The 57,474-nt window shown below is 53.8% G+C and carries 51 protein-coding genes, 1 tRNA gene, 3 rRNA genes and 1 other RNA gene (2 of these 56 only partly in view); 19 read left to right on the top strand and 37 right to left on the bottom strand.

What is annotated here, in order from left to right; all coding sequences use genetic code 11:
* From PAT9B_RS15335 to PAT9B_RS15315, 5 genes are all read left to right on the top strand, one after another.
* A 16S ribosomal RNA gene (locus tag PAT9B_RS15335) occupies positions 1-420 on the top strand; it begins 1,123 nt to the left of the window's first position.
* A 90-nt stretch (positions 421-510) separates the two neighbouring features.
* A tRNA-Glu gene (locus tag PAT9B_RS15330) sits at positions 511-585 on the top strand.
* A gap of 214 nt (positions 586-799) precedes the next feature.
* A 23S ribosomal RNA gene (locus PAT9B_RS15325) occupies positions 800-3,701 on the top strand.
* A gap of 221 nt (positions 3,702-3,922) precedes the next feature.
* Positions 3,923-4,038, top strand: a 5S ribosomal RNA gene (gene rrf / locus PAT9B_RS15320).
* The 16S, 23S and 5S rRNA genes sit together here with 1 tRNA gene alongside, the layout of an rRNA operon.
* Positions 4,039-4,298: 260 nt before the next feature.
* Positions 4,299-5,603, top strand: a complete 1,305-nt coding sequence (locus tag PAT9B_RS15315; RefSeq protein WP_013510190.1) for an MFS family transporter — start codon at positions 4,299-4,301, stop codon at positions 5,601-5,603.
* A gap of 44 nt (positions 5,604-5,647) precedes the next feature.
* Here the strand turns inward: PAT9B_RS15315 and pssA are convergent, their stop codons facing one another.
* From pssA to trxC, 5 genes are all read right to left on the bottom strand, one after another.
* A complete protein-coding gene (gene pssA / locus PAT9B_RS15310) occupies positions 5,648-7,003 on the bottom strand; it encodes a CDP-diacylglycerol--serine O-phosphatidyltransferase (protein WP_013510189.1) in 1,356 nt (451 codons plus the stop codon).
* Positions 7,004-7,120: 117 nt separating this feature from the next.
* Complete coding sequence (locus tag PAT9B_RS15305) at positions 7,121-9,778, bottom strand: bifunctional acetate--CoA ligase family protein/GNAT family N-acetyltransferase (RefSeq protein ID WP_013510188.1); 2,658 nt, start codon at positions 9,776-9,778, stop codon at positions 7,121-7,123.
* A gap of 43 nt (positions 9,779-9,821) precedes the next feature.
* Positions 9,822-10,592: a YaeF family permuted papain-like enzyme gene (locus PAT9B_RS15300; protein ID WP_013510187.1), complete on the bottom strand. Its 771-nt coding sequence runs from the start codon at positions 10,590-10,592 to the stop codon at positions 9,822-9,824.
* 81 nt (positions 10,593-10,673) lie between these two features.
* The gene (locus PAT9B_RS15295) at positions 10,674-11,369 is read right to left on the bottom strand and encodes a tRNA-uridine aminocarboxypropyltransferase (RefSeq protein WP_013510186.1); all 696 of its coding nucleotides are present in this window, start codon (positions 11,367-11,369) and stop codon (positions 10,674-10,676) included.
* A gap of 87 nt (positions 11,370-11,456) precedes the next feature.
* Positions 11,457-11,876 (bottom strand): thioredoxin TrxC, encoded by a 420-nt coding sequence (gene trxC, locus PAT9B_RS15290; protein ID WP_013510185.1) that lies wholly within the window; start codon positions 11,874-11,876, stop codon positions 11,457-11,459.
* A gap of 155 nt (positions 11,877-12,031) precedes the next feature.
* Between trxC and PAT9B_RS15285 the strand changes: the two genes are divergently transcribed.
* Positions 12,032-13,111, top strand: coding sequence for a tRNA/rRNA methyltransferase (locus PAT9B_RS15285; protein ID WP_013510184.1), 1,080 nt, complete (start codon positions 12,032-12,034; stop codon positions 13,109-13,111).
* Positions 13,112-13,147: 36 nt separating this feature from the next.
* Here the strand turns inward: PAT9B_RS15285 and emrB are convergent, their stop codons facing one another.
* The 12 genes from emrB to PAT9B_RS15225 form a co-directional block, all read right to left on the bottom strand.
* The gene (gene emrB / locus PAT9B_RS15280) at positions 13,148-14,683 is read right to left on the bottom strand and encodes a multidrug efflux MFS transporter permease subunit EmrB (protein ID WP_013510183.1); all 1,536 of its coding nucleotides are present in this window, start codon (positions 14,681-14,683) and stop codon (positions 13,148-13,150) included.
* A gap of 17 nt (positions 14,684-14,700) precedes the next feature.
* Entirely contained in the window at positions 14,701-15,873 is a 1,173-nt protein-coding gene (emrA, locus tag PAT9B_RS15275) for a multidrug efflux MFS transporter periplasmic adaptor subunit EmrA (protein ID WP_013510182.1), read from the bottom strand.
* A gap of 151 nt (positions 15,874-16,024) precedes the next feature.
* The gene (gene mprA / locus PAT9B_RS15270) at positions 16,025-16,555 is read right to left on the bottom strand and encodes a transcriptional repressor MprA (RefSeq protein ID WP_013510181.1); all 531 of its coding nucleotides are present in this window, start codon (positions 16,553-16,555) and stop codon (positions 16,025-16,027) included.
* 328 nt (positions 16,556-16,883) lie between these two features.
* Positions 16,884-18,062, bottom strand: coding sequence for an MFS transporter (locus PAT9B_RS15265; protein WP_013510180.1), 1,179 nt, complete (start codon positions 18,060-18,062; stop codon positions 16,884-16,886).
* Positions 18,063-18,235: 173 nt separating this feature from the next.
* Complete coding sequence (proX, locus tag PAT9B_RS15260) at positions 18,236-19,231, bottom strand: glycine betaine/L-proline ABC transporter substrate-binding protein ProX (protein ID WP_013510179.1); 996 nt, start codon at positions 19,229-19,231, stop codon at positions 18,236-18,238.
* Between the two features lie 63 nt (positions 19,232-19,294).
* Positions 19,295-20,410 carry a glycine betaine/L-proline ABC transporter permease ProW gene (gene proW / locus PAT9B_RS15255; protein WP_013510178.1) on the bottom strand — a complete coding sequence of 372 codons (1,116 nt, stop codon included), beginning with the start codon at positions 20,408-20,410 and terminating at the stop codon, positions 19,295-19,297.
* 2 nt (positions 20,411-20,412) lie between these two features.
* Positions 20,413-21,600, bottom strand: coding sequence for a glycine betaine/L-proline ABC transporter ATP-binding protein ProV (proV, locus tag PAT9B_RS15250; protein WP_013510177.1), 1,188 nt, complete (start codon positions 21,598-21,600; stop codon positions 20,413-20,415).
* A 393-nt stretch (positions 21,601-21,993) separates the two neighbouring features.
* Entirely contained in the window at positions 21,994-22,953 is a 960-nt protein-coding gene (gene nrdF / locus PAT9B_RS15245; protein ID WP_041525983.1) for a class 1b ribonucleoside-diphosphate reductase subunit beta, read from the bottom strand.
* Positions 22,954-22,961: 8 nt separating this feature from the next.
* Positions 22,962-25,043: a class 1b ribonucleoside-diphosphate reductase subunit alpha gene (nrdE, locus tag PAT9B_RS15240; RefSeq protein ID WP_041525835.1), complete on the bottom strand. Its 2,082-nt coding sequence runs from the start codon at positions 25,041-25,043 to the stop codon at positions 22,962-22,964.
* A 5-nt stretch (positions 25,044-25,048) separates the two neighbouring features.
* On the bottom strand, positions 25,049-25,483 hold the full coding sequence (gene nrdI / locus PAT9B_RS15235; RefSeq protein WP_013510174.1) for a class Ib ribonucleoside-diphosphate reductase assembly flavoprotein NrdI: 435 nt from the start codon (positions 25,481-25,483) through the stop codon (positions 25,049-25,051).
* 4 nt (positions 25,484-25,487) lie between these two features.
* A complete protein-coding gene (locus PAT9B_RS15230; protein WP_013510173.1) occupies positions 25,488-25,730 on the bottom strand; it encodes a redoxin NrdH in 243 nt (80 codons plus the stop codon).
* Positions 25,731-26,095: 365 nt separating this feature from the next.
* The gene (locus PAT9B_RS15225; RefSeq protein ID WP_013510172.1) at positions 26,096-26,410 is read right to left on the bottom strand and encodes a DUF883 family protein; all 315 of its coding nucleotides are present in this window, start codon (positions 26,408-26,410) and stop codon (positions 26,096-26,098) included.
* 148 nt (positions 26,411-26,558) lie between these two features.
* Here PAT9B_RS15225 and PAT9B_RS15220 point away from each other — a divergent pair, with 148 nt between their 5' ends.
* The 5 genes from PAT9B_RS15220 (at position 26,559) to PAT9B_RS15200 (ending at position 30,414) form a co-directional block, all read left to right on the top strand.
* Positions 26,559-26,933, top strand: a complete 375-nt coding sequence (locus PAT9B_RS15220) for a DUF2002 family protein (RefSeq protein ID WP_013510171.1) — start codon at positions 26,559-26,561, stop codon at positions 26,931-26,933.
* A gap of 152 nt (positions 26,934-27,085) precedes the next feature.
* Complete coding sequence (locus PAT9B_RS15215) at positions 27,086-27,424, top strand: DUF2002 family protein (RefSeq protein ID WP_013510170.1); 339 nt, start codon at positions 27,086-27,088, stop codon at positions 27,422-27,424.
* Positions 27,425-27,557: 133 nt separating this feature from the next.
* Positions 27,558-28,973: an S-methylmethionine permease gene (gene mmuP, locus PAT9B_RS15210; RefSeq protein WP_013510169.1), complete on the top strand. Its 1,416-nt coding sequence runs from the start codon at positions 27,558-27,560 to the stop codon at positions 28,971-28,973.
* On the top strand, positions 28,963-29,898 hold the full coding sequence (gene mmuM / locus PAT9B_RS15205; protein WP_013510168.1) for a homocysteine S-methyltransferase: 936 nt from the start codon (positions 28,963-28,965) through the stop codon (positions 29,896-29,898). The genes mmuP and mmuM overlap by 11 nt, the downstream gene beginning before the upstream one ends.
* A 96-nt stretch (positions 29,899-29,994) precedes the next feature.
* Positions 29,995-30,414: a hypothetical protein gene (locus tag PAT9B_RS15200; protein WP_013510167.1), complete on the top strand. Its 420-nt coding sequence runs from the start codon at positions 29,995-29,997 to the stop codon at positions 30,412-30,414.
* Positions 30,415-30,435: 21 nt separating this feature from the next.
* Here the strand turns inward: PAT9B_RS15200 and speG are convergent, their stop codons facing one another.
* Positions 30,436-30,981, bottom strand: coding sequence for a spermidine N1-acetyltransferase (speG, locus tag PAT9B_RS15195; RefSeq protein ID WP_013510166.1), 546 nt, complete (start codon positions 30,979-30,981; stop codon positions 30,436-30,438).
* A 217-nt stretch (positions 30,982-31,198) separates the two neighbouring features.
* On the opposite strand from speG, the gene PAT9B_RS15190 reads away from it, so the two are divergent.
* Genes PAT9B_RS15190 through PAT9B_RS15180 form a run of 3 tightly spaced genes read left to right on the top strand, consistent with a single transcriptional unit; the run spans position 31,199 to position 33,810 of the window.
* Positions 31,199-32,158, top strand: coding sequence for an ABC transporter substrate-binding protein (locus tag PAT9B_RS15190; protein WP_013510165.1), 960 nt, complete (start codon positions 31,199-31,201; stop codon positions 32,156-32,158).
* A gap of 21 nt (positions 32,159-32,179) precedes the next feature.
* Entirely contained in the window at positions 32,180-33,025 is an 846-nt protein-coding gene (locus tag PAT9B_RS15185) for an ABC transporter permease (RefSeq protein ID WP_013510164.1), read from the top strand.
* Positions 33,025-33,810, top strand: coding sequence for an ABC transporter ATP-binding protein (locus PAT9B_RS15180; RefSeq protein ID WP_013510163.1), 786 nt, complete (start codon positions 33,025-33,027; stop codon positions 33,808-33,810). The genes PAT9B_RS15185 and PAT9B_RS15180 overlap by 1 nt, the downstream gene beginning before the upstream one ends.
* A 98-nt stretch (positions 33,811-33,908) precedes the next feature.
* Here the strand turns inward: PAT9B_RS15180 and PAT9B_RS15175 are convergent, their stop codons facing one another.
* The 5 genes from PAT9B_RS15175 to PAT9B_RS15155 are packed head-to-tail and all read right to left on the bottom strand — an operon-like array spanning position 33,909 to position 38,876.
* Entirely contained in the window at positions 33,909-34,586 is a 678-nt protein-coding gene (locus PAT9B_RS15175; RefSeq protein ID WP_013510162.1) for an ABC transporter ATP-binding protein, read from the bottom strand.
* Positions 34,579-35,412, bottom strand: coding sequence for an ABC transporter ATP-binding protein (locus PAT9B_RS15170; RefSeq protein WP_013510161.1), 834 nt, complete (start codon positions 35,410-35,412; stop codon positions 34,579-34,581). Before PAT9B_RS15170 ends, PAT9B_RS15175 begins: the two co-directional genes overlap by 8 nt.
* Entirely contained in the window at positions 35,402-36,259 is an 858-nt protein-coding gene (locus PAT9B_RS15165; RefSeq protein ID WP_013510160.1) for an ABC transporter permease, read from the bottom strand. The genes PAT9B_RS15170 and PAT9B_RS15165 overlap by 11 nt, the downstream gene beginning before the upstream one ends.
* Complete coding sequence (locus PAT9B_RS15160) at positions 36,256-37,308, bottom strand: ABC transporter permease (protein ID WP_013510159.1); 1,053 nt, start codon at positions 37,306-37,308, stop codon at positions 36,256-36,258. The genes PAT9B_RS15165 and PAT9B_RS15160 overlap by 4 nt, the downstream gene beginning before the upstream one ends.
* The gene (locus tag PAT9B_RS15155) at positions 37,308-38,876 is read right to left on the bottom strand and encodes an ABC transporter substrate-binding protein (RefSeq protein ID WP_013510158.1); all 1,569 of its coding nucleotides are present in this window, start codon (positions 38,874-38,876) and stop codon (positions 37,308-37,310) included. The genes PAT9B_RS15160 and PAT9B_RS15155 overlap by 1 nt, the downstream gene beginning before the upstream one ends.
* 711 nt (positions 38,877-39,587) lie before the next feature.
* On the opposite strand from PAT9B_RS15155, the gene mgtA reads away from it, so the two are divergent.
* The 3 genes from mgtA (at position 39,588) to PAT9B_RS15140 (ending at position 43,549) form a co-directional block, all read left to right on the top strand.
* Complete coding sequence (mgtA, locus tag PAT9B_RS15150; protein ID WP_013510157.1) at positions 39,588-42,311, top strand: magnesium-translocating P-type ATPase; 2,724 nt, start codon at positions 39,588-39,590, stop codon at positions 42,309-42,311.
* A gap of 406 nt (positions 42,312-42,717) precedes the next feature.
* Positions 42,718-42,975: a DUF1471 domain-containing protein gene (locus PAT9B_RS15145; RefSeq protein WP_013510156.1), complete on the top strand. Its 258-nt coding sequence runs from the start codon at positions 42,718-42,720 to the stop codon at positions 42,973-42,975.
* Positions 42,976-42,985: 10 nt separating this feature from the next.
* The gene (locus tag PAT9B_RS15140; RefSeq protein WP_013510155.1) at positions 42,986-43,549 is read left to right on the top strand and encodes a TetR/AcrR family transcriptional regulator; all 564 of its coding nucleotides are present in this window, start codon (positions 42,986-42,988) and stop codon (positions 43,547-43,549) included.
* A 9-nt stretch (positions 43,550-43,558) separates the two neighbouring features.
* Here PAT9B_RS15140 and PAT9B_RS15135 read toward each other — a convergent pair whose 3' ends face one another.
* From PAT9B_RS15135 to smpB, 14 genes are all read right to left on the bottom strand, one after another.
* Positions 43,559-44,215, bottom strand: coding sequence for an epoxyqueuosine reductase QueH (locus PAT9B_RS15135; protein WP_013510154.1), 657 nt, complete (start codon positions 44,213-44,215; stop codon positions 43,559-43,561).
* 114 nt (positions 44,216-44,329) lie between these two features.
* On the bottom strand, positions 44,330-44,686 hold the full coding sequence (locus PAT9B_RS15130) for a hypothetical protein (protein ID WP_013510153.1): 357 nt from the start codon (positions 44,684-44,686) through the stop codon (positions 44,330-44,332).
* Positions 44,687-44,800: 114 nt separating this feature from the next.
* Positions 44,801-45,784, bottom strand: coding sequence for a lysylphosphatidylglycerol synthase transmembrane domain-containing protein (locus tag PAT9B_RS15125; RefSeq protein WP_013510152.1), 984 nt, complete (start codon positions 45,782-45,784; stop codon positions 44,801-44,803).
* Positions 45,781-46,170 (bottom strand): GtrA family protein, encoded by a 390-nt coding sequence (locus PAT9B_RS15120; RefSeq protein ID WP_013510151.1) that lies wholly within the window; start codon positions 46,168-46,170, stop codon positions 45,781-45,783. Before PAT9B_RS15120 ends, PAT9B_RS15125 begins: the two co-directional genes overlap by 4 nt.
* Positions 46,167-47,477, bottom strand: coding sequence for an NAD(P)/FAD-dependent oxidoreductase (locus tag PAT9B_RS15115; protein ID WP_013510150.1), 1,311 nt, complete (start codon positions 47,475-47,477; stop codon positions 46,167-46,169). Before PAT9B_RS15115 ends, PAT9B_RS15120 begins: the two co-directional genes overlap by 4 nt.
* A 1-nt stretch (position 47,478) precedes the next feature.
* On the bottom strand, positions 47,479-48,417 hold the full coding sequence (locus PAT9B_RS15110; RefSeq protein ID WP_013510149.1) for an NAD(P)-dependent oxidoreductase: 939 nt from the start codon (positions 48,415-48,417) through the stop codon (positions 47,479-47,481).
* A gap of 3 nt (positions 48,418-48,420) precedes the next feature.
* A complete protein-coding gene (locus PAT9B_RS15105) occupies positions 48,421-50,799 on the bottom strand; it encodes a hypothetical protein (RefSeq protein WP_013510148.1) in 2,379 nt (792 codons plus the stop codon).
* Positions 50,799-51,551 (bottom strand): SDR family NAD(P)-dependent oxidoreductase, encoded by a 753-nt coding sequence (locus PAT9B_RS15100; RefSeq protein ID WP_013510147.1) that lies wholly within the window; start codon positions 51,549-51,551, stop codon positions 50,799-50,801. Before PAT9B_RS15100 ends, PAT9B_RS15105 begins: the two co-directional genes overlap by 1 nt.
* Positions 51,552-52,844, bottom strand: a complete 1,293-nt coding sequence (locus tag PAT9B_RS15095) for an FAD-binding oxidoreductase (RefSeq protein WP_013510146.1) — start codon at positions 52,842-52,844, stop codon at positions 51,552-51,554.
* Positions 52,838-54,271: a UbiA family prenyltransferase gene (locus tag PAT9B_RS15090; RefSeq protein WP_013510145.1), complete on the bottom strand. Its 1,434-nt coding sequence runs from the start codon at positions 54,269-54,271 to the stop codon at positions 52,838-52,840. Before PAT9B_RS15090 ends, PAT9B_RS15095 begins: the two co-directional genes overlap by 7 nt.
* Positions 54,272-54,626: 355 nt before the next feature.
* Positions 54,627-55,433 carry a shikimate dehydrogenase gene (locus tag PAT9B_RS15085; RefSeq protein WP_013510144.1) on the bottom strand — a complete coding sequence of 269 codons (807 nt, stop codon included), beginning with the start codon at positions 55,431-55,433 and terminating at the stop codon, positions 54,627-54,629.
* Positions 55,434-55,521: 88 nt separating this feature from the next.
* Entirely contained in the window at positions 55,522-55,710 is a 189-nt protein-coding gene (locus PAT9B_RS15080) for a YegP family protein (protein ID WP_013510143.1), read from the bottom strand.
* Between the two features lie 231 nt (positions 55,711-55,941).
* Positions 55,942-56,325: a transfer-messenger RNA gene (ssrA, locus tag PAT9B_RS29725) on the bottom strand.
* A gap of 43 nt (positions 56,326-56,368) precedes the next feature.
* Positions 56,369-56,851, bottom strand: a complete 483-nt coding sequence (gene smpB / locus PAT9B_RS15075) for an SsrA-binding protein SmpB (RefSeq protein ID WP_013510142.1) — start codon at positions 56,849-56,851, stop codon at positions 56,369-56,371.
* A gap of 159 nt (positions 56,852-57,010) precedes the next feature.
* Between smpB and PAT9B_RS15070 the strand changes: the two genes are divergently transcribed.
* Both PAT9B_RS15070 and PAT9B_RS15065 read left to right on the top strand, forming a co-directional pair.
* Entirely contained in the window at positions 57,011-57,445 is a 435-nt protein-coding gene (locus PAT9B_RS15070) for a type II toxin-antitoxin system RatA family toxin (RefSeq protein ID WP_013510141.1), read from the top strand.
* Positions 57,438-57,474 carry the beginning of an RnfH family protein gene (locus PAT9B_RS15065; RefSeq protein ID WP_013510140.1) on the top strand. Its footprint extends 254 nt past the window's final position, so only the first 37 of its 291 coding nucleotides appear in the window; it begins with the start codon at positions 57,438-57,440; the stop codon falls past the right edge of the window. Before PAT9B_RS15070 ends, PAT9B_RS15065 begins: the two co-directional genes overlap by 8 nt.

Below are 57,474 nucleotides of genomic sequence, written 5' to 3'. Positions count from 1 at the left end.
GTTGCCAGCGATTCGGTCGGGAACTCAAAGGAGACTGCCGGTGATAAACCGGAGGAAGGTGGGGATGACGTCAAGTCATCATGGCCCCTTACGGCCAGGGCTACACACGTGCTACAATGGCGCATACAAAGAGAAGCGACCTCGCGAGAGCAAGCGGACCTCATAAAGTGCGTCGTAGTCCGGATTGGAGTCTGCAACTCGACTCCATGAAGTCGGAATCGCTAGTAATCGTAGATCAGAATGCTACGGTGAATACGTTCCCGGGCCTTGTACACACCGCCCGTCACACCATGGGAGTGGGTTGCAAAAGAAGTAGGTAGCTTAACCTTCGGGAGGGCGCTTACCACTTTGTGATTCATGACTGGGGTGAAGTCGTAACAAGGTAACCGTAGGGGAACCTGCGGTTGGATCACCTCCTTACCTGAAGATACCTTCCTTCGAAGTGCTCACACAGATTGTCTGATGAAAACGTAATGAGCAAGACGGCTGCGAAGTCGTGACATTTCATGTGTCCCCTTCGTCTAGCGGTTAGGACTCCGCCCTTTCACGGCGGCAACAGGGGTTCGAATCCCCTAGGGGACGCCACTTGCTTGGTGACAGGTGAAAGGTGTCGCTGCTCAGTATCTCAAAACTGGCTTACGAGTCATGTTTGAGATATTTGCTCTTTAACAATCCGGAACAAGCTGAAAATTTGAAACGACACGTTGTTTCATTTCTCCGTAATAAGAAATGAAAGCGATGTGTTCGAGTCTCTCAAATGCTTGCAGTCTGCATGCGTGAAAACGCCTGTGGGTTGTGAGGTTAAGCGACTAAGCGTACACGGTGGATGCCCTGGCAGTCAGAGGCGATGAAGGACGTGCTAATCTGCGAAAAGCGTCGGTAAGGTGATATGAACCGCTACAGCCGACGATGTCCGAATGGGGAAACCCAGTGCACTTGTGCACTATCGTTAACTGAATACATAGGTTAACGAGGCGAACCGGGGGAACTGAAACATCTAAGTACCCCGAGGAAAAGAAATCAACCGAGATTCCCCCAGTAGCGGCGAGCGAACGGGGAACAGCCCAGAACCTGAATCAGTTTGTGTGTCAGTGGAAGCGTCTGGAAAGTCGCAGGGTACAGGGTGATACTCCCGTACACGAAGATACACATACTGTGAGTTCGATGAGTAGGGCGGGACACGTGGTATCCTGTCTGAATATGGGGGGACCATCCTCCAAGGCTAAATACTCCTGACTGACCGATAGTGAACCAGTACCGTGAGGGAAAGGCGAAAAGAACCCCGGCGAGGGGAGTGAAACAGAACCTGAAACCGTGTACGTACAAGCAGTGGGAGCCTACTTGTTAGGTGACTGCGTACCTTTTGTATAATGGGTCAGCGACTTATATTCTGTAGCAAGGTTAACCGTATAGGGGAGCCGCAGGGAAACCGAGTCTTAATTGGGCGTTAAGTTGCAGGGTATAGACCCGAAACCCGGTGATCTAGCCATGGGCAGGTTGAAGGTTGGGTAACACTAACTGGAGGACCGAACCGACTAATGTTGAAAAATTAGCGGATGACTTGTGGCTGGGGGTGAAAGGCCAATCAAACCGGGAGATAGCTGGTTCTCCCCGAAAGCTATTTAGGTAGCGCCTCGTGAATTCATCTCCGGGGGTAGAGCACTGTTTCGGCTAGGGGGCCATCCCGGCTTACCAACCCGATGCAAACTACGAATACCGGAGAATGTTATCACGGGAGACACACGGCGGGTGCTAACGTCCGTCGTGAAGAGGGAAACAACCCAGACCGCCAGCTAAGGTCCCAAAGTCATGGTTAAGTGGGAAACGATGTGGGAAGGCCCAGACAGCCAGGATGTTGGCTTAGAAGCAGCCATCATTTAAAGAAAGCGTAATAGCTCACTGGTCGAGTCGGCCTGCGCGGAAGATGTAACGGGGCTAAACCATGCACCGAAGCTGCGGCAGCGACACTATGTGTTGTTGGGTAGGGGAGCGTTCTGTAAGCCGTTGAAGGTGGACTGTGAGGTCTGCTGGAGGTATCAGAAGTGCGAATGCTGACATAAGTAACGATAAAGCGGGTGAAAAGCCCGCTCGCCGGAAGACCAAGGGTTCCTGTCCAACGTTAATCGGGGCAGGGTGAGTCGACCCCTAAGGCGAGGCTGAAAAGCGTAGTCGATGGGAAACAGGTTAATATTCCTGTACTTGGTGTTACTGCGAAGGGGGGACGGAGAAGGCTAGGTTATCCGGGCGACGGTTGTCCCGGTTTAAGCGTGTAGGCATGTGTACCAGGCAAATCCGGTGCGCTTTATGCTGAGGCGTGATGACGAGCCACTACGGTGGTGAAGTAACTGATGCCCTGCTTCCAGGAAAAGCCTCTAAGCTCCAGGTAACACGAAATCGTACCCCAAACCGACACAGGTGGTCAGGTAGAGAATACCAAGGCGCTTGAGAGAACTCGGGTGAAGGAACTAGGCAAAATGGTGCCGTAACTTCGGGAGAAGGCACGCTGGCATTAGGTGAAGGGACTTGCTCCCGGAGCTGAAGCCAGTCGAAGATACCAGCTGGCTGCAACTGTTTATTAAAAACACAGCACTGTGCAAACACGAAAGTGGACGTATACGGTGTGACGCCTGCCCGGTGCCGGAAGGTTAATTGATGGGGTTATCCGTAAGGAGAAGCTCTTGATCGAAGCCCCGGTAAACGGCGGCCGTAACTATAACGGTCCTAAGGTAGCGAAATTCCTTGTCGGGTAAGTTCCGACCTGCACGAATGGCGTAATGATGGCCAGGCTGTCTCCACCCGAGACTCAGTGAAATTGAAATCGCTGTGAAGATGCAGTGTACCCGCGGCAAGACGGAAAGACCCCGTGAACCTTTACTATAGCTTGACACTGAACATTGAGCCTTGATGTGTAGGATAGGTGGGAGGCTTTGAAGCGTGGACGCCAGTCTGCGTGGAGCCAACCTTGAAATACCACCCTTTAATGTTTGATGTTCTAACGTAGGCCCGTAATCCGGGCTGCGGACAGTGTCTGGTGGGTAGTTTGACTGGGGCGGTCTCCTCCCAAAGTGTAACGGAGGAGCACGAAGGTTGGCTAATCCTGGTCGGACATCAGGAGGTTAGTGCAATGGCATAAGCCAGCTTGACTGCGAGAGTGACGGCTCGAGCAGGTGCGAAAGCAGGTCATAGTGATCCGGTGGTTCTGAATGGAAGGGCCATCGCTCAACGGATAAAAGGTACTCCGGGGATAACAGGCTGATACCGCCCAAGAGTTCATATCGACGGCGGTGTTTGGCACCTCGATGTCGGCTCATCACATCCTGGGGCTGAAGTAGGTCCCAAGGGTACGGCTGTTCGCCGTTTAAAGTGGTACGCGAGCTGGGTTTAGAACGTCGTGAGACAGTTCGGTCCCTATCTGCCGTGGGCGCTGGAGAATTGAGGGGGGTTGCTCCTAGTACGAGAGGACCGGAGTGAACGCACCACTGGTGTTCGGGTTGTCATGCCAATGGCATTGCCCGGTAGCTAAGTGCGGAAAAGATAAGTGCTGAAAGCATCTAAGCACGAAACTTGCCCCGAGATGAGTTCTCCCTGACCCCTTGAGGGTCCTGAAGGGACGTTGAAGACGACGACGTTGATAGGCCGGATGTGTAAGTGCAGCGATGCATTGAGCTAACCGGTACTAATGACCCGTGAGGCTTAACCTTACAACGCCAGAGGCGTTTTGGTTGAGAGACGCAAAGAATTTTCAGCATTGTTCAAACGGATTACGTTGTGTCCTCGGAGTCAAGTCCGAAGGATTTTGCGCTGAAGCAAGGCGGCAAATGAGACGATACGAAGGAGCATACATGAGTATGTGACGGAGTAGCGCGAATGCAGCCAACGCAGCAGCAGTGCAAAAGACACAGGACAGAGCACAAAGAATTTGCCTGGCGGCTGTAGCGCGGTGGTCCCACCTGACCCCATGCCGAACTCAGAAGTGAAACGCCGTAGCGCCGATGGTAGTGTGGGGTCTCCCCATGCGAGAGTAGGGAACTGCCAGGCATCAAATAAGTGAAGAAGCCCTGAACGAAAGTTCAGGGCTTTTTTACGTCTGCAAATCCCGTAGCGGCGCGATTTATCGCGCGCTTTTAAGCCACGGCACGGTAAATCTGCGCGATAAATCGCGCCGCTACAAAGGTCATGTGAATCAGAAAAAAATCACGCATTTTTCCCTCCAGGCATTAATCCGGTTCACTTCACCGGCCAACAAGTGCTTTACTGAATTCTTTAGCGTTGATTATTCGCAAGGAAAAGAGGTAAAGATGACAGACTCTCTACAACAAAAAGTGGTACAGCACGACACGACGGCCATTAGCAAACAACGTATCTGGGCGATTGTTGGCGCTTCTTCTGGCAACCTGGTTGAATGGTTCGATTTCTACGTTTACTCCTTCTTCTCACTCTATTTTGCCCATATCTTTTTCCCATCGGGCGATACCACCACCCAACTACTGCAAACCGCAGGTGTCTTTGCTGCTGGCTTCTTAATGCGTCCTATTGGTGGCTGGTTATTTGGTTATATTGCCGATCGCCACGGACGCAAAAACTCCATGCTGATCTCGGTTTGCATGATGTGTCTCGGCTCACTGGTGATTGCCTGCCTGCCCGGCTACGCGGATATCGGCATCGCCGCGCCGGTGATCCTGCTGCTGGCCCGCATGTTCCAGGGGTTGTCCGTTGGCGGCGAATACGGCACCAGTGCAACCTATATGAGTGAGGTCGCGCTTGAAGGGCGGAAAGGTTTCTATGCATCATTCCAGTATGTGACCTTGATTGGCGGTCAACTGTTGGCCGTGCTCACCGTCGTGGTGCTACAGCTGCTACTCAGTGACGAACAGTTGCACAATTGGGCCTGGCGTATTCCTTTCTTCCTCGGTGCCTTGCTGGCGGTAGTCGCGCTGTGGCTACGCCGCTCCCTCAATGAAACTTCGGAGAAAAAACACCGTGAGCATCGTGATGCCGGCAGTATCCTGGGATTGCTGCGTAACCACTCGCGCGCCTTTCTGATGGTGCTGGGATTTACCGCTGGCGGTTCACTCAGCTTCTATACCTTCACCACTTACATGCAAAAATATCTGGTCAATACCGCAGGAATGGATGCTCGTTCGGCGAGTGGCTTGATGACTGGTGCATTGTTGGTATTCATGTTGATTCAACCCATTATTGGTGCGCTCTCGGACAAAATTGGTCGTCGCGCCTCAATGATGATCTTTGGCGCGGGTGCAGCCATTGGTACCGTGCCGATCCTGACGTTACTGCAAAATGTGCAGAGTGGCTGGCTGGCGTTTGTGCTGGTCATGCTGGCATTGATCATCACCAGCTTCTACACCGCCATTAGCGGTATTCTGAAGGCTGAAATGTTCCCACCCGAAGTGCGGGCGCTGGGGGTCGGGCTATCCTATGCGGTGGCGAATGCTATCTTTGGCGGTTCAGCTGAGTATGTGGCGCTATTGCTGAAAAAAGAGGGGGTTGAGACCAGTTTCTTCTGGTATGTGTCAGTGATGGGGGCATTAGCCTTCTTGGTTTCACTGATGCTGCATCGTAAAGGGAAAGGCATCGCGTTATAAAAGAGGGCCAGCCGCTCCTGTTCGGACGGCTGGCACATCCGCGATCACAACAAGCGGCTGATTAAACGATCGATACGGATACGACGCAGGCGACGAATCAGTTTACGAACTTTGGCGGGATAATCGGCAATGCTCTCCAGCTCGCGAAAATGCTGTACCACCGTGGTATGGGTACGAATCAGCGCCAATTCTTTCTCGCGTTGTTCAGCCAGTTGATTCAGCGGATCATGAATCAGTACCGCATTTTCCAGATCGAGTCGCCAGGCGCGCGGATTGAGGTTATTGCCGGTGATCATCATCCATTCATCATCGACCCAGATGCCTTTCAGATGGTAGCTATTTTCACCGTCTTTCCACAAACGCACTGTCAGCTGGCCATTGTTAACGTAATACTGCAAGCGGCTCAGGAAGCGGCGGAGGTTAATCTCGTAGAGATAAGGCAACGCCCCGATGATCTTGAAGGGCTGCTCCGGTGGAATATAGAAATCGTTAGCGGTTTTATCGCCAACGATGATTTCTACTTCTTTACCCTGACGCAGCAAATGAATCAGATTCCGCACCAGAATGGCTGGCAGGTTGAAATAGGGCGTGCAAAGGGTAAGTTTGCGCTCCGCGCAGGGCATTAAATGGAAAATGGTTTTATTCAGCACACTGCGTTTGCCCAGCCCAACCAACGGCGTCACCGTCAGGGAGTCATTCCCCGCATCACCGGAAAACTGATAATTGAAACCACGTAAATCCTGGCGGAACTGGCGGGTCTCGTTTTTGATTTCCGGGCTTGATGGGCGTTCGGACTGATCAAGGCGATGCACCGCATCAGATTGCTTCAGGTTGGCGCAAATCCACTGATACATGGTATCAGCGAGCTGTGGGTTACGAATCAGCTGGTAGCGGTCATAACGGTAACGATCATGCTGATGCAAATAGACATCGTTGAGACTGGCACCGCTATACAGCAACGTGTCGTCAATGATGAAGCCTTTGAGATGCAATACGCCCAGCGCTTCACGGGTATTAACTGGAATACCATACACCGGAATGGCGATATCCGGATGTTGTGCTGCCATTTCACAATACCAGTCGGCATTGGTGAGGCCACGCGCAGCGCCAATGCGGCCACGCTGGGCACGATGCCAGTCCACCAGAATACTGATATCCAGCTCAGGACGAGCCTGACGCGCAGCATACAACGCCTGCATCACACCACGTCCGCCATCATCATTTTCCAGATACAGCGCTGCGATACAGATACGTTTTTCCGCAGTGGCAATTTTCGTCAGCAGGGTGGCACGAAACTCAGCAGGTGAGTAAAGCGTGGTCACGTCCGACACGGATTGTGACAGTTTAGGCAGCTGTGCGAGGTGTTGTTGGTGTTTATTACGTTTGAATTTAGACAACATCACGGTGCACTTCTTCTCTGTTCATCGCATGGCCTTTTGCCATCAAATCATGATCCTAACGCTAAATAATAACATCAACCGAGCCAACAGGGAGGATTTTTACCTTTCTCTACAAGGTTAGTTGATCGCATCATTCAAGGATAAATTAAGACTGACGATTCCGTCATCCAGTTGAATATTCACGCGAAAGTTCAGTTTTCGCGCCAGGGTAATCATGCCGGTATTATGTGGCATGGTGATACCGTTCAATTGTTGCAGACCATGATCGCGGGTATAGCGAATCATCTTCTCCAGCAGGCGGCGGCCCATGCCCAGTCCTTTCAAATCCGATCGGACCAGGACGGAAAACTCCGCATCAATATTGTCGGCGTCGGAAATAGCCCGCGTCACCCCGATGATTTCATCACGTCCTGCCTGCTGGCGTACCGCGACAATCGCCATCTCGCGGTCATAATCGATCTGGGTCATATTCGCCAGATCCTCATGGGTGAACTCATTGATCTCGCTGAAATAGCGATAATAAAGATCTTCTTTCGTCACCAGCGCGATAAAGTCACGTAACAGCGGCTCATCTTCTGGCAGGATCGGGCGGAACAGGCAGTGCTGACCATCTTTCAGTTCGACCTGCTCCTCCAAATGGTGAGGGTAGGGACGAATCGCCAGTCGCGCTTCGTTATCACCCTGAAACGGTGCAAGCTGGAGTGTGACATCTAACAGGGTAAATTCATTACCGGCGGCCAGCAGCGGATGAATATCCAGCCGTTGAATCTCCGGGCAGTCCACCACCAGGTTAGAGACCTGAACCAGTAGCTGACTGAGCGCGGGAATATTCAGCGGCCTCAGTGCGCTGCGGCTACGTACCTTGCCGCTTTTCATCGCCTGAATCACCAGATAACGCGCCAGCGTCATATTGAGCGGCGGCAGCGCGACGGCGGCCTGCTTGTCTGGCTGCCATTCCACGCCACCTTCGCCCAGCATGATAATCGGGCCAAACAGGGGATCGTGCTCCACCACCACGCGTAGCTCCTGCGCCCCGGCACGGTTGGCCATGCTCTGCACCAACAGGCCATCAATACGTGCCTGGGGATGTGTTTGTCGGACGCGGTCAAAAATAGCGTCAGCCGCCAGCTCCACTTCGCTGGCACTGCGCAGATAAAGCATCACCCCCTGCACTTCAGACTTGTGTGGGATATCGGGCGAGCGCAGCTTCAACGCCACCGGATAACCAATCTGCCCGGCGATGCTGGCTGCCGCGCTGCTGTCGGCAGCAATCCAGGTCGGTAAGGTCGCCAGGCCATAAGCCTGCAACACCGGCTGAACTTCATGGGTGTCCAGCGTGGTGATACCTTGATCCAGCGCTTGCTGGATGAGCTGATGCGCCTGCGCACTGTTCTGCGTCAGGCCCAGCGGCAGCGCGGGCGTTTCCCGTAACTGTTTCTGATTACGCCGGTACTCCACCTGGTGCATAAACGCCGTCACAGTCCCTTCCGGGGTACGCCAGGTCGGGATGCCCGCCTGCGTGAAGGCGCGTCGTGCGGCCTGCGAGGAAAATTCACCACACCAGTTGGTCAGCAACGTTACCTGTTTGCCTCGTGGATGGCGTGCCACCGCAGCGATAATCTGCTCGGCGGTCTCACTGGCAGGCGATACGGCGCTGGGCGCATGGATGATCATCAGCGCATCCAGTTCATGACTGTCGAGCAATTGTTCGATGCAGGCAACGTAGCGCTCAGGCGTGGCATCATCTTTCAGATCAAGCGGATTGCCGCGCCCGACACCAGCGGGTAGCTGTGCCGCCAGTGCCTGCAACGTTTCCGCGCTGAGCGTCGCCAGTTTGCCATTGCGCGCGTAAAGCTCGTCTAAAGCCAGCGCGGCTGGTGCGGCACCGTTGCTGATGATCATCAAACGATCGCCACGTAGCGGACGCATATGGCTGAGCGACTCCACGGCGGAGAACAGCTCATGGGTATCCTGCACCCGGAGTAAACCGGCACGCTGGATAGCCGCGTCCCAGGCCGCATCCAGCCCGCTGCGGGTGCCAATCATCGCCTGCGCCTGATGGCTACGCCCGCTTTTAATCACCAGAATCGGTTTATTACGCGAGGCACTGCGTGATGCTGAGACAAAGCGGCGCGCATCGCTAAGATGTTCCAGATAGAGCAGGATGGCACTGGTTTTGCCATCACGGGCGAGGAAATCGAGCAGGTCATCGACATCAATATCCAGACTGTCGCCCAGCGCGATAAACCAGGAGAAGCCGAGATTACGTTGCTGCGCCCAGTCGAGAATGGTGTTCGACACCGCCGCCGATTGGGAAATAAACGCGATGCGTCCTTTAGCAATGGGCACCGGAGAGAAGCTGGCATTCAACCCTTGCCAGGGGGCCAGCAAGCCAAGGCTATTCGGGCCGAGCAGGCGAATTTGCCACTGGCTGGCGCAGGCTTTCAGTTCGTCCAGTTGGTCTGGCGGGGCTGAAAGGATAATGCACGCTTTACAACCTTTCTCGCCGAGCTGTTGCAGTAACGTCAGGTTGCGTTTGGCATGGGTACAGATGATGGCGAGGTCGGGGGCGAAAGGCAGGCTGGCGATATCAGGCCACGCGAGCACGCCGCTCACCGCCTTGTATTTCGGCGTCACCGGCAACACCGGGCCACTAAATCCCCCCGCCAACAGGTTACGCATCATAAAGTAACCGGCGCGCCCCGGTTTTACCGAGGCACCGATTACCGCAATGGATTTAGGTCGTAACAGCGCTTCCAGTCCGCGTTGGCTCATCATGTACTCCTGACATGGGGAATGGCGTGATTGTAAACGCTTTTTACTGCACTTGCCGATTCGGCGATCGCAGGCTGAGGATCTCTTTCAGATTCCAGCGTTTAAGATGGCCGATATATTCTATCGGCTGTTGCGCGTGCCAGGCTGAAACGTCTCCCTCGCGCAGATGCAGCAAATCCGCTGGACTCACCCAGTTCGCCTGGCCCTCCAGCAGCTCAATTCCGGCATGACGATAACCCGCCAGCACGAACTCGGAACAGAAGAATCGGTCAGGTTGCGGCTGTTCTTCATCAGCCAGTTGGACGCTGGCGAGGGCTGTCAGGCAGTGACTGCGCACACGCTCATTCACCAAGGGTAATTCACACACCCGGCGCGACACCATAAACGGCATAAACATCGCAATCCCTTTAAAGTTGTACTTTTTGCCCAGTTGCTGGTCGGAATATTCGCGCAGTAGCTGTATCTGTGCGGGGGTCATACCGGGTACGCGCAATGCCAGCAGATTATTGCTTTCGGCCAGCGCGCGTTCGAGAGAAATAATCTTTACTCCGCTACCCACCGCTTCCGCGACCTGCTGATCACCCAGATAAATAGCCGCGTGACTCACCCCCGTCAGGCTAAACAGGCGAATGCCCCAGGATTGTATTGAGGTGGCGGATGACAGCAGCAGATCGCCGGGTTGTAGGGCATCAGCGGCGATCAATGTGGACGGGTGGGTGCTGGCTGACTGAAATTTCAGGGGAAAACCCGGTTGGTGTTGGGGGGCGGTGCTGCAACCGGCCAGCAGGCCAAAAGCTAAAGCAAAGGCTTTCATAGCGCATCATCCTTGATCTCAAGCCAGCTCCGTGGCGACGCACTACTATAGTTCAGCGCTTTGTGCAAAAAAAGAACAGCTTTAGTTATCCTCGTCACATAATGCGTGTGCCGGATGGTGGGGTTTCCCGGCCAGGTATGCCTGGCGAAAGCGCGTGAAATGCTGTTGCAACGCATCGGCAGCGGCGATATCGCCAGCCTGTTCCAGCAGCGCAGCGGCGACTTCAGCGGTGCAGTGCTGACCCTCGCCATGCGCTTCGCGCAGCGTATAGCGCGAGCGGGTCGTGACATTCAACGACATCACCGGAAAGGCATCCAGCCACGGGCTTTTGCGGAACATCTTGCGCGCCTCGGTCCAGGTGCCGTCGAGCATAATAAACAGGGGAGGCTTGCCGCTGAGCGGCGGTTCCGTCAGTACGGTACGCCCGCTATCGGCATAGGACGCGGGGAACACCACCAACGGCTGATAATCGCTCATCTGTACCGCTTGCAATAACGCCGCATCTGGCTCGGTACGTGACCAACCAAATGCCAGCGTATCCGGCAGGATGTCGGCGATCAGGCGTCCGGTGTTGCTGGGTTTCATTGGTTCGGTATCGAACATCACCAGACAGAAGCGGCTGCGAGCGGTTTGCGGCTGTAATGTGGCGCATACGCAATGTTGCTGCGGCAGGAGACAACCCTGACAGCGGATAACCCGATTACCACGGGCCAGAAACGGACGGGTGGCGCGGGCAAGGCGTTGCGTGCGCAGACGCAGAACGGCATTTTCAGACATAACACTCAGGCGGGCAGAAAAAACGCAATTGTAATGGAAATGCCGCAGAAAGGTAATATGGCCAGCACCGGGCTGGCCACAGGGGGATCAGAGCGATTCGTCGAGCCATTCGTTGAACGGGGCTTTCGGCATCGCCCCGTTGAGCATATCCACCAGCTCGCCGTTCTTAAACAACATAATGGTGGGGATGCTGCGGATGCGGAAACGTGAACTGAGCGCCGGTTCGGCCTCGGTATTCACCTTCACAAAACGCACTTTGCCACGGCGTTCATCGGCGACATCTTTAAACACCGGCGCGAAGTTGACGCAAGGCCCACACCACGGTGCCCAGAAGTCGACCACCACCGGCAGATCGTCCTGTAAATATTTATCCAGCGTCGCAGCAGTCGCGCTCACCACTTCGCCATTGAACAGTTCACCACCGCAGCGGCCACATTTGGCTCCATCGGCAATGCGTGCATCGGGCACGCGGTTGGTTGCCTGACAGGAGGCACATACCGTATTCATAGTTACCTCAGACCGGATCTGTAAATTTATGATTGCCGAGCATTATGAAAGGGTTGAATGCTATGCTCAATCTGGATTGCCCAATAGGTTCAATAGTTGATAGCTAAGCGCCGATACATCAGGTAATCTTCGCGCTCTCAATGCTGGAGGAACACATGAACGACGAAATTAAAGGCAAAAGCGGCAAGGTAAAAGTGATGTATGTACGTGGTGAGGATGAGGGCCAGAAAGGCTCGCGTGCGCCAAACCCCCGTACCGGCAAAGGCGGCCGTCCTGCTGCGCGCCAGGAAGAGAATCGTCGTTCTGGCCCCCGCACTGGACGTAATAATGAAGAAGGCGGACGCGGTGCCGGCCGTCGCAACGATCGTGGTGACGATAGCCGCAAATCACGGGGTTACGAAGATTCACCGTGGCGCACCATTTCACGCCCACCGGTAGCGGAAGAGGGCGCGCAGGAAGAGGGTGCCATCAGCAAACCGGCCATCGACCCGGAGCAGATCCGTCGTCAGCGTCAGGAAGAGACGCGCGTTTACGGCGAGAACGCCTGTCAGGCGCTGTTCCAAAGCCGTCCGGAAAGCATCGTCCGTGCCTGGTTTGTCCAGAGCGTGACGCCGCGCTTCCGTGAAACGTTGCGTTGGCTGGCGGCGAACCGCAAAGCCTATCACGTGGTGGAAGACGCCGAGCTGGCGAAAGCGTCGGGTACGGAACATCATGGCGGCGTGTGCTTTATTATTAAGAAGCGCATGGGGATGGCGGTGTCAGAATGGTTAAGCCAGGCCGAAGCCAAAGATTGCGTGCTGGCGCTGGAAGATGTCAGCAACCCGCATAACCTCGGTGGCATCATGCGTAGCTGTGCGCACTTCGGTGTGAAGGGGCTGCTGGTGAATGATGCGTCCCTACTGGAATCGGGTGCTGCGGTGCGTACCGCAGAAGGCGGCGCGGAGCATGTTCAGGCGATCAGCGGCGAAAGCTTCTCAGCCGGTCTGGAAGCCTTCCGTAAAGCGGGTTACACCATTGTGACCACCTCCAGCCATGAAGGTACGCCGCTGGCGAAAGCGGAACTGCCAGCCAAAATGGTGTTGGTGCTGGGCCAGGAACGTGAAGGTTTGTCCGATAGCGCTTTCCAGCAAGGTGACATGAGCCTGTCGATTGGCGGCACCGGTAACGTAGAAAGCCTTAACGTGTCGGTGGCAACCGGCATCCTGCTTGCCGAATGGTGGCGACAGAACGCATAAAAAAACGGGCCATGATGGCCCGTTTTGCTTTCTGGCTTAGTGTGCACCACCGCCGCCACCGCCTGCCCCAAAGGGCGGACGTGCGAACCAAATCAGTACCAGCAGAATGAGAAACACCCCGGCTGATGCCCAGAAAATCTCGTTCGCAGAGATAATCAGGCCCTGATTAGTAATCTGCTGCGCGATATACGCGGAGGCTTGCTGGTGCGTCATACCGAGGCTTTGCAGCTGATCGTACATCTGCTGTGAGTTAGCGTTGTACGGATTCACCGATTCTGACAAATAGCTGTGATGCATCGATTCGCGATCGGTCCACATCGTCGTGGTGATCGACGTACCGATCGAACCCGCCAGGGTACGCACAAAGTTTGACAGGCTGGACGCCGCCGCCATGCGTTCGGGAGGTAAACCCGACAGCGTGATGGTGGTCAGCGGCATAAAGAAACATGCCACCGCGAAACCCTGAATAAACTGTGGCCACGCCGACGCACCAAAATCCATGCCCGGTTCAAAGGTATACGCACGCCAGTAGAAACACACCGCATACATAATAAAACTGAACGTCACCAGACGGCGCATATCCAGTTTATGGGCAAAGCGTCCAATAATCGGCGACAGGATCACCGGGATAATCCCTACCGGTGCCGACGCCAATCCGGCCCAGGTTGCGGTATAGCCGTACACTTCCTGCAACAGCTGCGGTAGCAGAACAATCGAGCCGAAGTAGAGCATATAAGCGAGACTGATCGACAAACACCCAATGGTGAAATTTCGCGATTTAAACAGCGAAAGATCGACGATGGGATGGTCATCCGTCAGTTCCCACACCAGTAGCACCGCCAGGGCTACCACAGCGACAACGGTTAATACGATGATCTCAGTGGAGCTGAACCAGTCCAGCTCTCTGCCACGGTCCAGCATGACCTGCAGGCAACCAATCCCCACCACCAGCAGCACCAGACCGACCATATCGATCGGACGGATTTCGGTTTTGGTTTCGCGGCCACGCAGGGTTTGCAGCGTCAGCATCACCACCACCACGCCAATCGGCACGTTGATGAAGAAGATCCAGCCCCAGTGATAGTTATCACTGATCCAGCCACCGAGAATCGGACCGCAGATCGGTGCCACGATCACCGTCATCGCCCACAGCGACAGCGCCACACTGCGTTTCGCCGGGGGATAGTTGTTCAGCAGCAGGCTCTGCGACAGCGGAATCAACGGACCGGCCACCACGCCCTGGATAACACGAAAGAAAATCAGCATCGATAGACTTTCAGAGACACCACAGGCAAATGAGGCGAGGGCGAACAGGATCGTCGCCCAGGTAAACAGCTTCACTTCACCAACGCGTTTTGCCAGCCAACCGGTGATCGGGATCGAGATGGCGTTTGCCACCCCGAAAGAGGTGATCACCCAAGTGCCTTGTGAGTTCGAGGCACCCAAGTTCCCGGCGATGGTCGGGATCGCCACGTTGGCGATGGTCGAGTCGAGTACCTGCATAAACGTCGCCAGCGACAGGGCGATGGTCATCAGGACTAACGGCGCGCCTTCAAGCGGTTTTTGTGCCATAACAGCCTCCCGCGTTATCAGCCGGCGTTGGCACGAACGATGTCAGTAATCATCTGGTTTACTGGCGTCAGGTCGATTGCCAGCGCATTGCTTTCATAAGCGGCCTGGGTACGGACGCTGCTGGCCAACGCTGCGCCTTCTTTATTGGTGGTATCCACTTTCACCAGGGTTGACAGACCGATACGCAACGGATGTTCCGCCACTTCCTTCGCATCCAGCTCGACACGTACCGGCAAGCGCTGAACCACTTTGATCCAGTTACCGGTGGCGTTCTGGGCGGGCAGCAGAGAGAAGGCGCTACCGGTGCCCATATCCAGACCGACCACTTTGCCGTGATACACCACATCATCACCGTAGATATCGCTGACCACCGTGGCAGGCTGGCCGATGCGCACTTCTGCCAGTTGGGTTTCTTTGAAGTTCGCGTCTATCCACAAATTAGTGGCAGGCACGACCGCCAGCAGCGGTGTGCTGGTGGAAATTTGCGAGCCAACCTGCACGCTACGGCGGGAGACATAGCCATCCATCGGGCTGCGGATCTCGGTGCGTTGCAGCGCCAGCCAGGCATCGCGCAGTTCAGCCGCGGCCTGTTTCACCGCAGGCTGGTTTTCCAGCGAGGTGTTGAGGATCATCGCCTGATTAGCATTGTATTGTTGTACTGCGACGTCGAGTTGCGCTTTGGCGGTTGCCACCGCGTCACGCGCGTGTTGCAGTTCTTCACGTCCAATCAGGTTGGCGGCACCCAATGGCTCGCGGCGTTTCAGGTCGGCCTCAGCCTGTTCCAGTGCCGTTTGCTGCAGCTTGATGGTGGCCTGATCCTGCTTGCCATTGATCATCAGCTGATGGGTCTGGCGTACACTGGTGGCGAGTGCGGTCTGCGCCTTTTCAAACGCTTGTTCCGCATCGGTTTTATCCAGCGAGACTAACACATCCCCTTTTTTCACGAAGTCGGTGTCATCAAACCACACTTTATTGACGCTACCGGAAACCTGTGCCATCACCTGCACTTGGTTTCCCGAAACATAAGCATCATCCGTCTCCTGGAAGTGACGCAGCACCAGGAACCAGTAAGCCAGATACGCAATACCTATAATGACAAACACGATAGCCAGCAGGATAAGCGCGCCTTTGCGCTTTTTCTTTTTATTTGCTGGCTGTTGCGGGCTTTGACCGGCCGCTGTCGCACTCATGTTATTCTCCACGTTTTCCATTTTTTCGGGATGTGTTCATCCATCAACACGGGTTCCCGAGTCGAAAAAAGCCAGCGCTTGTGACGCTGGCCGGATAAAAAGGGGATTAAAATATCGGTTTCGACAGGTGATTGTGTCGCACTTCTTGCTATTAGCGTGACAGCGAGGCGATGAGTTGCTCTTCATCCATTTTGTCGAGACGGTTAAGCAGCTTACGGGTAATCGCTTCCAACTGACCTTGCTCATCAGAAGAGAGCGAGGACCAAAGATATTGCAGACTCTGATGCTGCGGTGGCAGCAACTGGCGTAAGAATTCGTTACCTTTTTCCGTCAGGTGCAGATGCAGGCAGCGACGGTCGTTATCGCTTTCACGACGTTCAATCCAGCCGCGTTTTTCCAGTTCGTCGGCAATACGCGTGGCGTTGGTGCGCGAAGAACCCAGGGCCGAACTCAGTTCAGAAGGCTGGATGCTCTGGTTTTCCTGGGCATCAAGAGTGATCAGCGCCATGAATAAGGTTTCGTTAATCCCCTGCGCCTTCAACATTTTGTTGCGATTATCCAGCAGTTTGCCCTGCATATGCATGCACAGACGCGTCAGGATGATCTCCTGCAATGGAAAATCTTTGTGGCGAGTAGCACGGATGTTTAGCATCTGCTCAATGGGAGTAAACGAACTTTCCATTCTAAAAAAACCTCACTAGTTGCAACTGGTATAGTAATGATGGTGACAGATTAAGCGTAGTCATAATTCACGCCAGTGATTGTTAGCACGATCACACTGTCAGCACCCGGCGATTCCAGGCCGTTCCCTGACCTTGGGCGTGTAGCCCGATCCAAGGCTGCGCAGGCGCAGGCATTGGATGCTATCAATTCGCCTCGCGAAATCTTTTTACAGTTGAATAATTTCGCGAGAAAAAATAACCATGATGAATAACTCTCTGGCTAACCATAACAAACCCAATCATTGATGAACAGTATTGCTCATCGATTCGGTCCAGTCTTTACGTTTTCTAAACACTTTCAAATCGAGCATTACGCCACCAAATCAACAGGTTAATGATGGTGAACAGCACGCCAGCACCACAAACGCCGTACCAACCGGCGTGATGAAATGCGTTCGCCGAAATAATCGAGCCCAGCGCGCCACCGATAAAATAGCTGGTCATATAACCCGCATTGAGACGATTACGCGCCTCTGGCTTGTGACGGTAAATGACACTTTGGTTGGTGATGTGCACCGCCTGCACTGCCAGGTCGAGCAGCAGGATCCCGATAATCAGGGCCAGCAAATGGTGTGCCCCCAGCGCGGTGACGCCCCACGCCACCAGCATAATCAGCAATCCGGCGCTGGTGGTCAGTTTGGCTTTTCCCTTATCGGCGAGGCCACCCGCCTGACGTGCCGCCAGTGCGCCAGCCGCCCCCACCAGACCGAGCAGGCCAATTTCTCCTTCATTAAAGCCATAGGGTTGTGCTGACAGCAGGAACGCCATCGAGGTCCACAGCATGCTGAAATTGGCAAAGGAGAGGCAGCCGGTCAGGGCGCGGGTACGGATAACCCGATTACCGGCATACAGGCTGAAAATGGAACGTAATAATTGCGGATAGTTAAGCGGGACATCCTGCTTATAACGCGGCAGATAGCGCCACAATGCCAGCGACATCAGGATCATCAATACGCTGGCAGTCCAGTAAACGCTGCGCCAGCCACCGAGTTGCGCCAGGGCACCGGCGGCAGTGCGTGCCAGCAGGATACCGAGCAACAAACCGCTCATCACTGTCCCCACCACTTTGCCGCGTTTCTCTGGCGCGGCAAGGGTGGCGGCGAGGGGCACCAGAATTTGCGCCACGACAGAAAACAGCCCGGTTACCACCGTACCCAGCAGCATTAATGGCAGAGAAGGTGACAGCGCGGTGATCATCATGCCCCCGGCTGCCAGCAAGCTCATGGAAACAATCAGGCCGCGCCGTTCCAGCATATCTCCCAGCGGCACCAGCAACAGCAAGCCACAGGCATAACCCAGTTGGGCAGTGGTGACGATAAAACCGGCGAGGCTGACGGAGAGAGAAAACTGGTGGGCGATGGTATCCAGCAGCGGCTGGACATAGTAGTTGCTGGCGACGGCAAGGCCAGTCGCGACCGACATCAGCGCGACCAGGGCGGAACTGAGGCCCTGATGGGAAGCATTCATAGCGTCATGAGCAGGCAAATAATCATAATGGGTTAATAGTAACCCAAAAAACTATTTCATTGTTGTGTTAATTAACAGGACGTACCAGTACGCTATAGCGTCCGAATCGATTAGGAAACCAGGTCGCCCTCTGTAGCGGCGCGATGAATCGCGCCGCTACGGGGCTGGTGCGTTTATTTCGCTGCAGCCAGTGCGTCCTGCACCCACTTATCGAACTCAGCCTGATGGCCTTTGATCCAGCCGTCGACATGGCGATTGATATCGTCTTCAGAGGACTGCCCGGCATGCATCGCGGCGTTTTCCGCATTGATGTCAGTGATCGGCAGTTTCATCTCGGCAAACAGTTTCGCCGCCGCCGGGTTTTTCTCGGCCCAGGCTTTGTTCGCAACGATATGCATGGTATTAACCGGGAAGCCATAGTTGGCACCGTTCGCCAGCTTGGTATCGACATTTTTCTGTTCGCCCGGCAACGATGAGAACGGTACCTGCAACCAGACCACATCTTTACCCGGCTTCAGCACGTCACTCACCCAGTAAGGCGTCCAGGTGTAGTACAGGATCGGTTTACCCTGCTTAAAGCGGGTGATGGTATCGGCGATCATCGCCGAGTAATTCCCCTGGTTATGTTCCACGGTTTTGCTCAGGCCGTAAGCGTCAATCTGGTGGTTAATCACGGCTTCACAGCCCCAACCCGGCGTACAGCCGGTCAGATCAGCTTTGCCATCGCCGTTGGTGTCAAACAGCTTTGCCAGCTTGGGATCTTTCAACTGGGCAACGTTGGTGATGTGATACTGCTCCGCCGTCTTTTTGTCGATCAGGTAACCCTGAGCCGCACCGGTCACATAAGTCCCTTCGCGATAAAACTTCTGATCGCCACCGGCGGCTTTATACATATCATCATGCAGCGGTTGCCAGTTGACGGCGGTAAAAGTGGCATCACCTTCGGCAATGGTGGTGTAACCAACGTTGTAATCCACTTCGCTGGGTTTATCGACGGTATAACCCAGTTTTTCCAGCGCGCGGCTTACCAGCAGCGTCTGGAAAGTTTCTTCTGAGATGGTGCTCTGCACCGGCTTAACGGTAATGCCTTTACCCGGCAGGTCGGCGGCGGACACGTGCGTCACGGCGAACGTCGTCAGGACGGCAGCGAATAGAGCTGTCTTGCGCATAGTCATTCCTTATTTTACGTGTGGCGTCGGAGACGGGCGGCCACACTGTGCCGCCCAAATAAATCACGGTTTTTTACTGAAAGGGCGCATCAGCAGGCCAACAGGGCCGCTGCTGTACCAGTGGCGATTACCACGGCTGCGGCTGTCGCGACCCACGGATTGGGTCAGGCGATCAAGAATAATGGCGAGAATCACGATACCGACGCCGCCGACGGTGGCGAGGCCCATATCCAGACGGCCAATCCCACGCAGCACCATCTGACCCAGGCCACCCACGGCAATCATCGAAGCGATAACCACCATCGACAGCGCCAGCATCAGTGTCTGGTTAACGCCTGCCATAATGGTCGGCATTGCCAGTGGCAGTTGTACTTTGAACAACATCTGGCGCGGGCTGGCACCGAAGGATTCACTGGCTTCGATCAGATCAGCCGGAACCTGTTTAATCCCCAGAATCGTCAGACGCACAATCGGCGGTAAGGCAAAGATAATGGTTACCACCACGCCCGGCACGTTACCGATGCCGAACAGCATGACAATGGGCACCAGATAGACGAAGGCTGGCGTGGTTTGCATCGCATCCAGCAGCGGTCGGATGATGCGTGCCGCGCGTTCGCTGCGTGCCAGCCAGATGCCCAGCGGCAGGCCGATAATGATGCAGAACAGCAGGGCGGTCAGCACCAGTGCCAGCGTCACCATCGCCTGGGACCAGGCACCGATCGCGCCAATTAACACCAGCGAAATCAGGGTGGCGATACCCATTGCCGGGCTGGCGATCTGCCAGGCAATCAGCGCGAATACCACCAGCGCCACCGGTGCAGGCATACCCAGCAGCAATTGCTGGAAGGCACTGAGGATATAATCCACCGGCACACGGATGCCCTGGAACACCGGGCGGAAGTGGTTCACGACCCAATCGATGCCGTGGGTCACCCAGCTGTCGAGCGGGATCAGCGTTTTATGGAACGGGTCCATAATATTGAAATGTTCCGGCTGCGGCGCAGGCGCGCTGCTTAACCAGTCGCTGTTACTGGCGGCGTTGCTGGCCGCTTCGTGCGTGCCTGGGGTTGCAGGGGCGCTGCCCCCGGTTGACCAGGGATCGGCTGCACTGCTGTCTGGGGTGGCTGCTTGCGTGCTCTGGCTGGCGCTATCCCACGGATTGCTACTTTGTTCACTCATTATCAGGCTCCTTCACGGTCTAAAGCGCGCAGCAGCGTGCTTTTCGAAATCACACCAACATACTGATTTTCTTCACCTACCACCGGCACGGCACAGGGTGCCTGTGCCACGTGGGAGAGCAGATCATTCAGTGAGGTGTCCGCAGGAACCGCGGCAATATCCAGCAGTGCGTTGTCCAGACCTTCACCCGCAGCCAAAGCCGCTTTCAGCGAGTCGGTCGAAACCACGCCAACAAATTTCTGTTTTTCCAGCACATAACCAAAGTCGCGATCTTCATCCTGCAACAGCTTGATCGCGGAGCGGGGGCCAAGACCGGCCGCTTTACGGATCAACGCCCCGGCGCTGCGCCGTGCAATATCTTTGGCGCTAAACACATGGCTGATATCGACGCCACGGAAGAAGGTACGGACATAGTCGTTGGCCGGGTTATTCAATATTTCATCCGGTGTGCCGACCTGGACCACTTCGCCGCCCTGCATAATGGCAATCCGATCGCCAATACGCATCGCTTCATCGAGATCGTGGGAAATAAATACGATGGTACGTTGATGTTTTGCCTGCAATTTCACCAGCTCATCCTGCATTTCAGTACGAATAAGCGGGTCAAGCGCAGAGAAGGCTTCATCCATCAACAAAATATCGGGATTGATGGCCAGCGCGCGGGCTAATCCGACGCGCTGACGCATACCACCGGAAAGTTCATCCGGGTATGCATGGGCATAATTTTCCAGCCCGACCTGACGCAGTGCTTCCAGCGCTTTTTCCTGACGCTCCTGTAAGGGTACACCGGCTAATTCCATGCCGAAGGCGGTATTATTTAACACCGTCAGGTGTGGCATCAGAGCAAATGACTGAAATACCATGCTGATCTTATTTCTGCGGACTTCACGCAGTTCGGCATCGGATATTTTGGCAATATCGACACCATCAATAATCACCTGGCCGCGTGTCGGCTCGATCAGACGATTGAGAAGGCGAACCATGGTGGACTTACCTGAACCTGAAAGCCCCATGATGACGAAGATCTCGCCTTCTTCAATGGCCAGACTGGCATCTTTTACGCCGAGAGAGAGTCCGGTTTTCGCCAGAATTGCCTCTTTACCCTCACCGCGTTCAATATGTTTAAATGCCCTTTCCGGGTGATCACCAAATATCTTATATAAATTCTTTACTTCGAGTTTAATTGCCATGCAGTAATTAAATTCCTGGTTAATTGATGTTTCGCTATTTCTTGTTGTGGCCCTGATTAAAATTAAGCGGCCTATACCGTAACATAATGAGATTATCTGACAACCCTTGAGGACGATATTTGGCGGGCAGTGGTGGATGAAATGGCGAGAATTTCCAGTGCTCACAAGGGATAAGCAAGGATCAATTTTTTCTCAATTTCAGGCTGAATTTCTGCGCTTTTGACCGAATTATTTGGTTGAAAGGTGATAAATCGCGCTTTAATTGGCGATATAAGGACCATAGTAATGACGATAAAATGACGGCGTGATGACGATTCAGAGGCGAAATAACGGGGAAATAACCAACAGTAGCCAGAGGAAATATCGGGCTGAGAGCAGCCCGATATGAAGCGATTAAAAGTTCCAGTCTTCGTCTTCAGTTTCGACCGCTTTCCCCATCACGTAGGAGGAGCCGGAACCGGAGAAGAAATCGTGGTTTTCATCGGCATTCGGTGACAATGCAGCGAGGATTGCCGGGTTCACCGTGGTCAGTTCTGCCGGGAACAGGGCTTCGTAACCGAGGTTCATCAGCGCCTTGTTGGCGTTGTAGTGCAGGAAGGTTTTCACCTCTTCCGCCCAGCCGACATCGGCGTACAGCGCTTCAGTGTAAACCACCTCGTTCTCGTACAGCGCCAGCAGCAGTTCGATGGCGAATTGTTGCAACTCTTCACGGCGTGCATCATCGACATTTTCCAGCGCTTTCTGGTACTTATAGCCGATGTAATAACCGTGCACCGCTTCATCGCGGATGATCAGACGAATCAAATCCGCCGTGTTGGTCAGCTTACCGCGGCTCGACCAGTACATCGGCAGCCAGAAGCCTGAATAGAACAGGAATGATTCGAGGAACACGCTGGCTATCTTCTTCTTCAGCGGGTCATCCGCGCGATAATGTTCCAGCACGATCTTCGCTTTATTTTGCAGCGCCTCGTTTTCTTCACTCCAGCGATAGGCGGCATCAACATCCGCAGTGTTACACAGGGTAGAGAAAATCGAGCTGTAGGAGCGGGCATGGACCGCTTCCATAAAGCTAACGTTAGACAGCACCGCTTCTTCATGCGGCGTCAGTGCATCTTCCATCAGCCCAGGCGCACCAATGACGTTCTGAATGGTATCCAGCAGCGTCAGGCCGGTGAACACGCGGATGGTCAGCTGTTGCTGCTGTTTATCCAGCGTCTGCCAGGCGGGCAAGTCATTGGACAATGGCACTTTTTCCGGCAGCCAGAAGTTGCTGGTCAGGCGGTTCCACACTTCGAGATCTTTCTCGTCCTGGATGCGGTTCCAGTTAATCGCTTGAATTTGATTTAGTCGCATAGTTTTCATCACAGCGCGCAGGAGACGCAGCCCTGCACCTCAGTGCCTTGAAGCGCCATCTGGCGCAGTCGAATGTAATAAAGCGTTTTGATGCCTTTCTTCCACGCGTAAATCTGGGCTTTGTTGATATCACGCGTGGTGACGTCATCACGGAAGAACAGCGTCAGAGAAAGTCCCTGATCGACATGCTGGGTCGCTTCGGCGTAGGTATCAATGATCGCTTCTGGGCCGATCTGGTACGCATCCTGATAGAAATCCAGGTTGTCGTTGGTCATAAACGGTGCCGGATAGTAAACACGTCCGGTTTTACCCTCTTTGCGAATCTCAATGCGCGACACGATCGGGTGGATGCTGGAGGTCGCGTGATTGATGTACGAGATCGAACCGGTGGGCGGAATCGCCTGAAGATTCTGGTTATACAAACCGTGCGTCATCACCGCATCGCGCAACGCCTGCCAGTCGGCCTGGCTGGGCAGGGCAATGCCAGCATCTGCAAACAGCTGCGCGACACGTGCGGTACGCGGTTGCCAGGCACGTTCGCTGTACTTATCGAAGTACGCGCCGCTGGCATAGGTAGATTTCTCGAAACCGTCAAAGCTCTGTTTACGTTCCTGCGCCAGCAGATTGGAGGTGCGCACCGCGTGATACGTAACGCAGTAGAAATAGAGATTGGTGAAATCCAGTGCCTCTGCTGAACCGTAAGCCATCCCTTCTCGTGCCAGGTAGCCATGCAGGTTCATCTGGCCGAGACCAATCGCGTGTGAACGGCGATTACCTTCTGCTACTGAGGGCACCGAGTTAATCTCGCTCATATCCGACACGGCAGTCAGGGCGCGCACCGCGACTTCCACCGTCTGCGCCAGATTACGTGAATCCATGGCATGCGCGATATTAAGCGAGCCGAGGTTACAGGAGATATCTTTGCCCACACGGCGATAGCTCAGATCGTCATGGAACTCACTGGCGCTGTTCACCTGCAAAATCTCCGAACACAGGTTGCTCATGTTGATGCGACCGGCAATCGGGTTGCTGCGATTTACGCTGTCCTCATACATGATGTAGGGATAGCCGGATTCAAACTGAATCTCCGCCAGCGTCTGGAAGAAGTCGCGTGGCTGAATAAAGGTTTTACGAATGCGATCGTCGGCCAGCATCTCATCGTAATGCTCGCTGATACTGATATCGCCAAATGCTTTGCCGTAAATACGTTCGACGTCATACGGCGAAAACAGCGCCATCTCGCGGTTTTCTTTCGCCAGGCGGAAAGTCACATCCGGGATCACCACGCCGAGTGACAGCGTTTTAATACGGATCTTCTCGTCGGCGTTTTCGCGTTTGGTATCAAGGAAGCGCAGGATATCTGGATGATGGGCATTCAGCCAGACCGCACCGGCACCCTGGCGTGCGCCCAACTGGTTGGCGTAAGAAAACGCATCTTCCAGCATTTTCATCACCGGAATCACGCCGGAAGATTGGTTCTCGATACGCTTAATCGGGGCACCGGATTCACGCAGGTTCGACAGCAGAAACGCCACGCCACCGCCGCGTTTAGAAAGCTGTAACGCGGAGTTCACCGCACGACCAATCGACTCCATATTGTCTTCGATGCGCAGCAGGAAGCAGGAAACCAGTTCACCGCGTTGCTGTTTCCCGCAGTTCAGGAAAGTGGGGGTCGCGGGCTGGAAGCGGCCACTGAGCATCTCTGCCAGCAGTTCACGTGCCAGCGCTTCGTTACCGCGTGCCAGCGTCAGCGCCACCATGCAGGCGCGCTGTTCGAAGCTTTCGAGGTAGCGTTTGCCGTCGAAGGTTTTCAGCGTGTAGCTGGTGTAGAACTTCCACGCACCGAGGAAGGTATGGAAACGAAAACCCCAGGCATCGGCTTCGTCGTGCAACTGGCACAGGAAGTTGAAATCGTACTGATTCAACACTTCGGCTTCGTAGTAGCCTTCGGCCACCAGATAGCGCAGGCGTTCCGCCGCAGAGGCGAAAGGCACGGTATTGGGTGCAACATGTTGCAGGAAGAACTGATGCGTGGCTTCGTGGTCTTTTTCGAACTGGATGCGGCCATCGGCGTCATACAGGTTCAGCATCGCGTTCAGGGCGTGGTAGTCAAGTCCTGCGCCGTTGAGGGTGTCTGTCGTTGCCAAAATTGGGTCACTCCCGCTTTTACATTAGCGATATCGTCGGGGGTTCCCATCAACTCAAAGCGGTAGAGATAGGGAACCTGACATTTCTGCGCAATGATGTCGCCCGCCAGGCAGAATCCCGCACCAAAGTTGCGGTTACCGGCAGCAATCACCCCGCGGATACCGCGTCGGTTAGCTTCATCATTGAGGAATTGGATCACTTGTCCGGGCACCGCGCCTCGGGCACTGCCGCCGCCGTAGCTTGGCACCACCAGAATATAGGGCTGGTCGATATGCAGGCGCTGCGTGCTGTCGATGGGAATCCGTCGTGCAGGCAGGCCCAGACGTGTGATAAATCGGTGCGTGTTTTCCGACTGGCTGGAAAAGTACACCAGTGGAAACATCGCCTTATCCCCCGACAGCTGCGAGTTGGCGCAGGCTGGCGATTTTATCGGGACGGAAGCCACTCCAGTGGTCATCGTGGGTCATCACCACCGGCACCTGGCGATAGCCAAGGGATTTGAGGTTGTCGATAGCTTCAGGCTGGGAATCGAGGTTAATCAGTTGGTAATCGATGCCATTACGATCCATTGCATTTTTTGTCGCGTTGCACTGGACACAGTTGTTCTTGGTGTAAATAATAATGCGCATGATTCGTATTTCCCTCTGGTTATGGTCAGGATGCGAGATACGAAGCAAAAAATCCTTTTGCTGCGAGCCTCATCCTTGCTGACATCTGGTAGCGAGCTGATGAAGCAAATACTAGATGTAGTGTTTGTGATGGTCAAGCCCACCAGATATAGGGTTTTATGATTTAGACCCTCAGAATATGCCTAAGGCCAGAGATCATGCGCCCTGGCGAGCGAAAAAAAATTTTGCACAGGGTGAGGGGAGGGCATTTAAGGCAAATTTTGCCGTGAATTTGAACAACGGCTGGATCGTCGCAGTGTCACTATGGCGGATGACAGGCACAAAAAAGCCCCGCATTTGCGAGGCGCTTTGCTGCATGCTAAGGGTTAGCGGCGGGAGACCAGCAGTGCACCAATCACCAGACCGACAGCGGCACCAATGCCGACACCGTACCACGGCTTGTCATGCACATAGGCATCAACCTGATAGCTCGCATCGCGTGCGGCCTGGGAAACGCGGTTGTTGCCATTCAGCTTAGCGCGCGTCTGTTTCAGCAGCGACTGTGCTTTACTGCGCGCGTTATCCACTTCATCTTTGGCTTCGCTGCCATAGGATTTCAATAATGCTTCCAGCGAATCAGCCAGTTCGTTCACATCCTGATTGATATCAGTGGCTTCGTTTTTAGTGGTTCGATTAAACATTTTTCGCTCCCTTTACGTTAAACGTCAGACTTAGTGTAGACGAATCGCGATCAAACGCAGATTTTCTCCTGGTTTTCGGGACAATTCCGGATGCCCCGTTTTTTGCCGCTGTGTAAAGTTGCGCCACTTTTATAACAGAGGAACAATCATGTATTTACGACCGGATGAGGTAGCGAGCGTACTGGAAAAAGTAGGCTTCGAAGTGGATACCCTTACCACCAAAATCTTTGGTTATCGTCGCGGCGAAGACTACGTCTACGTTAACCGCGAAGCGCGCATGGGGCGCACCGCACTCGTCATTCACCCGACACTGAGAGAGCGCAGCCTTAGTTTCGCTGAACCGGCTTTAGAGATGAAAACCTGCGATCATTACACGCAGTTTCCGCTCTATCTGGCGGGAGAGACCGAGGAGCATTATGGTATCGCCCATGGTTTTACCTCACGTGCTTCGCTGAAGCGCTATTTGCAGTGCATTTACGGTGGTTCAGGCGCGTTGCGGGAATCCGTAGCGACCCAGGGTTAAACATTTTTCGCTCCCTTTAAATTAAAACGTAATACTTAATGCAGACGGGTTGTCAGTGGTGGCAGTTTTTCACCTGGCTTTATGGAAAATTCCGAATGCCTTGTGCAGCACGGCTGTTGTAAGGTTGCGAGGCGAAGAAGAGAGGAGCAAGCATGTATTTACGACCGGATGAGGTAGCGCGCGTACTGGAAAAAGCAGGGTTCGAAATGGATACCCTTACGCCCAAAATCTATGGTTATCGTCGTGGCGACAATTATGTCTACGTCAACCGTGAAGCCCGTATGGGGCGCACGGCCCTGATCATCCACCCCACGCTGAAAGAGAAAAGTCTGAACTTTGCCGAACCGGCATCAGAAATGAAAACCTGCGATCACTATACGCAGTTTCCTCTCTATCTGGCAGGCGATAGCCAGGAGCATTACGGTATCCCGCATGGCTTTAGTTCACGCATCGCGCTGGAACGCTATCTGCAAGGCGTGTTTGGCGCCTGACACTGTGCCCCGCCTGCGCGGGGCCGCATCCACCCGACAAAATCCTTACCTTTTGCCACGTTGCATTTCGCCGCGCTGGCGCGTATAACCCTGTGTCCATGTAGATGTTTAGACGTCCATATGGATAAAAATAATGCAAAGCGAGCAAAATCCTCCGCAGGAAAATTTTAAGCGCACCATGAAGGTACGCCATCTGGTGATGTTGTCACTGGGCGGCGTGATCGGCACCGGTCTGTTTTTTAATACCGGTTATATCATCTCAACCACCGGTGCGGCCGGTACGCTGCTGGCGTATCTGATCGGTGCGCTGGTGGTGTGGCTGGTGATGGTCTGCCTGGGCGAGCTGGCGGTGGCGATGCCGGAAACCGGTGCGTTCCACGTTTATGCGGCACGCTACCTGAGTCCCGCCACCGGTTATACCGTGGCCTGGCTGTACTGGCTCACCTGGACTGTCGCGCTGGGTTCCAGTCTGACGGCCGCCGGATTCTGTATGCAATACTGGTTCCCCACCATCCCGGTGTGGGTCTGGTGCCTGGTGTTCTGTATCGCTATCTATCTGCTGAATATTGTCTCAACGCGTTTCTTCGCCGAGGGCGAATTCTGGTTCTCGATCATCAAGGTGATCACCATTGTCGCCTTTATTATTCTCGGTGCCGGGGCGATGTTTGGTTTTATCCCGATGAAGGATGGCAGCGCCGCGCCTGGCTTGCATAACCTTACCGCCTCCGGCTGGTTGCCGCATGGCACGCTGCCGATTCTGATGACGATGGTCGCGGTCAACTTTGCTTTCTCAGGCACCGAGTTGATTGGTATTGCGGCCGGTGAAACCGAGCAGCCGCAAAAAGCCCTGCCGCTGGCGATCCGTACCACGGTCGCGCGCCTGATTGTGTTCTTTATCGGCACGGTGTTGGTGCTGGCGGCGCTGATCCCTATGGATCAGGCCGGGATCGTGAAAAGCCCGTTTGTGCTGGTATTCGAGAAGATCGGTATTCCGTGGGCAGCCGATATCTTCAACTTTGTGATTCTCACCGCGATTCTGTCGGCAGCGAACTCCGGCCTGTACGCCTCGGGTCGTATGCTGTGGTCGCTGGCCAATGAAAACACCCTGCCGCGCTGCTTCGCCCGCGTGAATCGTCGTGGCATCCCGGTGCGGGCGATTACCATCAGCATGATTGGTGGCCTGCTGGCGCTGTTCTCCAGCGTGATTGCGCCGGATACCGTGTTCGTTGCGCTGTCAGCGATTTCCGGTTTTGCCGTGGTGGCGGTGTGGCTCAGTATCTGCGCATCTCACTTTATGTTCCGTCGTCATCATTTGCAGCAGGGCGGTTCGCTGAAAGATCTGGTGTATCGTGCGCCACTTTACCCACTGACGCCGATTCTCGGCTTTCTGCTGTGCCTGCTGGCATGTGTTGGTCTGGCTTTCGACCCGTCACAGCGCATTGCGTTGTGGTGCGGGATTCCGTTTGTTCTCTTCTGCTATGCCGCATACCATGTCACGCAACGACGTAAATCATCCCTGAAGGCTGAGGAGGCCAACGATGTGGCGTAACCCGGTAGCGCAGGCGCTATCCCAAACCGATACCCTGATCCTTGATGGTGCGCTGGCAACCGAGCTGGAAGCGCGTGGCTGTAATCTGGCTGACACGCTCTGGTCGGCCAAGGTGTTGATGGAAAACCCTGAACTGATCTATCAGGTGCACTACGACTATTTTGCCGCCGGTGCCCATTGCGCCATTACCGCCAGCTATCAGGCCACACCGCAGGGCTTCGCGCAACGCGGCCTCGATGAAGCCCAGTCCCGGGCGTTGATTCAGCAGAGCGCGGCGCTGGCACAGCGTGCGCGTGATGATTATCGTGCGGCGTCTGGCACAAACGCTCCGTTGCTGGTGGCCGGGTCAATTGGCCCCTACGGCGCTTTTCTTGCGAATGGCGCGGAATACCGGGGTGATTACGCGTTACCGGCAGCGGAAATGAAAGCCTTCCATCGTCCCCGGGTCGCCGCGTTGCTGGAGGCCGGGGTCGATCTGCTGGCATGTGAAACCTTGCCATCATTCGCCGAAGCGCAGGCGCTGGTCAGCCTGCTGGCAGAGTTTCCGGACAGCAGTGCCTGGTTCTCCTTCACGCTACGCGATGCAAACCACATCAGCGATGGCACACCGCTGAGCACAGTTGCGGCGTTGCTCAACGCATCACCCCAGGTGGTGGCGGTAGGGATCAACTGTGTTGCGCTGGAGAACGTAACGCCCGCACTGCGTTCCTTGCAGGCGCTGTGTACGCAGCCGCTGCTGGTGTATCCCAACTCCGGTGAGCAATACGATGCCACCAGCAAAACCTGGCATTCAGCCCCGTCAGGTTGCACGTTGCATGACAAATTCCCTGAATGGCAGCAGGCAGGTGCCCGCCTGATTGGCGGTTGTTGCCGCACCACGCCACAGGATATCGCGGCGATTGCTGCCTGTTGTCAACCGCAATAAAGCGCAGAAAAGCGCCACTGATAGCGCGATTGAGGCGAGTGAAAAGGGCGGAAGGGCAGTTTAGACTGTTCCTTCTGACCCTGAAGCGGACCTGCTATGAACCTGCGACATCTCCTTCCTGCCTGTGCGCTGCTGTTAAGCGGCTGTGCGACCATTGTTGGCACCGAAACGCAATCGGTACGAATTGACTCCGTGCCGCAGGGCGCGCGTTTTACCGTGCAGGATGAGACCGGTCATGCGGTGGCGCAGGGCTTTACCCCGCAGTTCGTCGAACTGGCGAAATCCACCGGCAGTTATTTTGGCAAAAAACATTATCAGGTGATGCTGGAGAAGCCGGGCTATGTGCCGTTGACGATGCCGATCGAGGGCAGTGCCAATCTGTGGTATCTGCTGGGCAATATTCCGCTGCTCGGTTTCCCGGGTTGGCTGCTGGTCGATCCCTTCTACGGCGGCATGTATGACCTGAAGCCAGCCAACCCCAAACCTTTCCTCAACCCGGTGGGTGCACGCGGTTAATGTTGGCCGCCAATCGTGTCGCTACTGCGCGGTTGGCTGCACCATCGCCCCTGGCGTTTTATGTTGCGCCAGGTATTGTTGCTGAAAGATGCACATACGAATGGTGTTGCGGTACGCACCGTTGATGAAAAACTCGTGTTTTAGCACCCCCTCCACCTCAAAACCCAGCTTGGTATAGATGTGGATGGCCTTCTCATTCTCCTGGTCGACAATCAGGTAGAGCTTGTAGAGATTCAACACGGAAAATCCGTAATCCATCGCCAGTTTTGCGGCCTGGCTCGCCAGCCCTTTGCCCTGATGCGCCGGATCGATGATGATCTGAAACTCAGCGCGGCGATGGACGTGATTAATCTCGACCAGCTCCACCAGCCCGGCTTTCTGCCCATCATGCTCAACCACGAAACGACGCTCGGTCTGATCATGAATATGTTTGTTGTACAGGTCCGAAAGCTCGACAAACGCTTCGTATGGCTCCTCGAACCAGTAACGCATCACGCTGGCGTTGTTATCTAACTGATGCACAAAATGCAGATCTTCCCGCTCCAGCGGACGCAATTTCACCGTCATACGGCATTCCTTCTTCAACTGAGATGTGCCGAGTATAGCTGCACCAAAGTGGTTATTACGCCTGGATGCTTGCTCTGCGACGGTGCAGCGCATTTTCGGATCATCAGCGTGCGCCACCGCACAGACTCAATTTCCTTTCTGGCACAGCCATTGCTTTGCTTGTATAGATAAGCCTATACAACTGTTGTTTTTCATCACCTTTTGACAGGAGTGGAAGATGGGTAAGCCAGTGCAACATGCAGTTCGTGCGTTAACCGTGGCAGTGATATTAGGAGGCGTGCTCAGCGCCCAGGCGGCCGACACCAAAGTGGCGATAGGGATTTCCGGCTGGACCGGATTCGCACCGCTGACTCTGGCCGAAAAAGCCGGAATCTTCAAAAAACACGGCCTGGATGTCGATGTCAAAATGATCCCGCAAAGCAGCCGTCATCTGGCAGTGGCTTCCGGCACCATCCAGTGTGCTGCCACCACGGTGGAAACCTATATTTCGTGGAATGCGGCCGGTGTGCCGATCAAACAGATCGTCCAGCTGGATAAATCTTACGGGGCTGACGGTCTGGCCACCCGTAGCGATATCACCAGCATCAAAGATCTGAAAGGCAAAACCGTTGCTGTTGATGCGCCCGGGACATCACCTTACTTCTTGCTGGCGTGGATGCTGGATAAAAATGGCCTGACGATGAAAGACGTCCACCTGGCGACGATGGCACCGCAGGCGGCGGCACAGTCGTTCGCTGCCGGGCAAAACGACGCGGCGGTGACCTATGAACCTTATCTATCGGTAATCCGTAACCAGCCGAAATCCGGCAAAATCCTTGCCACCACCCTCGACTACCCAATGGTGATGGATACCCTCGGCTGTACACCAACGTTCCTGAAAGAGCACCCGCAGGCGGCGAAAGCGCTGGTGGCAAGCTATTACGATGCGCTGGAGATGATCAAACAACAACCGGATAAGTCGAACGAAATCATGGGTGCTGCGGTGAAATCCACCGGCAAAGAGTTTGCCGAGTCCGCCAGCTACCTGCGCTGGGCGGGACCGGAAGAGAACAAAAAATTCTTTAACGGTGAAATCGAAAGCTTCAGCGATGAAGCGGGCAAGCTGCTGTTACGTGCAGGCGTGATCAAGAAAATGCCGGATGTGAAGAGCCTGTACGACGCCAGCTTTGTGCAGTAATCAGGGAGACAGGAGATGGAGATGAGTAAAAGCCAACCCGTAACGCCGCCTGAGGCACTGCCGGATGCGCCACGTCGCTGGCACAATCCGCTGATGGTGCCGTTAAAAGCGATCTCAACCCGGCTGCGTATTGGTCTCGGTGTGGCGTTCTTTGTGCTGTTTGTCGCGGTGTGGGCACTGGTGACGTTCAGTGGCATGGTTTCGCCCACTTTCCTGGCCGATCCCATCACCATGCTGGAGCAGGGCGTATCGCTGTTCACCGAATATAATTTCTCGCTGGATATCGGTATGACGGTGATGCGCGTACTGGCCGGATTCCTGCTGGCAGCGCTGATTGGTGTGCCGCTCGGCATCATGATGGGCGCGTACAAAATGTGGGAAGCCTTTCTCGAACCCTTTGTCTCCTTCTGCCGTTATCTGCCAGCATCGGCCTTTGTGCCGTTGCTGATCCTGTGGGCCGGTATTGGTGAGATGCAGAAGATCCTCGTCATCTTTATCGGCTCCTTTTTCCAGATTGTGTTGATGGTGGCCGTCACCGTCAGCAGCGCCCGGCGTGATTTGGTCGAAGCGGCCTATACGCTGGGTTGTAGCAATCGCTCGATCGTGCGCCGGGTGTTGATCCCCGGCGCCGCGCCAGGCATTGCAGAACTGTTGCGGTTGGTGCTGGGCTGGGCCTGGACTTATGTGATCGTCGCGGAGTTGATCGGATCGGAAAGCGGTATCGGCCATATGATCGTCGACAGCCAGGCGCTATTGAATACCGGGCAAATTATCTTTGGCATCATCGTGATTGGTTGCATCGGTCTGGTGTCGGATTATCTGTTCAAAGTCGCCAACCGGCGCTTGTTTGCATGGAGTAACCTGTGATGAAACACAGCAAGCTGAATGTACGCGGGGTGGAGCGCGTATTTACCGGGCCGAAAGGCGAACAAACGCAGGCGCTGCAACCGATTCACTATCAGGTGGAAGAGAATGATTTCATTACCATTCTCGGGCCGTCCGGCTGTGGTAAATCGACACTGTTGCGTATTATCGCCGGGCTGGATACCCCGACGCGCGGAGAAATCTGGCTCGATGGGCAACCGGTAGATGGCCCGGGTGCGGACCGTGGCATGGTGTTTCAGAGCTACACGCTGTTTCCGTGGCTGACGGTGGAAGAAAATATTCGCTTCGGCCTGCGTGAACGTGGCCTGAGTGCCGCGCAGCAGAAAGAACGCAGCGATTATTATATCCAGCAGGTGGGCCTGCGCGGTTTCGCGCAACACTATCCGCGCCAGCTATCGGGTGGGATGCAACAGCGTACCGCGATTGCGCGCGCGCTGGCTAACGATCCCAAAGTCCTGCTGATGGATGAGCCATTCGGGGCACTGGATAATCAGACGCGCGTGATGATGCAGGAGCTGCTGCTGTCGGTGTGGGAGCAATCGCGTAAGACGGTGCTGTTTGTGACTCACGACATCGATGAAGCGATTTTTATGGCGAATAAGGTGGCGATTTTCAGCGCCAGGCCGGGGCGCATCAAGCAGGAAGTGGCGGTGAATTTTAACAGTGGGCGTGATTACACCATCAAAACCTCACCGGAGTTTATGACGCTGAAGGCGGAGATAACCGAGTCGATTCGTAGCGAAACGCTGCAAACCATGGCGCATTAATGGATTGCGTGATGCATCCACCCGTAGCGGCGCGATTTATCGCGCGGTTTTAACCGCTCTGCGCGATAAATCGCGCCGCTACGGGAGTGTGCGACCATTTAGGCACTTAACTGTTCAACAATCCGCCCCTGAGCCATACGCACCGCGCGGTCGCACATATGATCGATAACATCAGGATCGTGGCTTACCAGCACCATCGTCAGCCCGTCATCACGCTTCAGATCGTTTAACAGATTGAGGATCTCCGCCTGTACCGACATATCCAGCGCGGAGGTCGGCTCATCCAGCAGCAGGATCTTTGGCTGCAACAGCAGGGCGCGCACGATCGCCACGCGCTGGCGCTGACCGCCGGACAACTGATGCGGATAGCGATCGGCTAACGCCGGATCGAGACCGACATGCCGAAAACCTTCGTTGATACGATCGTCGATATTATCCTGTTTCAGCATCTTCAGTGGCTCGGCCAGCGTGCGGCGCAGCCGGTGACGTGGATGCAGTGACGCGTAGGGGTCCTGAAACACCATTTGCACATCACGACGTAACTGGCCGGTAAATGGCTTGCCTGGCTGCACGTGGGTGCCTGCCAGCGCCATGCTGCCTGACCAGTGTGGGTTCAGTCCGGCGATCACCCACAATAACGACGACTTGCCGCAGCCTGATGGCCCCACCAGGCCAAAACATTCGCCCGCTTTCACGTTCAGGGTGACGTCATGCACCACGGTACGCAGCTCGTAGCCCTGCTTATGCGACACGCTCAGGTTGGATAACTCAATCATGGTTCTGCTCCAGAGCGGCACGATCCAGTACCGGCAGTGCGGTGCCGTGGGTGGCTTTGCTCGGTCGGCAGGCCCACAGCGTGCGGGTATAAGGATGGCTGGCGTGGGACAACGCCGCCGCAGGCAGCGTGTCCAGCAGTTTGCCTTTGTACATCACCATCACCCGTTCGCAGTGCTCTGATACCTGTTGCAGATCGTGGCTGATCAGCAGTAGCCCCATATTGCGTTGTTCCACCAGACGACGAATCAGCGCCAGCACCTGATCGCGCATGGCGTGATCGAGCGCTGAGGTGGGTTCATCGGCGATCAGCAGTTCAGGATCGGTGATAAGGGCAATCGCCAGCATCACGCGCTGCCCCATACCGCCGGAGAGCTGATGAGGATAACGCTTCATCAACTGGCGTGGATCGGGCAACCCCACCGCATCCAGCATCTCGCACACCTTCTCTTTGCGCTCGGCACGGCTCAGACGATGATGCAGCACCAGCGGCTCCTCCACCTGCCAGCCGATGGTGCGCGTCGGGTTGAGTGCATATTTCGGGTCCTGCATCACCATCGCCACTTTGCTACCGCGCAGTCGGCTCCAGTCACGCTCCCGCATATGTAGTGCATCCTCCCCGACCACCTGCAAACGTTCCGCCTGCAAATGTAACGACGGTGCCAGCAGGCCCATCAGGGTGCGGGCGGTGAGGGATTTGCCTGAGCCGGACTCGCCGACCAGCGCCACACGTTCACGCCCCAGCTGCAAGTGGATGTTGTCGACCAGCAAGGCATCATCGCTACGAATGGTCAGGCCCTGGGCATCAATTAACAGATTATTTGGCATGACGGGTATCCAGTTGATCGCGCAGGCCGTCGCCTGTCAGGTTAAACGCCAGGCTGGCAAGCAAAATAGCCCCGCCGGGTGCAGCGGCGACCCACCATTGGTCGAAAATCACTTTACTGCCTTCCGCTACCATCGATCCCCATTCTGCGGTCGGCGGCTGTACCCCCATCCCGAGGAAACCCAAACCGGCAGCGGAAAGAATGATGCCACCAAGGCTCAGCGCGGCACGCACCACCGCCGTGGGTAGGCAGAGTGGCAGGATATGGCCAAACATCAGGCGCAGGCCGGTGATGCCTTGCATACGTGCGGCGGCGAGATAATCGCTGCGGCGCAATGCCAGAGTCTCAGCACGCGCCTGACGGGCAAATGGCGGCCAACTGGTGAGTGCTAACGCCAGCGCACCGTTCATCAGACCGGGGCCAAGCATGGCGACAAACGCCAGTGCGATCACCAGGTTAGGCAGCGAAAGAAAGATATCGGTAATGCGCATCAAAACGCGTTCGGTCCAGCCGCCAACATAACCGGCGGTGATACCGACCAACAGGCCAACCGGAATAGTCAGCACCAGAATCAATGTTACCAGCATCAGCGTTGGGCGGGTGCCATAAATCACGCGCGACAGCAGATCGCGACCAAAACCATCGGTGCCGAACCAGTGGGCGGCGGAGGGCGGCAGCAAGCGCATGCCGATGGTTTGCACATTGGGATCGTCAGGGGCCAGCAGCGGGGCAAAAATCGCCATCACCAGCAGAATGGCGATTAACGTCAGGCCAATGCTGAGCGAGGTGATGCGGCGACGGCTGCGGCGCGGGCGCAAAGTTTCCAGTTCAGAGAGTTGTTGAGTCATCGGGTTCTCGGATCGGTTAACCAGGTCAGGGCGTCGGCCACGGCGTTGAGCAGGATAAAGCAGCTGCCAATCAGCAAGGTGGCGCCGAGAATCGCCGGAACATCGGCGGAGAACAGGGCATTGGTCATATAGCGTCCCACCCCCGGCCAGGCAAAAACGGTTTCCGTCAGCACTGAACCTTCCAGCAAGGTGGCGTAAGAGAGGGCGATAACGGTGATCAGCGTGCCCAGCACATTGGGAAAAATATGGCGCAGCAGAATACGCGTGCGGCCAGCACCTTTGGCGCGTGCCAGGATGACATACTCCTTGCTGCTCTCTTCCAGTAGCGCAGCACGCAACAGACGCGTAATGCCCGCCATCGCCAGCAGGCCAAGGATCACCACCGGCAGCCAGATATGGGCAATGGCGTTGCGGAACATCTCCGCATCGCCCGACAGCCAGCTATCAATCAGCACAAAGCCCGTTTTCGGCTCCAGCGTATAAATCCAGATATCATCTAACTGCCCCGGCCCGGCAGACCAGTGCAGCACGGCATAAAACAACAGCAGACCCAGCAGGCCGAGCCAGAACACCGGCACCGAGTAGCCGAGTAGCGAAATAAAACGCGCCACGTTGTCAATGATGCTGCCCGGCTTCCATGCGGCCAGCAGCGCCAGCGCCACGCCGAACACGGCGGCAAAAATCATCGAACAGGTCGCCAGCTCAATGGTGGCCGGGAAGGTGCGCATCAGGTCGGCACTCACCGGCTGATTGGTCAGATGCGACAGCCCAAGATTACCCTGCGCCAGCTGGCTGATATAGCGCCAGAACTGCACCAACACCGGTTGATCGAGGCCGAGATCGTGACGTACCTGCGCATAGGTGGCTTCACTGGCGTGATCGCCGGCGATCTGCTGCACCGGGTCGACCGGCGACAGGTGCGACAGCATAAAGGTAAACGCTAACAGGCCGACCAACGTCACCAGCAGCGACAGCAGGCTGGTGAGCAGGCGGCTGGTGCGTTGCCAGAGTGGCCGGGCGAACCCGGCCTGTGGGGCTGACGCCGCCATTACTTGGTGACCTGTGAGTAATACACCATATCCGGGTTGATACCCTGCACATAGCCTTTCAGGTTATCGCGTAACGCAATCAGGTTACGTGCCTGCAAGCCAATCACATACGGTGAGTTCTTCAACACTTCACGCTGCATCGCCTGGTACAGCTCAACACGTTTGTTGTTGTCGCTCTCGGCGGTGGCCGCCAGGGTTTGTTTGCTTAACTCCGGGATGTGCCAGTCGGAACGGTAAGCGATGGTTTTGCTACCATCTTCCGGGTTGTAAGCGAAAGAAGCGGCGTTGGTGTTGGGATCGAAGTAGTCGGCACCCCAGGCATTCAGTGTGGCCTGATACTGATGCGCTTTCACTTTGGTGGAGACTTCAGAGCTGAGGCCCGGCTGGACTTCAACTTTCACGCCACCTTTGGCAAAGCTGCCCTGCAACGCTTGCGCGATGTCGAGATACGGCGGCTGGTTGCTGGTGGAGAGGGTAAAGCTGACGTTAGTCAGACCGGCTTTCTTCAGAATCGCTTTGGCTTTTTCCGGATCGTAGCTGTACGGGGTATCGTTCAGCGCGCCGAGGAAACCTTTCGGCAGGAAAGTCTGATGCACCTCGAACTGACCTTTCAGCAGATCGTTAGCGATACCTTTATAGTCGAACAGGTAACGTGCCGCTTCCCACAGGGCCGGGTTTTTCAGTACCGGATCGCTACCGACGTTGAACTGGATGTAGTACAGCGAGGCCATCGGGATTGCTTCGGTTTTGACGCCTGCTTTGCCTTTCAGCGCGGCGATTTGGTCAGCGCCAAGATTACGTGCGATATCCACATCGCCCTGTTCCAGCAGCAGACGACGGGCAGCCGGTTCCGGCACGTTTTTAATCAGGATATTTTTCAGTTTCGGCGCGCCAGCCGGAGAGGTTGGGTTAGCCGTCAGCAACACCACTTCATGCAGTACCACTTTGCGAATCTGATACGGACCGCTGCCTGCGGAGTTCGTCGCCAGCCAGCCATTGCCGAAGTCGCCATTTTTCTCGTGCGCCTGCGCCGTTTTCTCATCAACAATTGAGGATACCGGTGCCGAGAGCAGGCTCAACACGTAAGCCGGGCTGACGTTGGCGCTCCAGCTGATTTTGACGTGGTTATCGTCAACCTTGGTCAGGAAACTGTCGACGTTGTCTTTGTTCCAGCCCAACTGGGTCAGGATAAAGGAAGGATCGAGGTTCAGTTTCACCACGCGGCCCAAGGAGAAGATCACATCTTCCGGGCGCAGCGGATTACCGCTGGAGAATTTCGCGTCTTTGCGCAGTGCAAAGGTCAGGCTGCGGTTGTCGCTACCCGGTTGCCACGAGGTGGCGAGCGTCGGTTGCAGTTCGGTTGGATTCTGCGGGTTAGACTGGACCAGACGTTGATAAAGGTTAGTAAACGCTTGTACCGTGGTCAGTTCAAACCCTTTCGCCGGGTCAAAGCTGTCGGCATCGTCAGTGGATTGGGCAATCACCAGCGTATCTTTCGGCGTGGCAGCTTGAGTGGTGAAAGCGGCTACCATCGATAACGCCAGCAGGGAGGGGATTATTTTTTTCATGTGATTTCCTTGCCTTATAAAAAGTAACGCGAGTTTACGAAAGCGCTGTCATGAAGAATAGTCAATTATCGGCTATGCATATGCCTGATTGTTCTAAGCCTAACGTTACGGTTATAAGGAGGTTAATGGATTTGCGAAACCTTAACATTTGGCGGCAGGGATCTCCGGCAATTTACAACGGAAATTAAACGGAAATCGATGGCCGGATAATTAACTTTACAATGCGCAGGCCGGGAATATAATGGCCGCAACTTCAAACAGGAGAATTCAGTTGGACAGTCACCCTTATTTAGCATTACACAAGGCAAGCTGACGCACGAATTCTTTTGTTGCTGCTTGCCGGCGTCGGCGGGCAGCAATCCTCTCTCATTTCTGACGATTGTTCCCCTTATGTAGATTTGGTACGGGCTAACGCTCGGGGATTAACGTCATGCATATGATTTTACACGCACTTTTCCCTCCACCTCGGTGCGCACACTGATCTTCAGTGTGCTGAGTTTTGCTGCGCCTGTCGTGCACAGCCCCACATCTTAACGTTCTGCTTCTTGCCTGCCAGGCAGGTGAGTTATTTATTGTTTATTTCCGGGAGGATATATGAAAAATCCCGACAGGTTGTTTTTTTCTAAATAACGCATAGCCGTTAATTTGCCCCCCAATAATGCATGCCTGACATGCAGGGATATTTATTGCCGTAAAAAGAGGAATGTCACGATGACTGACATGAAACTCAATAATGAAAAAAGTGTGCTGAACTTTGCACGTCCGCCGCGCCAGAAAACGCCTCGCTATCTGATTGAAGAAGAAGCGGCTTTCACCGTGAATGAAACCTTGGCACGTATGCACAGCGATGCACAGGGGCTGAGTGACAGCGAAGCCGAAGCGCGCCTTGCGGTGTTTGGCCACAATCAGGTGGCACATGACAAAGCACCACCGGCGTTGGTGCAGTTGGTACAGGCATTCAACAATCCGTTTATTTATGTCCTGATGGTGCTGGCCCTGGTGAGTTTCTTCACCGATTTCTGGCTGCCCGCTCGTCGCGGTGAGGAGACCGATCTGACCGGCGTGATCATCATTGTGACGATGGTGACGTTGAGCGGTTTACTGCGCTTCTGGCAGGAGTTCCGCACCAATAAAGCCGCCCAGGCGCTGAAATCGATGGTGCGTACCACCGCCACGGTGCAGCGGCGTGAATCGGCACAGCAACCCGCCCGCAAACAGGAAGTGGATATCACCACGCTGGTGCCGGGGGACATTATCTGGCTGTCTGCCGGGGATCTGGTGCCAGCCGATGTGCGTCTGCTGGATTCACGCGATTTGTTTATCAGCCAGGCGATTTTGACCGGCGAATCGCTGCCGGTGGAAAAATATGATGTCACCGGTAATGTGGCGAGCAAAAGCAGCAGCGAAAATCAGCAGGGCGCATCCTTGCTAGAGCTGGGTAGCATCTGCCTGATGGGGACCAACGTCTCCAGCGGTACCGCCAAAGCGGTGGTGGTGGCAACCGGTGAAGAAACCTATTTTGGCAGCCTGGCGAAATCCATTGTGGGCAATCGCACACAAACCGCCTTTGACCGGGGAGTAAATAGCGTCAGTTGGTTATTGATTCGCTTTATGCTGGTGATGGTGCCAGTGGTGTTGCTGATTAATGGCCTGACCAAAGGTGACTGGCTGGATGCCACCCTGTTTGCGCTGGCGGTCGCGGTTGGTCTGACGCCGGAAATGTTGCCGATGATCGTCAGCTCGAACCTGGCGAAAGGGGCGATCGCCATGTCGCGCCGCAAAGTGATTGTGAAACGCCTGAACGCGATTCAGAACCTGGGCGCAATGGATATCCTGTGTACCGACAAAACCGGCACACTGACCCAGGACAACATCATTCTGGAGCACCACCTGGATTGTGCAGGTGTAGAGAACTCGCGCGTGTTGATGCTGAGCTGGTTGAACAGCCACTACCAGAGCAGCACGCCTAACCTGATGGATCGCGCGATCCTGCGTTACGGTGAAACCCGCGTCAGCCATGCGGTGGCTGATTATTACAGCAAAGTGGATGAGTTACCGTTTGATTTTGTCCGTCGCCGTGTATCCGTGGTGGTGGGCGACCGCCGTCTCGGCCAGCAGTTGCTGATCTGTAAAGGCGCGGTAGAAGAGATGCTGAGTATTTCCGTCGCTGAACGTGAAGGTAAACTGATCCAGCCGCTTAATGAAACCCGCCGTGCGGAGCTGCTGGCGCTGGCACATCAATATAACCAACAAGGGTTTCGCGTTTTGCTGGTGGCCAGCCGTGTACTACCCGAACCGGGCCTGCAACAGGCATTGAGCGTGGCCGATGAACAGGGGCTGACGGTGGAAGGGTTGCTGACCTTCCTCGATCCGCCGAAGGAGAGTGCGGCAAAAGCGATCACCGCGCTTCAGGAGAATGGTGTTAGCGTTAAAGTGCTGACCGGGGATAACCCGGTGGTCACCGCGCGTATCTGCCAGCAGGTGGGGATCGACTGTGGCACCATTATCACGGGTGATGATATCGCTGCCATGAATGATGAGCAGCTGGCAGCGGTAGCGGTACGTAGCGCTGTGTTTGCCAAACTGTCGCCGTTACAAAAATCGCGCATTCTGCGTGCCTTGCAGCAGCAGGATCATACCGTGGGCTTTCTTGGTGATGGTATCAATGATGCCCCGGCGCTGCGTGATGCCGATGTCGGGATCTCAGTGGACAGTGCCGCAGATATCGCGAAGGAGTCCTCTGATATCATTCTGCTGGAAAAAGATTTGATGGTGTTGGAAGCCGGGGTGATGAAGGGGCGTGAAACCTTCGGCAATATCATTAAGTACCTCAACATGACCGCCAGCTCTAACTTTGGCAACGTGTTCTCGGTACTGGTGGCAAGTGCGTTTATTCCGTTCCTGCCGATGCTGGCGATTCATTTGTTGATTCAGAACCTGATGTATGACGTCTCGCAGCTGGCACTGCCGTGGGACAAAATGGACCGCGAATTCCTGCGTAAACCGCGTAAATGGGATGCGCGCAACATCAAACGTTTTATGTTGTGGATTGGGCCGACATCCTCGATCTTCGACATCACGACCTTTGCGGTGATGTGGTATGTGTTCGCCGCTAACTCTCCGGCTATGCAGTCGCTGTTCCAGTCCGGTTGGTTTGTTGAGGGATTGCTGTCGCAGACATTGGTGGTGCATATGCTGCGTACCCAAAAGATCCCGTTTATTCAGAGTCGCGCAGCGTTACCCGTGCTGCTTACAACGGCCGGTGTGATGCTGGCAGGGATATTGCTGCCGTTCTCACCGTTGGGCGCGATGGTGGGATTGGTCCCGTTGCCGTGGGCCTATTTCCCCTGGCTGGTCGCGACCTTACTGGGTTATTGCCTGGTGGCTCAGGGGATGAAAACCCTCTATATCAAACGTTTTGGTCAGTGGTTTTAAACCCAGGGAGGCATGATGCGCAAACTGGATAAAGTGGTATGCCATTGCCTCATCATCATGGTGGTGATTGTGTTGTTAACCGTGGTGATGCGCTAACGAATTTAACCATTTGGGCTGTTAACAAAGCAGCGTTTTCGCGAGAAACGCTGCTTTTTTTTGCTGTACATCGGGAAGGCTTGACACGATTTGATTGTACGTCAGTACGGTTTGCGGAGATTTTGGCTGCATCGCTGCGCTTCAGGGTGTATTTTTGGGTTTTAATGCTGTGATTTGTACGCTGTACGGTAAATTTTATGGATTAAATCATTCAATTTTAGTGAATAAGTTTGTCAGTAGGGCGGGGTTATGTTTGCCCCAAGGCCGCTCTACCATGCGCTCCAACATTTCCCTGTTAATTGGAGCAAACATGAAAAATATCCTTGTGAAAATGATGATGGTAGGCGCGCTGGCTGCAGTCAGTGCCTCTTCGCTGGCGGCGACGGAAGTTATGACGCCGGGTACACAGCAGGTGGTTGGGCATATCAGCGCCAGTGGTGCCCGTAATCTGGACGAGCTGGTGGCTGCACTGGCGCAGAAAGCTGACCGTGCAGGTGCATCGGCATTCCACATCACTTCCGCCAACGGTAAGAACACCTTTTCTGGCACTGCCGAGCTGCTGAAATAAGGTGAATCCCATGTCAGGTGACGGAAAAAGGGCCGTGCGTGCCGGGGGCGAACAGAAGCGTGAGGCCATTTTGCATCATGCGGCGATGATCATCCGCCAGGAAGGGTTACATGCCTGCACCCATCGTGCGGTGGCAGAGGCTTGTGCGATTTCACCTGGCACCGTCACCTATCATTTTAAAAATTTGGATGAGCTGCATGCGGCAGTGATTGAACGGGCGGTGGAAAGCTTTACGCGACAAACGCGCGCATGGTTTTGCACCATGGCAGCCAGCCCCGTCGCGCAACAGTTGACTCAATTTCTCTTCTGGACGCTGGATGAACGTGAAAGGCTGATTTGCGAGTATGCGTTGTTTGTCGCGGCGGTATCGCGCCCACGTCTGCGCCAGGCGGCGGCGGCGTGGATTGCCAGCCATCAGCATATTTTACAGCAGCAGTTTGCATTGACGACGCAGCAGGCCGAGGCTGCTGTGGCGTTTACCGATGCCTGGCTGCTGCGTTCCATCATTGAGGAAGGCGTGAAACCGGATGCGGCGATGGTAGAACGCTTTTTCGCCAGCATCCTGCAACATTAATCTGCGGCTTTATTCATCCGGCTGGTAATACTGCACGCCAATTTCAATGCGTTCGCGGCCGCTGGCTACGCGGTGGCGATTGGTGTCGCGCAATGAATAGATGCAGCCACAATATTCTTGCTGATAAAAACGCTCACGTTTGCTGATCTCAATCATGCGCGCCGAACCACCACCTTTACGCCAGTTAAATTCCCAGTACAACATGTCGGGATAGCGCGCTGCGGCACGCACCCCGCAATCGTTGATTTGCTGCATGTTTTTCCAGCGGGAAATACCCAAAGAACTGGTGATTACCGGAAAACCGTGTTCATGTGCGTACAGCGCCGTGCGTTCAAAACGCATATCGAAACACATGGTACAGCGGACGCCGCGTTCCGGTTCCCACTCCATACCACGGGCGCGCTCGAACCAATTATCTTTATCATAATCCGCGTCGACAAAAGGGACGCCAAACTGCTCGGCGAAGCGGATATTTTCCTCTTTGCGCAGTTCATATTCTTTCAGCGGATGAATGTTCGGATTGTAGAAGAAAATGGTGTAGTCGATACCGGAAGCCAGCATCGCCTCCATGACTTCCCCCGAACAGGGCGCGCAGCAGGAGTGCAGCAGCACTTTATTGTGGCCATTCGGCAACGGCAGGGATTGACGGGTGAATGTGTCTGACATAAGCGTGATTAATGGTTATGGCTGGAAAACGCCAGTGTAAGCGCTATGAGGGCTGGATGCAAAAAGCGAGGTTTTACCGATAAAAAAGGCCGCGTTAGCGGCCTCAGATAGTGCTTATTCGGTCACTTTTTTCTTCAGTTCGCTGGCACCTTCTTTGGTTTTGTTCCAGCCTTTTTGCGCACCTTCTTTGGTGGCATCAACACCTTTTTCGGTGCCTTCTTTGGTTTTGTGCCAAGCTTTTTGCGTACCTTCGCTGGCTTTACTGCTCAGGCTATCGCTCTTGCCTTCCGCGGCATGTTTGGACTTGAGCTTCAACTCTGCGCCCTGATCCTGAGCTTGATGCAGTTTCTCTTTAGCCGTGTTTGCGCCAGCCTGCGCATTGGCCACATCGTTATCTGTTGCGTGTGTGGTAGCGGCAAACGCCGAGGAAGCCAGCAGAAATGTTGATAAAGCGATAATTGTCTTTTTCATGAATATTCCCTCATCAAAGTCATCAATGTTATGACTGTAATTAACAATGGCACGCTCAATAACAACTGGCTTTAGGAATAAACTGTAAATGAATCATTGTGTTCTTGTGGGGCATTACTTTGCCCCCAGGTTCCGACCAGACAAGAGCAACAGAGACAACGCCCCCAGTGACATGCCGAACCAGAGCGTCACCAGACGAATGGCGATGGCTAACGACATTGCCGTAGCATCACTTACGCCATGCTGAACCAATTGAAAAACCAGCGCTGCCTCCATGATGCCAAGCCCCGCGGGTATCATACTTGCCGCGCCGAACAGCGTGGCCTGCACAAAGATTAACACGCAGTCAGCAGTTGAAACGCCGGTCTCCAGCATCTGGCAGAACCAGGCAAAGACCAGGGCTTGCGTGCCATAAGCCAGCATCGCGACCACTGCAAAAGCTGACACTCTTGGGATCTTCCACACCTTAGCCCAGGCTTCAAGCGTCGCTTGTCCGCCCTTGACAGGCAACCATGCTAAAGAATGCCCCAGCCGGTTCCAGCCGATGTGGGCCTTGGGATGTGACAAAATCCAGGCAAACAGACAACTGGCCAACAGCAGGGCGATAAACGCCAACAACCACACCCACGCCAAATGCTGTCCCGCCATCATCGCAGCCAGTGTACCCAGTAACGCCATTCCAAGAACGTCTGATCCCCGGTCTACCAGGAAGGCGGCGAGACTGTGCGTCACTTTCACGCCATGCGGGACTAATAATGCAGAACGGAAAGTTTCCCCGGATTTGCCGGGCGTAGCCGTTAAGGCCAACCCGGACATATAAACGGCGAGATGGGTGAATCGGGGCACGACATTCTCAAGGCATTGCAGAGAGTATTCCCAGCGGGCAAAGCGCCAAAGATAAGAACTACTCGACACCACGGCACTGATCACCAATGTCTGCAGTCCCAGCCCTGCGAAAGCTGCCACCGTTGCGTGCCATCCAGACCAGAAAACAGCCCCCAGGTAAAGCAACACGCCAAAAGTGACAAACCAAACAATGGCCCGAATGGTGCGCCGCTCAAGCAGCGCACCCTGGAGTCGTGTGAACAGCTTGCTCATCGGAAAGTTAACAGCTTATGGCCGAAATAACTGGTCACTACCGGCACCAGCACACCCACCAAATGGCCGATCGCTTCGGCGTGATCCACGATGCCCACCGAAGGCAGCAACCAGCGCGCCAGAAGCAGACTGATTGCCAACGTCTGCAGAACGGCAAGAACGTTCACCGCAACAAACTTATAAATTTGCGGTGCCAGTGGGCCTTGGCTCGCATTAAAAACATGCCCGCGCATCAGCAGAAACGCCACCAGCATGCCGACCAGGTAGGCAAAAAAAACCGCGAAGCCATAGCTGACAAACATACTAAAGACGAACCGTGAGCCAAAGTTGGCACCGGCAGCGATTCCTCCCGCGACCAAAAATCGAAGGAACTGGGGCGAAATCATTGCTGTGACGACTCCATATTCTCAGTGGTGGCCATCTTCGCCATCTGACGACCAAATCCGATACTTTCCGAAATGCCGCGATCTTCCGGGTAGTAGTAAGACGTATCGGCCACCCACAGTCCCTGCACCGGTAATGCCACCGGAGGCAGTTTATCCAGGTATCCCGGATCGCAGATCGGCTGGGCGTAGCGATAACGGCTGGCGCGCATGTCAATAAAATCATCATCGGTCAGTGCCGGATTGATCTTCTTGAGATAGTTACGCACTTTGGTCAGAAACGCGTCATCAGACTCAGCGTACAGCGGATGTTCACCCGGAACGTAAAACGGCACATACACGACATGTTGGTCGAGTGGGCGCAGGTTGGTGTATTCCACCAAGCCAGGTATATCCATATCCGGATCATTGGTGTTTAACCAGAAGTTCTCGGTTACGGCCTTTCTGAGCTTCGCAATCACGCAGACGACGGCAATGTTTTTGGTGGTGCTGAATTTAGCCATAATTTCGGCAGGCAAATCCGGCATCAGTTTCGGTACGTAAGGCAGTGGAATGGTGCTGATCACCTTATCGAAGGTTTCCAGTTGGCCTGCAACCTGCACGCCAGCCACTTTGCCATTGTTGATGACCACCTTCTCGATAGGTGACTTCAGCCTTATTTCGCCACCCTTTGCTTCGATGGCGCTTTTTAATGCCGTTAACAGCGTGGCTGAACCACCTTCCAGGTAGCCCAGTTTCTCGCGGAACAGGCTGTAACGGGAGCGACCAATACGACGGATACGACTCCAAATCCAGGCGGCAGACAAGCCATGGGCATAGTCATAGAATTTGTAGTCAAAAAGTCGACGCCATAACACTTCCCAGGCCTCAGCACCTACCCAGCGTTTGATCCAGCCACTCGCTTCGACATGATCGAGCGGTCGCCAGTCATCACGTTTGGTCGACAGGAAGGCATGTAAGCCGTAGCGGAATTTGGCCATCAGACTCAAGCCACGGAATTTGAGCAGGGCAACCGGGTTACCCCAAGGCTGCAAACGCCCCTGATACCAGTAGCCCATCTTGGTTTCTGTCCATTGCATCCGATCGGCAATGCCCAGTTCATTGAGTACCTGCAGAAACGCGTGATCGGAAATGCAATGGAAGTGGTAGTAGCGCTCGATTTCCAGGCCGCCAAAATCAAACGTCGCGGTCATGCCGCCGACACGGTCATCAGCCTCGAAAAGTACCGGCGTGTGCCCATCAAGTGCCAACTGGTAAGCCACGGCCAAGCCCATTGGACCCGCGCCCAATACTGCAATTCGTTGTCCCATCTTAAAACTCCAGCTCTACGCCGCTATAGCGCGGATCATTAAAGGTTTCATCCACAGCGGCCCTGAATGGGGTGTAAGGAACACCGAAGATTCCAGGCCAATCGATCACCTCAAACTCATCCTTCGCCGTCAAAGCGGCCAACTGCTGGGTGGTAAAGGGCGGGTTTTTATCAAACTTGCCCCAAACCCATAACAGGGCATAAAAAAGTGAATATGGGATACGTAAAATTAGCGTTTTTGCGCGAATCGCACGTTTGATCTCGCGAATCATGTCGATGTAGTCGATTTTTTCATGACCTGAGATGTTGTACACGCCATCACGGATGCCATTCTCGATACAACTGATGATGATATTGGCAAAATCACCAACGTACAGAGGTTGACGCATATAACGGCCATCTCCCGGAATCGGGAACACCGGTACCTTCTTCATAAAGCGTGATAACCAGCCGAGGTGTTTGCGGTCGAACCAGCCAAACATCAACGTCGGGCGCAAGATGGGGCAGGGGATACCACATTCCAACACCATTTTCTCTTGTTCCTTTTTGGTGTTGGTATAGAAATCATCCGCCACTGATTCGACGACCGAGGAGCTGATCTGCACCATATACGGCACATTGTTCGCTTTGATGGTATCCAGTTGGAGACGGGTCGAATCGATATTGTTCCGCACGAACTCTTGGTAATCGTTGCCGCCGATCTGCGCCTGCAACATCACCACGACATCCGCACCCACGAAGTGTTGCTGCCACTGACCCGGTTCGGCAAGATCGGCATACTCGACAGTGATGTCGGGCTGAACGCGTTTGAGCACCTCAAGATTGTTGCGATGCTTATCGAGAACAACAATGTTTGAGTAGCCTTTCGCTTTCAGTCGGGCCACCAGATTTTGACCAACCAGGCCTGCGCCACCAGAAAGTATTATCTTTTTTTGCAGCAAAATTTACTCCTGAGATATCTTAACCGGAACTTTGAATTGGGGGCATATAAAGAGTTCGTTGTCTTTTGAGTATGCAAGTCCCAACTTATAGTCCCCATTTAATTTTGACACGTCGGCTGTCAGTTCGTAACCGGATGAATTTAGTGATGGTTGCTTTAAATATGCACCAACGTCCGGGCGTGACTTACGCTGAGCGTTAAATAAGAAACGCTTGCCATCGGCATCAGACAGCATCACATAAACGTTATCCGGGAGTTGAGCCGGTGTCACGGAAGCGACCAGCCATCCCTGAACATTCAGTAAAGTTGACGTTTTAACTAAGCCAGATGAGGGCGAAACACCATTCGCAGAATCAATGCTGCCACTGCATTGCTGAACGAATGTTGTATTTTTAAATGTTTCTGGCTGAGGTTTAGCAAAGCCCAGCAAATTAATGTCATCCGGTGAGGATGGGTAGTTGAGAGCATAAAATTCGATGTTAAACGACCTTTTCCAAAGGAAGGGGAGGTCGGTGGCGGAAATCTCAATCGATTTAACTCTCTTATCCTTGAGGTAATCTGCACTGGCGGAAAGTAGCCCAAATTCTGCAGTATTTTCAATCAAGGGAGAAATAATAAAACCCGACTCCGTCATTCCCGAGATGATTCTGTAGCTGCGTGTAACACCATTTTGCATGGTCAGTTTCATCTGAAGCTGGCTTGGCTTGAATAACGTATTCAGGATGGAGCCAGCAAAACTTTTGCGAATAGTTAGCTTCGCAAATATCGGCGTGTGGGAATCAGGCAAACTGACCGTATCACCAAATGAATAAAAACCTCCGCCTATTTTTTCTGAAGGTTCGGATGTCGGATTTGGCGTGTCTCGATGCTTAAGGTAAAGGTAGCCACCCGCAAATGATGTGGGTTGATAATTGGACAATAAAACAGGCCAACTCGCACCATCCTCCAGTGATGGCAATCTCTTATCAATGGGCTGAACATTGAAGACGATATTATCTGGCCTGTTCGCTGCGAGAAGGTGCATCTTATTCAATTCTGCCAGTTTCGGGGTGTAGACCGAATAACTTTGCAAAATGGGGCGTGGACTCCACGTATTTCCCGATGCGAGCAAATAGGCTTGATCAAATGAATATATATCAACGGTGCCGTTAAGCTTTGGAATGCCTCCGCGTTTTTTGAGCAGATTGACACGTTCTTCAAAATCTTTTGCCAGCGCTTGAGGTTCCAGTATGCGCTGTTTTAGTCCATCCCATGAATTGGAGAACGTATTTATGAAATTGTTTTTAACGCTATCAACGGGTTTCTTGATATAGGCAATATCGATGTAAGTCCATGTAATTAAACAGACTACGATAACGGCTACTGCGCTACGTGCGGGAAGCAGTGTTCCTGCCAGTAAGGCCCCAAGGAGAATCATCGAGGCACAAATGAGCGCATGGCCGTCATGCCGGACGAAACCTGCCTTGAAAGCTAAAAAGAGAATACAAAGAAAAAGCAGCGTAACAACCGATTTGTCGTAAAACGTCCCGCGAGTTCCATACAGCAGGAACCCGGCCATGGCTGCTGTTGCCACGATATAAAGGACGCACTGAGACAAATCGCCATTGGTTGCCATGGCCTCGGTGTAACCACTAATGATGGGGGTCAGGCCGATAAAATAATCAGCCAGTCCACTTAATGGCTGCCCGGAAAATACCCAAAAAATTGCGGTTGAGACTAAAAAGGTTGCAACAATCAGGAGCGAAAGTTTCCATTGCCTTCTTTTTGCCAGCAGAGCAATCGAGAAAATAGAGATTGCTACGCATGCTACCAGTGTCGAACCTTTAATCAGTGGTAATAAACCAAACGGCGAAAATAAGGCGACGATAAGCGAACATTCACCCCGTGTCATCGTTTGTTTGGTATCGAAGGCGATCGCCCAACGATAAACCTGGATACCAACCAGCATGGGATAGAAGAAAAATAGTGCATCACGGCCATATATTAATGCACTCAGAACAGCCAGGACTGCAATTTTTAACGGCCATCCGCTGACTCTAAAGTTAAGCCAGACAGCGATAGCGAATGAAATGGCAAGATAAAGTGCTCCCCATATCATCAAATGGTCCGTGGCTGGATGGTAACTTTGCGTATAAATTGATGCGTAGGGTCCGAAGGTGAAAATGATGTCTTTGCCAATAGACATTCCGTGAGCCAGCGCCTCATTCATCCCATAAGACCAGGATGGATCGAGGCCTTCCCACGGCATTCTGGGTGACAAGGGAACAAAAACAGCAATCGACACCAGTAATAGTGCCAATAAAAAGAGTGCGTCTTTTATGGGATGGTGATTATTCAGGTTAGCGCTCCTTCCTGAAGCCATATTCGCTTTCAATCCTGACATTAAATATCCAACCTTTTAAATACGAAATGCGGCAGATTGCGAATAACCATCATGATTACCGACCAAATTTTCGGAGTGTATACAACTCGTTGTCCACTTTCAATGCCACGCACCACCTCCGCGGCCACGCGGTCAACAGCAGCGAGTTTGGCACCGGATTGTTTGAGATGTGCGGTCATCGGCGTATCGGTCGGACCAGGCTTAATTAAAACCACGTTAATATTTGTATTGGCGAAACGGTGTTGTAAGCCCTGAACATAGCTGGCTACCAATCCCTTTGCCGCACCATAGACATAGTTGGATTTTCTACCCCGGTCACCCGCGACGGAACCAATGATAGCCAGGGTTCCGTTTTTCGCTTGCTGCATGTGCATAGCAAAGGCTTCGGCAAACAGCATGGGTGATAAGCCATTGACGTCCAGCGCTTCACGACAGAGCGTGAGATCATTCTGACACGCTTCCTGGTCAGGTAAAGAACCGTGCGCAACCAGCGCAATATCAACATTTCCTGCCTGATAGATATGATCAACCAGATCCTGAATTTGACGCGGGTCGAGAAAATCTACCTGAAGGTTAGTGATTGTCGTTTCCGGGGAGCGTACTTTAAGATCTGAGGCAACGCGCTCGGCTTTTTGCTGATTTCGACTGACCAGCACGATCTCGGACGGGTTTTCTTTCGCCCACAACCGTGCGCACTGTTCAGCAATCGCAGAGGTTGCACCAACGATGACGATCTTCTTCTTAAGCTTCATTCAACTTCCCATTAGGCGGCGTGAGAGACCTGAGCTGATGCCTGCGTCTCGATATTGGATAAATTCGGCCAGGCGCGGATAGCCCGCCTCGAACAGATCTTTTGGCATACGTGCATCTTTGGCCAGGTAGATACGGCCCTTCGCTTCACGCACGATGGCATCCAGTCGTTCGAAGAGTTTATGTGTACGGTTCCCGTGATTGGGGAAGTCTAGCGCCAGAGTGACCCCGGGTTGCGGGAAGCTCAGCATCCCCATGGCTTGTCGGTTGCCAAAAGTTTTGAGCACGGCGAGGAAAGAGCCATCACCTGAACGGGCGATCTCCTTCAACATGGCCTGAACCGCGTCCTGTCCAACCTCGCGCGGCACGACACTCTGATACTGGAAAAAGCCTTTGGGACCGTACATGCGGTTCCAGTGCAGTAAATTGTCCAGGGGATAGAAAAAGGGTTCGTAATGGGCGATTTCCCTTCCTGCCCGCCACTTTTTGAGATGGTAGTAGGTCATATTGAAGGGACGCAGTGTCAGTCGGTTGACCATTGAGACCGGTGGCACGATGGGCATGGTGAGTTTGCCTGACTTGGGAGCCTGTCGATCTTTTAAATCAGCAGGATTACCACGCATAAACAAACCTCGTCCTCCCCCTCCTGAGATGCAGTCGATCCACGAAACCGTGTGCTCCCATTGCGCTTCGGAGCCATCGGCAAGTTGGAAAAACGCGTCCAGGTTGTCGAAAGGAATGGTCTCAGTGTCCAACCAGGGACCAGCAACCGGGCGAAGCTGGATCTCGGCAGTGGTGATCACACCGGTCAAACCCACTCCACCGACAGTGGCGGCGAACCAATCTGGCCGTTCGTCTGGGCCACACTGAATGATTTCACCATCGGTCCGGATCAGGGTCAGACTTTTGATGTGATCGCCGAAGGAACCCACCACATGGTGGTTCTTGCCGTGCACATCATTAGCGATGGCGCCACCCACGGTGACCAACTGCGTTCCCGGAGTGACGGGCAGAATCCAGCCACGTGGAATCATCAGTCTCTGGATGTCCTGCAACAGAACCCCAGCCTCACAGACCAGACGACCACTGCTTTCATCGAAGGAGATAAAGTGGTCAAGCCCGGGCGTCAGCCACAGCTCGCCCTGCGGGTTCAGACAGACGTCACCGTAGCTTCGTCCCATGCCATGAGCCAGACCGGGTGCCGTGAGGCTGGCCGGGATTTGGCCGCGATCGCTAAGTGCGACCACCTTATGCTCATCACGTGACAGACGGCCCCATGAAGTGATTGCTACCATGAGACCCCCACAGTACCGGCGACCAGGATGGCGGCGAAAATGACACCTGCGCTCAGACTTGCACGATCTTTGACGGCAAAGACCAGAGGGTCATCATGCATTTTTCCCCGATGGGCTTGCATCCACATCCAGCTTACCCAAAACAGCATCACAGGGACGGCTCCCCAAATCAGTTCCGGTGAGGCGTATAACTTCAGTACCGCATCACTGTTCAGATAGAGTGCTAGGACTAAAACAGACGTGTAACCCGCCACAATACCCATGGTCTGAATCAACGGTGCATCAGCGGTGTGGTATCCACGTCCATGAATTTTCTCTTTTCCACTGAGTAGTTGAACTTCCAGTTCCGCGTAACGTTTGACGAACGCAAGAGAAAGAAACAGAAACACTGAAAATGCCAGCAGCCAGAAGGAGAGTTCGTGACCAACAGCAGCCGCACCGGCAACAATGCGCAAGGTATAAAGCATTGCCAGGGTGAGGCAATCAACCAACATCAAGCGTTTAAGTACCCATGAGTAGGCGCACGTCAGGGCGAAATAGAAAACCAACCAGGAGAAAAACTGTTTTCCGACAAACGCGGCCACGGACAAACTGATAATCAGCAGCAGGGGTGCCAGCAAAACGCCCATCCAGGCGGGCACCAGTCCAGAGGCAAATGGTCGGTTTCGTTTGCGCGGATGCAGGCGATCGCTGTCGAGATCGAGTAAATCATTGGCGATATAAACGGATGAAGCACAAAGGCTGAATGCCATGAAGGCCAACAGCAGAGATAGCCAGGCTTCACCATTACTGACATCATGGGCGGCAAATAGCGGAACCAGCAGGAGAATGTTTTTTAACCACTGGTGAATGCGAAGCACGCGACGCCATGCAGAAAAACCGATTTCGCGTTTAGGAAATACCCGGTCAACGGTGGAAATCTCCCGCGCCTTGTTAATCAGATCGCCTGAACCATTAACCACAATTGCTTTATCAGCTTGCGACCATACGGCTAAGTCTGCATTTGAGTTGCCAGCGTAATCATACCCATGCTGCTGAAAGCGCTGTACCAAAGCAGCCGCTTTGTGTTTCCCCTCAATATTGGCAACACCATCACTGGCGATGACGTCGTCGAAAATACCCAAGTGTTCAGCAATGCGGTTTGCAATTGAGCTATCGGATGCCGTACACAGCACCAGATGTCGACCTTCCGCGCGTTGTTGTTTAAGCCATTCAAGCAATTCCTCATTATAGGGAAGTGTCTTGGGATCAAACTCTGTGAGTGAGGCAAGGTGCTGTTTTAAACACGCTTTGCCTTTTTTTAAAAGAAATGGAATACGGAGCGTTTCAAACGGGCTATCCCTAAACACCCTTAATGCAGATTCGTGCAGCATATCTGAATGGATTAACGTACCATCCAAATCCACTACAAGTGGCTTCTCATTCAAAACGACTCTCCCAGAACATATCTTAAAGATGGCGTATGGCCTTATAAACTCTTCATTCTAAAGCAATGGGGAGGGGAGCGTCATCATTTATGCATGTATCTAAAGCTGGGTTACATCAATAATTGGCTCTCTTTTTAGCTATTTATAATTTGTAGCCCTGCTATATCACAATTTACTCAGAGGCATTCCGGACATGGCCGGCGGATGGGATGCTGAATTGCCGATGCTGAATCCTGAATAATGAGGGTAAAATCTGTCCTTATAAAATCCTTACTTAATGCAAATTGAAATTATACAATAATAGGTATACCTATTTGGGGCGCGACTTATGTCAATGAGTACCATAAGCGACAACTTATTGATTTAACATATACTTCCGCATCAGGCTGATCTGATGTTGTAGCATTGCTCTACCATAATGGGTGGGATGGCCTTTCAATTCTGCTGCCTGAAGCAATGCAGTTTTTTCCGGGTAGATGATGATGTCACAGACCAACGCAGAGTTATGTAGCTTTTCAAGAGAGAAGGGCATATCTGCATCGTTCCCCATACCGACTGAGGTCGCGTTAATAATAATGTCGTGATGAGTGGGTTCATTTGATCCCAGGTTAATTGTGATGCCGCGATATAGATTCTGTATTGCCTGGCGGAGTGTTTTTGCTTTGTCCATGCTGCGGTTGTAAAGGGTGATCGTTGTTGCACCATGCGCTGCAAGGGCATGAGCAATTGCGCAGGCCGCACCACCGGCTCCGGCAAGATAGATGCTTTTATTTTGCACCGCATATCCGCTGGCAATCAGGCTACTCACCAGTCCCTCGCCATCAAGCATGGTGCCACTCAGGCTGCCATCAGCTTCTCTCCTGATAACGTTACAGGCACCAATGGCTTTTGCCTGGTCTGATACATGGTCGAGCAAGGGCAGAATCGCTTTCTTATGCGGCATGGTGACGATAGCACCACGAAAGTTGTGCAGTGATTTGAGGCCAGTGACCATCCCTCTCAAACCTTCACTGCTGACATGGAAAGGAACCATTAACGTATCAGCAATCTGCAGACGTTTGAGTTCCGCATTCATCATCAGGGGGGCTTTCACCTGGCTGATGGGGTCACCCAGAATACCGAGAATAGTTAGCTTACCGTCAACCTGTTCAAGAAGATCCACTTACTGCCTCACCGTGTCACACAGGAATTGGGAGGTCAGTGTGCCATGATAAAAGGGCTGATAGCAGCCCTTTATAAGATTTGTATTTTTAAGTCTGATCGCGTACGTCAACAGAACTGCCATTCTGTTGTACCGATCGAATCCCGGTCTGGGCTGCCTGTTTGCTGGAATACATTTCGCTGGTAGCAATGGTCTCACCATTGCTTGCTTTCAGGACAAAATAATATTTTTGGTCCTGTAGCGTTTTGGTACTCTTCTTCAGAAGGTAATAACCCATGTGATATCTCCTTATGTCATTCCGGCGCGTCTTGCACCGGCGGCTTAACTATTTGCCGTGATCAAACAATGATCAATTTATTTTTCCTGTCTTTGCAGAAACCAGGACGTCGATCACTTTCCCATCGCGCCATTCAGAAAAATGACAGACACAAAAAAGCCCGCAGAGCTTGCGCTTTGCGGGCTTTCAGGACTTCATCAGATGACTCTGGTAATCACTGACGGAGAATTTTGGTGGAGCTGGCGGGAGTTGAACCCGCGTCCGAAATTACTACGCCGTCGGCACTACATGCTTAGTCCAATCTTTACATTCGCCTGTCAGCTGCGGATGGACACGCCACTAACAAACTAGCCTGATTGGATTTAACGCTTCAACCCCAGGCAGGGCATCCACGCGATCTCTTTTGGGTTTGACCTCTCTTGATCCCCGTCCTAAGAGCGGAGGCTAGGGAGAGAGGGAGCACTCAGTTTATTAAGCTGATTAAGCTGCGAGAGCAGCAGGTGCGTCGTAGTAGTTGTCGTTTGCAACTATATTTTTGCGGTTTTTTTACGAGGCCTACCGCACCTCGGCATGCACCTAAGGGTTCACAATCCCGTCGAATCCAGAATCAGCCCCAGGAACTTCTAAGTATAGCAAAAATTTCTGCTTAATCCATCCCTTAGCGGTTGGAATTTTTCATGATACGCGCTTTGTCGAGCTTCCATTCGCGTTCTTTGATGTCATCGCGCTTGTCGTGCTCTTTCTTACCACGCGCCACACCGATTTTCAGTTTGGCCCAAGCGTTTTTCCAGTAAATCGACAGTGCGACTACGGTGTAACCTTCGCGATTAACGCGGCCATACAGTGAATCGAGTTCGCGCTGCTTCAGCAGCAGTTTGCGGTTGCGCGTAGGATCGCACACCACGTGCGAAGAGGCCACCGCCAGCGGCTGAAAAGTCGCGCCAAACAAATAGGCTTCGCCATCGCGCAGCAGAATATAGCTGTCGCTGATGTTGGCTTTGCCAGCGCGGAGAGATTTTACTTCCCATCCTTGTAACGACATTCCCGCTTCAAATTCTTCTTCAATGAAGTATTCATGGCGAGCGCGTTTATTGAGGGCAACAGTGGCTGAACCGGGTTTGTGAGCTTTTTTCTTTGTCATAGTGCGGCGTAGTCTACATCACTCAGTCTGTGGACGCATCCCCTGTCCTGCGGGGCGGTAAAAAACAGGGTATTTTAGCACAGCTGGCACACCGGTGAATTTTTGTTTGAAGGCTGAAAATGGTATTATTCAACGGTTTTGTGATGAACAGGAACCATTATGGCCCAGATAAGTCGTTCAGCGCTGGTCCCCTATAGCGCTGAGCAGATGTACCAGCTCGTGAATGATGTGGATTCATATCCCGAATTTCTTCCGGGCTGCACCGGCAGTCGGGTGCTGGATAACAGCGGAAATCAGATGACCGCCGCTGTCGATGTCTCGAAAGCGGGCATCAGTAAAACTTTCACCACGCGTAACACCTTAACCAGCAATCAAAGCATCCATATGCAACTGGTTGATGGTCCGTTTCGTAAGCTGAGCGGTGGCTGGCGTTTTGTCTCTTTGGGGGACGATGCCTGCAAAGTTGAGCTGAGTTTAGATTTTGAATTTACCAATATGCTGGTAGAAATGGCGTTTGGCCGCGTATTTAAAGAGCTGGCCAACAGTATGGTGCAGGCGTTCACCCAGCGCGCCAAAGAGGTTTATCGTGCCTGATATGACGGTAGAGGTGGTGTACGCGCTAC

It is taken from the genome of Pantoea sp. At-9b (genome assembly GCF_000175935.2).
Taxonomy (GTDB): Bacteria; Pseudomonadota; Gammaproteobacteria; order Enterobacterales; family Enterobacteriaceae; genus Pantoea.
This window is presented reverse-complemented; position numbering and strand designations above follow the sequence as displayed.

What these genes read in the sequence shown, in the direction of transcription:
- PAT9B_RS15305 (WP_013510188.1), bottom strand. Translation starts at nt 9,778, where the DNA reads ATGAGCCAACGCGGACTGGAAGCGCTGTTACGACCTAAATCCATTGCG.
- PAT9B_RS15175 (WP_013510162.1), bottom strand. Translation starts at nt 34,586, where the DNA reads ATGATTGAGTTATCCAACCTGAGCGTGTCGCATAAGCAGGGCTACGAG.
- pssA (WP_013510189.1), bottom strand. Translation starts at nt 7,003, where the DNA reads ATGTTGTCTAAATTCAAACGTAATAAACACCAACAACACCTCGCACAG.
- trxC (WP_013510185.1), bottom strand. Translation starts at nt 11,876, where the DNA reads ATGAATACGGTATGTGCCTCCTGTCAGGCAACCAACCGCGTGCCCGAT.
- PAT9B_RS15160 (WP_013510159.1), bottom strand. Translation starts at nt 37,308, where the DNA reads ATGGCGGCGTCAGCCCCACAGGCCGGGTTCGCCCGGCCACTCTGGCAA.
- PAT9B_RS15165 (WP_013510160.1), bottom strand. Translation starts at nt 36,259, where the DNA reads ATGACTCAACAACTCTCTGAACTGGAAACTTTGCGCCCGCGCCGCAGC.
- PAT9B_RS15230 (WP_013510173.1), bottom strand. Translation starts at nt 25,730, where the DNA reads ATGCGCATTATTATTTACACCAAGAACAACTGTGTCCAGTGCAACGCG.
- PAT9B_RS15120 (WP_013510151.1), bottom strand. Translation starts at nt 46,170, where the DNA reads ATGATTTCGCCCCAGTTCCTTCGATTTTTGGTCGCGGGAGGAATCGCT.
- PAT9B_RS15095 (WP_013510146.1), bottom strand. Translation starts at nt 52,844, where the DNA reads ATGGTAGCAATCACTTCATGGGGCCGTCTGTCACGTGATGAGCATAAG.
- PAT9B_RS15170 (WP_013510161.1), bottom strand. Translation starts at nt 35,412, where the DNA reads ATGCCAAATAATCTGTTAATTGATGCCCAGGGCCTGACCATTCGTAGC.
- mmuM (WP_013510168.1), top strand. Translation starts at nt 28,963, where the DNA reads ATGTGGCGTAACCCGGTAGCGCAGGCGCTATCCCAAACCGATACCCTG.
- PAT9B_RS15225 (WP_013510172.1), bottom strand. Translation starts at nt 26,410, where the DNA reads ATGTTTAATCGAACCACTAAAAACGAAGCCACTGATATCAATCAGGAT.
- proX (WP_013510179.1), bottom strand. Translation starts at nt 19,231, where the DNA reads ATGCGCAAGACAGCTCTATTCGCTGCCGTCCTGACGACGTTCGCCGTG.
- PAT9B_RS15070 (WP_013510141.1), top strand. Translation starts at nt 57,011, where the DNA reads ATGGCCCAGATAAGTCGTTCAGCGCTGGTCCCCTATAGCGCTGAGCAG.
- PAT9B_RS15130 (WP_013510153.1), bottom strand. Translation starts at nt 44,686, where the DNA reads ATGAAAAAGACAATTATCGCTTTATCAACATTTCTGCTGGCTTCCTCG.
- speG (WP_013510166.1), bottom strand. Translation starts at nt 30,981, where the DNA reads ATGACGGTGAAATTGCGTCCGCTGGAGCGGGAAGATCTGCATTTTGTG.
- nrdI (WP_013510174.1), bottom strand. Translation starts at nt 25,483, where the DNA reads ATGTTTCCACTGGTGTACTTTTCCAGCCAGTCGGAAAACACGCACCGA.
- PAT9B_RS15180 (WP_013510163.1), top strand. Translation starts at nt 33,025, where the DNA reads ATGAAACACAGCAAGCTGAATGTACGCGGGGTGGAGCGCGTATTTACC.
- nrdE (WP_041525835.1), bottom strand. Translation starts at nt 25,043, where the DNA reads ATGCTGAACCTGTATGACGCCGATGGCCGCATCCAGTTCGAAAAAGAC.
- mprA (WP_013510181.1), bottom strand. Translation starts at nt 16,555, where the DNA reads ATGGAAAGTTCGTTTACTCCCATTGAGCAGATGCTAAACATCCGTGCT.
- PAT9B_RS15185 (WP_013510164.1), top strand. Translation starts at nt 32,180, where the DNA reads ATGAGTAAAAGCCAACCCGTAACGCCGCCTGAGGCACTGCCGGATGCG.
- PAT9B_RS15220 (WP_013510171.1), top strand. Translation starts at nt 26,559, where the DNA reads ATGTATTTACGACCGGATGAGGTAGCGAGCGTACTGGAAAAAGTAGGC.
- proW (WP_013510178.1), bottom strand. Translation starts at nt 20,410, where the DNA reads ATGAGTGAACAAAGTAGCAATCCGTGGGATAGCGCCAGCCAGAGCACG.
- PAT9B_RS15300 (WP_013510187.1), bottom strand. Translation starts at nt 10,592, where the DNA reads ATGAAAGCCTTTGCTTTAGCTTTTGGCCTGCTGGCCGGTTGCAGCACC.
- emrB (WP_013510183.1), bottom strand. Translation starts at nt 14,683, where the DNA reads ATGGCACAAAAACCGCTTGAAGGCGCGCCGTTAGTCCTGATGACCATC.
- mgtA (WP_013510157.1), top strand. Translation starts at nt 39,588, where the DNA reads ATGACTGACATGAAACTCAATAATGAAAAAAGTGTGCTGAACTTTGCA.
- PAT9B_RS15145 (WP_013510156.1), top strand. Translation starts at nt 42,718, where the DNA reads ATGAAAAATATCCTTGTGAAAATGATGATGGTAGGCGCGCTGGCTGCA.
- PAT9B_RS15080 (WP_013510143.1), bottom strand. Translation starts at nt 55,710, where the DNA reads ATGGGTTATTACCTTCTGAAGAAGAGTACCAAAACGCTACAGGACCAA.
- PAT9B_RS15135 (WP_013510154.1), bottom strand. Translation starts at nt 44,215, where the DNA reads ATGTCAGACACATTCACCCGTCAATCCCTGCCGTTGCCGAATGGCCAC.
- PAT9B_RS15215 (WP_013510170.1), top strand. Translation starts at nt 27,086, where the DNA reads ATGTATTTACGACCGGATGAGGTAGCGCGCGTACTGGAAAAAGCAGGG.
- proV (WP_013510177.1), bottom strand. Translation starts at nt 21,600, where the DNA reads ATGGCAATTAAACTCGAAGTAAAGAATTTATATAAGATATTTGGTGAT.
- PAT9B_RS15295 (WP_013510186.1), bottom strand. Translation starts at nt 11,369, where the DNA reads ATGTCTGAAAATGCCGTTCTGCGTCTGCGCACGCAACGCCTTGCCCGC.
- PAT9B_RS15315 (WP_013510190.1), top strand. Translation starts at nt 4,299, where the DNA reads ATGACAGACTCTCTACAACAAAAAGTGGTACAGCACGACACGACGGCC.
- PAT9B_RS15155 (WP_013510158.1), bottom strand. Translation starts at nt 38,876, where the DNA reads ATGAAAAAAATAATCCCCTCCCTGCTGGCGTTATCGATGGTAGCCGCT.
- PAT9B_RS15105 (WP_013510148.1), bottom strand. Translation starts at nt 50,799, where the DNA reads ATGTCAGGATTGAAAGCGAATATGGCTTCAGGAAGGAGCGCTAACCTG.
- PAT9B_RS15125 (WP_013510152.1), bottom strand. Translation starts at nt 45,784, where the DNA reads ATGAGCAAGCTGTTCACACGACTCCAGGGTGCGCTGCTTGAGCGGCGC.
- PAT9B_RS15265 (WP_013510180.1), bottom strand. Translation starts at nt 18,062, where the DNA reads ATGAATGCTTCCCATCAGGGCCTCAGTTCCGCCCTGGTCGCGCTGATG.
- PAT9B_RS15140 (WP_013510155.1), top strand. Translation starts at nt 42,986, where the DNA reads ATGTCAGGTGACGGAAAAAGGGCCGTGCGTGCCGGGGGCGAACAGAAG.
- PAT9B_RS15190 (WP_013510165.1), top strand. Translation starts at nt 31,199, where the DNA reads ATGGGTAAGCCAGTGCAACATGCAGTTCGTGCGTTAACCGTGGCAGTG.
- PAT9B_RS15115 (WP_013510150.1), bottom strand. Translation starts at nt 47,477, where the DNA reads ATGGGACAACGAATTGCAGTATTGGGCGCGGGTCCAATGGGCTTGGCC.
- smpB (WP_013510142.1), bottom strand. Translation starts at nt 56,851, where the DNA reads ATGACAAAGAAAAAAGCTCACAAACCCGGTTCAGCCACTGTTGCCCTC.
- emrA (WP_013510182.1), bottom strand. Translation starts at nt 15,873, where the DNA reads ATGAGTGCGACAGCGGCCGGTCAAAGCCCGCAACAGCCAGCAAATAAA.
- mmuP (WP_013510169.1), top strand. Translation starts at nt 27,558, where the DNA reads ATGCAAAGCGAGCAAAATCCTCCGCAGGAAAATTTTAAGCGCACCATG.
- PAT9B_RS15100 (WP_013510147.1), bottom strand. Translation starts at nt 51,551, where the DNA reads ATGAAGCTTAAGAAGAAGATCGTCATCGTTGGTGCAACCTCTGCGATT.
- PAT9B_RS15285 (WP_013510184.1), top strand. Translation starts at nt 12,032, where the DNA reads ATGAACGACGAAATTAAAGGCAAAAGCGGCAAGGTAAAAGTGATGTAT.
- PAT9B_RS15200 (WP_013510167.1), top strand. Translation starts at nt 29,995, where the DNA reads ATGAACCTGCGACATCTCCTTCCTGCCTGTGCGCTGCTGTTAAGCGGC.
- nrdF (WP_041525983.1), bottom strand. Translation starts at nt 22,953, where the DNA reads ATGCGACTAAATCAAATTCAAGCGATTAACTGGAACCGCATCCAGGAC.